This window comes from Rhodococcus sp. NPDC056960 (assembly GCF_042674125.1).
Taxonomy (GTDB): Bacteria; Actinomycetota; Actinomycetes; order Mycobacteriales; family Mycobacteriaceae; genus Rhodococcus_F.
The window spans coordinates 57672-113220 of sequence record NZ_JBHURF010000030.1 but is presented as its reverse complement, the minus strand read 5'-3'; the positions used below and the strand labels follow the sequence as shown (position 1 = coordinate 113220).

52 protein-coding genes and 4 pseudogenes (1 of these 56 running past the window's edge) are annotated in these 55549 nt (G+C 65.1%); 38 read left to right on the top strand and 18 right to left on the bottom strand.

Annotated elements, in window-relative coordinates; translation table 11 throughout:
- The first annotated feature begins 733 nt into the window (after nucleotides 1-733).
- Entirely contained in the window at nucleotides 734-3094 is a 2361-nt protein-coding gene (locus ACFTWF_RS36425) for an FtsK/SpoIIIE domain-containing protein (RefSeq protein ID WP_378465926.1), read from the top strand.
- Between the two features lie 151 nt (nucleotides 3095-3245).
- Here ACFTWF_RS36425 and ACFTWF_RS36420 read toward each other — a convergent pair whose 3' ends face one another.
- From ACFTWF_RS36420 to ACFTWF_RS36410, 3 genes are all read right to left on the bottom strand, one after another.
- Complete coding sequence (locus ACFTWF_RS36420; protein WP_378465925.1) at nucleotides 3246-4145, bottom strand: nucleotidyl transferase AbiEii/AbiGii toxin family protein; 900 nt, start codon at nucleotides 4143-4145, stop codon at nucleotides 3246-3248.
- Complete coding sequence (locus ACFTWF_RS36415) at nucleotides 4145-4987, bottom strand: type IV toxin-antitoxin system AbiEi family antitoxin domain-containing protein (protein ID WP_378465924.1); 843 nt, start codon at nucleotides 4985-4987, stop codon at nucleotides 4145-4147. The genes ACFTWF_RS36420 and ACFTWF_RS36415 overlap by 1 nt, the downstream gene beginning before the upstream one ends.
- Nucleotides 4988-5619: 632 nt before the next feature.
- Nucleotides 5620-6087 carry a helix-turn-helix domain-containing protein gene (locus ACFTWF_RS36410; RefSeq protein WP_378465923.1) on the bottom strand — a complete coding sequence of 156 codons (468 nt, stop codon included), beginning with the start codon at nucleotides 6085-6087 and terminating at the stop codon, nucleotides 5620-5622.
- 454 nt (nucleotides 6088-6541) lie between these two features.
- Between ACFTWF_RS36410 and ACFTWF_RS36405 the strand changes: the two genes are divergently transcribed.
- The 4 genes from ACFTWF_RS36405 to ACFTWF_RS36390 all read left to right on the top strand — a co-directional run bounded on the left by ACFTWF_RS36405 (nucleotide 6542) and on the right by ACFTWF_RS36390 (nucleotide 9769).
- Entirely contained in the window at nucleotides 6542-7777 is a 1236-nt protein-coding gene (locus tag ACFTWF_RS36405; RefSeq protein ID WP_378465922.1) for a hypothetical protein, read from the top strand.
- Between the two features lie 49 nt (nucleotides 7778-7826).
- A complete protein-coding gene (locus ACFTWF_RS36400; RefSeq protein ID WP_378465921.1) occupies nucleotides 7827-8159 on the top strand; it encodes a hypothetical protein in 333 nt (110 codons plus the stop codon).
- A 121-nt stretch (nucleotides 8160-8280) separates the two neighbouring features.
- Nucleotides 8281-8904: a hypothetical protein gene (locus ACFTWF_RS36395; RefSeq protein ID WP_378465920.1), complete on the top strand. Its 624-nt coding sequence runs from the start codon at nucleotides 8281-8283 to the stop codon at nucleotides 8902-8904.
- Nucleotides 8905-8980: 76 nt separating this feature from the next.
- The gene (locus ACFTWF_RS36390) at nucleotides 8981-9769 is read left to right on the top strand and encodes an alpha/beta fold hydrolase (protein ID WP_378465919.1); all 789 of its coding nucleotides are present in this window, start codon (nucleotides 8981-8983) and stop codon (nucleotides 9767-9769) included.
- On the opposite strand, the gene ACFTWF_RS36385 is transcribed toward ACFTWF_RS36390, so the two are convergent.
- The gene (locus tag ACFTWF_RS36385; protein ID WP_378465932.1) at nucleotides 9729-10229 is read right to left on the bottom strand and encodes a hypothetical protein; all 501 of its coding nucleotides are present in this window, start codon (nucleotides 10227-10229) and stop codon (nucleotides 9729-9731) included. The genes ACFTWF_RS36390 and ACFTWF_RS36385 overlap by 41 nt on opposite strands.
- A gap of 102 nt (nucleotides 10230-10331) precedes the next feature.
- Nucleotides 10332-10553, bottom strand: a pseudogene (locus ACFTWF_RS36380) (helix-turn-helix domain-containing protein); the annotation flags it as partial.
- Between the two features lie 788 nt (nucleotides 10554-11341).
- Here ACFTWF_RS36380 and ACFTWF_RS36375 point away from each other — a divergent pair.
- The 12 genes from ACFTWF_RS36375 (at nucleotide 11342) to ACFTWF_RS36320 (ending at nucleotide 22534) form a co-directional block, all read left to right on the top strand.
- Nucleotides 11342-12049: an SAF domain-containing protein gene (locus ACFTWF_RS36375; RefSeq protein ID WP_378465918.1), complete on the top strand. Its 708-nt coding sequence runs from the start codon at nucleotides 11342-11344 to the stop codon at nucleotides 12047-12049.
- A gap of 6 nt (nucleotides 12050-12055) precedes the next feature.
- Nucleotides 12056-12874 (top strand): hypothetical protein, encoded by an 819-nt coding sequence (locus ACFTWF_RS36370; protein WP_378465917.1) that lies wholly within the window; start codon nucleotides 12056-12058, stop codon nucleotides 12872-12874.
- On the top strand, nucleotides 12871-14517 hold the full coding sequence (locus tag ACFTWF_RS36365) for a CpaF family protein (protein ID WP_378465916.1): 1647 nt from the start codon (nucleotides 12871-12873) through the stop codon (nucleotides 14515-14517). Before ACFTWF_RS36370 ends, ACFTWF_RS36365 begins: the two co-directional genes overlap by 4 nt.
- Complete coding sequence (locus ACFTWF_RS36360; RefSeq protein ID WP_378465915.1) at nucleotides 14517-15392, top strand: type II secretion system F family protein; 876 nt, start codon at nucleotides 14517-14519, stop codon at nucleotides 15390-15392. The genes ACFTWF_RS36365 and ACFTWF_RS36360 overlap by 1 nt, the downstream gene beginning before the upstream one ends.
- On the top strand, nucleotides 15389-16288 hold the full coding sequence (locus ACFTWF_RS36355) for a type II secretion system F family protein (RefSeq protein ID WP_378465914.1): 900 nt from the start codon (nucleotides 15389-15391) through the stop codon (nucleotides 16286-16288). Before ACFTWF_RS36360 ends, ACFTWF_RS36355 begins: the two co-directional genes overlap by 4 nt.
- Nucleotides 16289-16415: 127 nt before the next feature.
- On the top strand, nucleotides 16416-16673 hold the full coding sequence (locus tag ACFTWF_RS36350; protein ID WP_378465913.1) for a hypothetical protein: 258 nt from the start codon (nucleotides 16416-16418) through the stop codon (nucleotides 16671-16673).
- A 253-nt stretch (nucleotides 16674-16926) separates the two neighbouring features.
- On the top strand, nucleotides 16927-17280 hold the full coding sequence (locus ACFTWF_RS36345; RefSeq protein ID WP_231869093.1) for a hypothetical protein: 354 nt from the start codon (nucleotides 16927-16929) through the stop codon (nucleotides 17278-17280).
- On the top strand, nucleotides 17277-17729 hold the full coding sequence (locus ACFTWF_RS36340; RefSeq protein WP_378465912.1) for a TadE/TadG family type IV pilus assembly protein: 453 nt from the start codon (nucleotides 17277-17279) through the stop codon (nucleotides 17727-17729). The genes ACFTWF_RS36345 and ACFTWF_RS36340 overlap by 4 nt, the downstream gene beginning before the upstream one ends.
- Nucleotides 17726-18187: a TadE/TadG family type IV pilus assembly protein gene (locus ACFTWF_RS36335; protein WP_005560298.1), complete on the top strand. Its 462-nt coding sequence runs from the start codon at nucleotides 17726-17728 to the stop codon at nucleotides 18185-18187. The genes ACFTWF_RS36340 and ACFTWF_RS36335 overlap by 4 nt, the downstream gene beginning before the upstream one ends.
- On the top strand, nucleotides 18184-21327 hold the full coding sequence (locus ACFTWF_RS36330) for a LysM peptidoglycan-binding domain-containing protein (RefSeq protein ID WP_378465911.1): 3144 nt from the start codon (nucleotides 18184-18186) through the stop codon (nucleotides 21325-21327). Before ACFTWF_RS36335 ends, ACFTWF_RS36330 begins: the two co-directional genes overlap by 4 nt.
- Nucleotides 21324-21884: a hypothetical protein gene (locus ACFTWF_RS36325; RefSeq protein ID WP_378465910.1), complete on the top strand. Its 561-nt coding sequence runs from the start codon at nucleotides 21324-21326 to the stop codon at nucleotides 21882-21884. Before ACFTWF_RS36330 ends, ACFTWF_RS36325 begins: the two co-directional genes overlap by 4 nt.
- Before the next feature lie 11 nt (nucleotides 21885-21895).
- Nucleotides 21896-22534 (top strand): hypothetical protein, encoded by a 639-nt coding sequence (locus tag ACFTWF_RS36320; protein WP_378465909.1) that lies wholly within the window; start codon nucleotides 21896-21898, stop codon nucleotides 22532-22534.
- Nucleotides 22535-23857: 1323 nt separating this feature from the next.
- Here ACFTWF_RS36320 and ACFTWF_RS36315 read toward each other — a convergent pair.
- Together ACFTWF_RS36315 and ACFTWF_RS36310 are read right to left on the bottom strand one after the other, a co-directional pair.
- Complete coding sequence (locus ACFTWF_RS36315; RefSeq protein WP_378465908.1) at nucleotides 23858-24448, bottom strand: hypothetical protein; 591 nt, start codon at nucleotides 24446-24448, stop codon at nucleotides 23858-23860.
- 97 nt (nucleotides 24449-24545) lie between these two features.
- Nucleotides 24546-24761, bottom strand: coding sequence for a hypothetical protein (locus tag ACFTWF_RS36310; protein ID WP_378465907.1), 216 nt, complete (start codon nucleotides 24759-24761; stop codon nucleotides 24546-24548).
- A gap of 561 nt (nucleotides 24762-25322) precedes the next feature.
- Between ACFTWF_RS36310 and ACFTWF_RS36305 the strand changes: the two genes are divergently transcribed.
- The 10 genes and pseudogenes from ACFTWF_RS36305 to ACFTWF_RS36260 form a co-directional block, all read left to right on the top strand.
- Nucleotides 25323-26186 (top strand): hypothetical protein, encoded by an 864-nt coding sequence (locus ACFTWF_RS36305; RefSeq protein ID WP_378465906.1) that lies wholly within the window; start codon nucleotides 25323-25325, stop codon nucleotides 26184-26186.
- A 130-nt stretch (nucleotides 26187-26316) separates the two neighbouring features.
- Entirely contained in the window at nucleotides 26317-27138 is an 822-nt protein-coding gene (locus tag ACFTWF_RS36300; RefSeq protein ID WP_378465905.1) for a hypothetical protein, read from the top strand.
- Between the two features lie 904 nt (nucleotides 27139-28042).
- Nucleotides 28043-28996, top strand: coding sequence for an alpha/beta fold hydrolase (locus ACFTWF_RS36295; protein WP_378465904.1), 954 nt, complete (start codon nucleotides 28043-28045; stop codon nucleotides 28994-28996).
- 439 nt (nucleotides 28997-29435) lie between these two features.
- Nucleotides 29436-30473: a hypothetical protein gene (locus tag ACFTWF_RS36290; RefSeq protein ID WP_378465903.1), complete on the top strand. Its 1038-nt coding sequence runs from the start codon at nucleotides 29436-29438 to the stop codon at nucleotides 30471-30473.
- Entirely contained in the window at nucleotides 30473-31360 is an 888-nt protein-coding gene (locus ACFTWF_RS36285; protein ID WP_378465902.1) for a hypothetical protein, read from the top strand. The genes ACFTWF_RS36290 and ACFTWF_RS36285 overlap by 1 nt, the downstream gene beginning before the upstream one ends.
- Nucleotides 31361-31416: 56 nt before the next feature.
- Nucleotides 31417-31611, top strand: a complete 195-nt coding sequence (locus ACFTWF_RS36280) for a hypothetical protein (protein WP_378465901.1) — start codon at nucleotides 31417-31419, stop codon at nucleotides 31609-31611.
- A 271-nt stretch (nucleotides 31612-31882) separates the two neighbouring features.
- On the top strand, nucleotides 31883-32827 hold the full coding sequence (locus tag ACFTWF_RS36275; RefSeq protein ID WP_378465900.1) for an NlpC/P60 family protein: 945 nt from the start codon (nucleotides 31883-31885) through the stop codon (nucleotides 32825-32827).
- Nucleotides 32828-32954: 127 nt separating this feature from the next.
- Entirely contained in the window at nucleotides 32955-33371 is a 417-nt protein-coding gene (locus tag ACFTWF_RS36270) for a hypothetical protein (RefSeq protein WP_378465899.1), read from the top strand.
- 167 nt (nucleotides 33372-33538) lie between these two features.
- Nucleotides 33539-34096 carry a 3'-5' exonuclease gene (locus ACFTWF_RS36265; protein ID WP_378465898.1) on the top strand — a complete coding sequence of 186 codons (558 nt, stop codon included), beginning with the start codon at nucleotides 33539-33541 and terminating at the stop codon, nucleotides 34094-34096.
- A gap of 18 nt (nucleotides 34097-34114) precedes the next feature.
- Nucleotides 34115-34852 (top strand): annotated as a pseudogene (locus ACFTWF_RS36260) (HNH endonuclease family protein); the annotation flags it as partial.
- Here ACFTWF_RS36260 and ACFTWF_RS36255 read toward each other — a convergent pair.
- The 4 genes and pseudogenes from ACFTWF_RS36255 to ACFTWF_RS36240 all read right to left on the bottom strand — a co-directional run.
- A pseudogene (locus ACFTWF_RS36255) lies at nucleotides 34851-35026 on the bottom strand (N-formylglutamate amidohydrolase); the annotation flags it as partial. The pseudogenes ACFTWF_RS36260 and ACFTWF_RS36255 sit on opposite strands and share 2 nt — an antisense overlap.
- A gap of 45 nt (nucleotides 35027-35071) precedes the next feature.
- The gene (locus tag ACFTWF_RS36250) at nucleotides 35072-36181 is read right to left on the bottom strand and encodes a hypothetical protein (protein ID WP_378465897.1); all 1110 of its coding nucleotides are present in this window, start codon (nucleotides 36179-36181) and stop codon (nucleotides 35072-35074) included.
- A gap of 112 nt (nucleotides 36182-36293) precedes the next feature.
- Nucleotides 36294-36476: a hypothetical protein gene (locus ACFTWF_RS36245; RefSeq protein WP_378465896.1), complete on the bottom strand. Its 183-nt coding sequence runs from the start codon at nucleotides 36474-36476 to the stop codon at nucleotides 36294-36296.
- A 19-nt stretch (nucleotides 36477-36495) separates the two neighbouring features.
- Nucleotides 36496-37350 carry a phosphoadenosine phosphosulfate reductase family protein gene (locus tag ACFTWF_RS36240; protein WP_378465895.1) on the bottom strand — a complete coding sequence of 285 codons (855 nt, stop codon included), beginning with the start codon at nucleotides 37348-37350 and terminating at the stop codon, nucleotides 36496-36498.
- A 127-nt stretch (nucleotides 37351-37477) separates the two neighbouring features.
- Between ACFTWF_RS36240 and ACFTWF_RS36235 the strand changes: the two genes are divergently transcribed.
- The 4 genes from ACFTWF_RS36235 to ACFTWF_RS36220 are packed head-to-tail and all read left to right on the top strand — an operon-like array spanning nucleotide 37478 to nucleotide 40156.
- Nucleotides 37478-38155 carry a hypothetical protein gene (locus ACFTWF_RS36235; RefSeq protein ID WP_378465894.1) on the top strand — a complete coding sequence of 226 codons (678 nt, stop codon included), beginning with the start codon at nucleotides 37478-37480 and terminating at the stop codon, nucleotides 38153-38155.
- On the top strand, nucleotides 38152-38568 hold the full coding sequence (locus ACFTWF_RS36230; RefSeq protein WP_378465893.1) for a hypothetical protein: 417 nt from the start codon (nucleotides 38152-38154) through the stop codon (nucleotides 38566-38568). Before ACFTWF_RS36235 ends, ACFTWF_RS36230 begins: the two co-directional genes overlap by 4 nt.
- Nucleotides 38565-39434, top strand: a complete 870-nt coding sequence (locus ACFTWF_RS36225; protein WP_378465892.1) for an RAMP superfamily CRISPR-associated protein — start codon at nucleotides 38565-38567, stop codon at nucleotides 39432-39434. Before ACFTWF_RS36230 ends, ACFTWF_RS36225 begins: the two co-directional genes overlap by 4 nt.
- The gene (locus ACFTWF_RS36220) at nucleotides 39431-40156 is read left to right on the top strand and encodes a hypothetical protein (RefSeq protein ID WP_378465891.1); all 726 of its coding nucleotides are present in this window, start codon (nucleotides 39431-39433) and stop codon (nucleotides 40154-40156) included. Before ACFTWF_RS36225 ends, ACFTWF_RS36220 begins: the two co-directional genes overlap by 4 nt.
- Nucleotides 40157-40184: 28 nt before the next feature.
- Here the strand turns inward: ACFTWF_RS36220 and ACFTWF_RS36215 are convergent, their stop codons facing one another.
- Nucleotides 40185-40811, bottom strand: a complete 627-nt coding sequence (locus ACFTWF_RS36215; RefSeq protein ID WP_378465890.1) for a hypothetical protein — start codon at nucleotides 40809-40811, stop codon at nucleotides 40185-40187.
- 467 nt (nucleotides 40812-41278) lie between these two features.
- Here ACFTWF_RS36215 and ACFTWF_RS36210 point away from each other — a divergent pair, with 467 nt between their 5' ends.
- Both ACFTWF_RS36210 and ACFTWF_RS36205 read left to right on the top strand, forming a co-directional pair.
- Complete coding sequence (locus ACFTWF_RS36210) at nucleotides 41279-41548, top strand: WhiB family transcriptional regulator (protein WP_378465889.1); 270 nt, start codon at nucleotides 41279-41281, stop codon at nucleotides 41546-41548.
- Between the two features lie 816 nt (nucleotides 41549-42364).
- A complete protein-coding gene (locus tag ACFTWF_RS36205) occupies nucleotides 42365-42625 on the top strand; it encodes a hypothetical protein (RefSeq protein ID WP_378465888.1) in 261 nt (86 codons plus the stop codon).
- 26 nt (nucleotides 42626-42651) lie between these two features.
- Here the strand turns inward: ACFTWF_RS36205 and ACFTWF_RS36200 are convergent, their stop codons facing one another.
- Entirely contained in the window at nucleotides 42652-42870 is a 219-nt protein-coding gene (locus tag ACFTWF_RS36200) for a hypothetical protein (RefSeq protein ID WP_378465887.1), read from the bottom strand.
- 312 nt (nucleotides 42871-43182) lie between these two features.
- On the opposite strand from ACFTWF_RS36200, the gene ACFTWF_RS36195 reads away from it, so the two are divergent.
- The 5 genes from ACFTWF_RS36195 to ACFTWF_RS36175 all read left to right on the top strand — a co-directional run bounded on the left by ACFTWF_RS36195 (nucleotide 43183) and on the right by ACFTWF_RS36175 (nucleotide 48288).
- Nucleotides 43183-44283 carry an AAA family ATPase gene (locus ACFTWF_RS36195; protein ID WP_378465886.1) on the top strand — a complete coding sequence of 367 codons (1101 nt, stop codon included), beginning with the start codon at nucleotides 43183-43185 and terminating at the stop codon, nucleotides 44281-44283.
- Nucleotides 44280-45539, top strand: a complete 1260-nt coding sequence (locus ACFTWF_RS36190) for a VWA-like domain-containing protein (protein WP_378465885.1) — start codon at nucleotides 44280-44282, stop codon at nucleotides 45537-45539. Before ACFTWF_RS36195 ends, ACFTWF_RS36190 begins: the two co-directional genes overlap by 4 nt.
- Entirely contained in the window at nucleotides 45536-45730 is a 195-nt protein-coding gene (locus ACFTWF_RS36185; RefSeq protein WP_378465884.1) for a hypothetical protein, read from the top strand. The genes ACFTWF_RS36190 and ACFTWF_RS36185 overlap by 4 nt, the downstream gene beginning before the upstream one ends.
- Nucleotides 45727-46917 carry a hypothetical protein gene (locus tag ACFTWF_RS36180; protein ID WP_378465883.1) on the top strand — a complete coding sequence of 397 codons (1191 nt, stop codon included), beginning with the start codon at nucleotides 45727-45729 and terminating at the stop codon, nucleotides 46915-46917. Before ACFTWF_RS36185 ends, ACFTWF_RS36180 begins: the two co-directional genes overlap by 4 nt.
- A gap of 69 nt (nucleotides 46918-46986) precedes the next feature.
- Nucleotides 46987-48288 (top strand): AAA family ATPase, encoded by a 1302-nt coding sequence (locus tag ACFTWF_RS36175; RefSeq protein ID WP_378465882.1) that lies wholly within the window; start codon nucleotides 46987-46989, stop codon nucleotides 48286-48288.
- A gap of 963 nt (nucleotides 48289-49251) precedes the next feature.
- Here ACFTWF_RS36175 and ACFTWF_RS36170 read toward each other — a convergent pair.
- The 5 genes and pseudogenes from ACFTWF_RS36170 to ACFTWF_RS36150 form a co-directional block, all read right to left on the bottom strand.
- Complete coding sequence (locus tag ACFTWF_RS36170) at nucleotides 49252-49743, bottom strand: helicase associated domain-containing protein (protein ID WP_378465881.1); 492 nt, start codon at nucleotides 49741-49743, stop codon at nucleotides 49252-49254.
- A 350-nt stretch (nucleotides 49744-50093) separates the two neighbouring features.
- Nucleotides 50094-51053, bottom strand: coding sequence for a phosphatidylserine/phosphatidylglycerophosphate/cardiolipin synthase family protein (locus tag ACFTWF_RS36165; protein WP_378465931.1), 960 nt, complete (start codon nucleotides 51051-51053; stop codon nucleotides 50094-50096).
- A gap of 849 nt (nucleotides 51054-51902) precedes the next feature.
- A pseudogene (locus ACFTWF_RS36160) lies at nucleotides 51903-53775 on the bottom strand (RNB domain-containing ribonuclease).
- A 275-nt stretch (nucleotides 53776-54050) separates the two neighbouring features.
- On the bottom strand, nucleotides 54051-55406 hold the full coding sequence (locus ACFTWF_RS36155; RefSeq protein WP_378465930.1) for an SEC-C domain-containing protein: 1356 nt from the start codon (nucleotides 55404-55406) through the stop codon (nucleotides 54051-54053).
- Nucleotides 55376-55549, bottom strand: the final stretch of a protein-coding gene (locus ACFTWF_RS36150) for a hypothetical protein (RefSeq protein WP_378465880.1). The gene runs 726 nt beyond the window's last position; only the last 174 of its 900 coding nucleotides appear in the window; the start codon falls outside the window, past its right edge; its stop codon occupies nucleotides 55376-55378. Before ACFTWF_RS36150 ends, ACFTWF_RS36155 begins: the two co-directional genes overlap by 31 nt.

The following is a 55549-nucleotide window of genomic DNA, read 5'->3' as shown; positions in this document are numbered from 1 at the left end:
CCCCGACAACCTTGACCAGCACTCGGTTTGCCAATCAAATTTCCTTACCGCAGGTCAGGGCGCACATATCAAGGACGATTCGCTGACACAGGACAGCAGATCAGATGCGGCCGACGGTCGATCTGATGCCTGACTCGGTGAATCTGATGCGGGGTCCCCTGGTCGCGGTCGACGTCCTCGTGCGTCGGGACTCAGGCCATGTGCAATCGGTCGGGCGGCACGCCAACAAATTCCACGCGCATCAGATTCAGTGAGGCGAAGTCGAACATTGCGGCTCAGACAATCTGACGCACCGCAGGTCGGCGGCATCAGATTCACTGAGCCAGGACAGGGGATTGCCGTACCGGCATGGCGGTGTCGCAAGGTCGGGTCAATGGGATGAGGATGGGACGCCCCCAGAGGACTCCACCATGAGGCGATGAGCGCACCGCCTCCAGATGTGGAGCGAGCGCGGATCAGAAAACTTGGCCAGCGCGTGTCACACAAGCTCCCTTACCGGGATCTTCCTCCGAGTAGGAGAGATTAATCAGCGGCGAGGTGGTGTGCTCGCTCGCGCAGGAGGGAGCAGCATGGAAATGCGAACTGATCAGCGAACTGCGAACGCAAGGTGGCCGCGGCACGGATCGACAGTTGGATACGCCGAGTCAGGAAGTACGAATCGGCGAGCGGAAGGCAATCGCGGTGCCGGCATGCTCGTGATCTCCTCGCCGACTGGTGAAGGCGAGGCCTGGCGATGACAACCACACCTCCGCAGCAAAGTGGTGCGCGGTTTGCACGCTCTCCCCGAATCAGTTCCTTGCCGCCGCGGCCGCACACCTGGCTTCGCGACAGTTTCTGCTTGGGTACCACCGCGGTCGGTGCCAGCGCCGCCGCTCCTCTGTTCGGATACAGCGCCCTCGCGATGCCCGCCGCGGCGGGCTTGTCGATCGCTGCCGTCTACGCCGGAGTAGCCGGCAAACGTAAGCAGCTTCGCGATGTCGACGTCGACGAGGTGATCGAAAGGCTGTGCCCGATCGTGGGGCTGCCGGAGGCCACCCGGGCGGTGCTGTCGACGTCGAAATGGAGTCGTGGATGGCCGGGACTTCCGGGGAAACTCACCGTGCACTACGACTCCACACAGGCACTGAATGACGAGACGTGGTTCGCTGATATCTGCGGGGTCTTCGAAGATCAAGGGTGGGGTTTCTTCGAACTCGACGAGCACGACCCCGCCCGCCGGCGCCTGATCTTCACGCCCGCTGCCGAGCCAGAACGAGAAGTCTCCGACAGCGACCAGGTTGTGCGCGCGAAGCGGATCATCGCCCAACTGTTGGGCCCGACCGCGACCGTAACCGCGATCGACGTCGCCGCCGAAACCGGCGAAGTGACCTCAATGGATGTACGTCACGAACTTGGTCCGAAACTGGAATCGGATGGCTACCGAACCCGCGTCGAACGAGGAATGAGCGCGACGTTGCCCGGTCGCTGGCGAGCACGGTGGAACCTTGAAACGGATTGGGTTCGATTCGAGCAACGCACAGCATTCCCGGACAGCGTCTGGTTGCCGGCACCGGACCTCGACCCCGGGGCCGATCTACTCGCCAGTTACGACTCGGTGGAAATTCCTTACGGAATCGACGAAGACGGCAACGAGGTTGTATGGCGGCCGGCGATCGACCCGAACCTGATGCTGATCGGCCCACCCGGAAGCGGTAAGACCGTGACCGCACACAATCTGTTGGTCAACTTCTCGCGACGTGGATGGCCGATCTGGGTCCTCGACGGCAAGTACGTCGAATTCCTGGGATTCCAGGACTGGCCCAACGTACAAGTCGTCGCTACAACCATCGAGCAGCAAGTGGCGTTGGTCCACCGCGCCCGCGATCTCATGGAGTTCCGATACCAGAAGATCGTTACCGGCGAGGCGACAGAAGCGGACTTCGAACCAGTACTCGTCTTTCTCGACGAATGGGCCGAGTTCCGCGGCAACGTCGAAGATTGGTACTCCAGGGTCAAACCGAAAGGCGGCGCCCGACAGCCGCCGGTGCTCAACATGCTCGCGTCGATGGCACGCAAAGCCCGAACCTCGCGAGTACATCTAGTCTTCGGAACTCAGCGCCCTGACGCGCAGTACTTCCTCGGCGATATGCGTGACAACTTTGCCATGCGCATCTCCATGGGCCGGCTCTCACCACAAGGTGCGCTCATGATGTGGCAATCGCCGACGATCGGTACCAGCGTGCCCCGCAAGTGCCGCGGCCGCGGCACCACCGTCACCGACAACTATCAGCCCATCGAGATCCAGTGCTACCGCGTACCCGACCCACGCAAGACATGCGCCGGCACCTTCGAGTCCGATCTGCTCAACACCCTCTGCCCCCCGATAACACGCCATCCGCGATTGCTGATCGTCCCGCCGGACGAACTTCCGGACATCGACGCCACCGACGACACGTCCGAACCTGCGGCGCTGACGTACTTCGACTACATCGAGGCCGAATGGGTACTGGCCAGCGACCGACCCGACCTCGATCCGGTACTTAGAAGAGCGAAGATGACCCACGAAACCGATCGTCGTCTCGCGTCACCGACGGCGCTCCTCGGGCTACTCGGGGGCCGTGCCGAGCCCACCAACGAAGCAGCGGTAGAGCTCGACGACTACCGCACCCCGACGGCCGTCAACAACGGCGCCACCGATGCCGCCTCATTCTTCGACCAGTTCTCAGCTCCACAACTTGATGAATCCTCCGCCGAGCGCCGGGAGTCCTCACGCACTCGACTAGCCCTGGTCAAAGAGCCAGCAGCAAACGAACCAGAGATACCGGCGGGTGGCGGAGCCGAGGTCTCCGACAAACAGGAAGAGTCACCTGACACCTACGAGGACCAGTACGGGTCGGTCCGCGATGTTCGCGCTGCCGATGTCGCACTCGGAGACCTGTTGCTGATGGAGGACATCGACGAATGGGTTGTCGTCGACACCGATCCCGAACCAGATATCATCGAAGACTCGCTGCTCTCGCTGACCTGGCGCAGCGACACCGATGAGTACGGCGACCTCGCCTTACCTGACTGCTCCTACGTATCGATTCGCAAACCCATCCAGGTATCAGGCTGAGGAGATGACGGCGGCTTCGGGCCTGGTTCGAACTTTATGTACGACATGCGTGAAGGCAGTCGAATTCGTCGAACGGCGCGGATCACGTAAACGATGGATGGAATAGCAGGTCTGGTAGTGCGCTCGAAGGTTCCGAGCCCAGCGAATTTCGCTATTGCCAATGCCGAGCCTTCGGGTCCCATGTCTGGTTCGCCGCCTGCCCGGACAGTAGTGGAACCAAGCATCTATCGAGCTCGGCGAGGGCGGCATCGAGTTCATGTAGGTCGGAGCTCAACGACGTTGTCACTGCCAGTGCGCGATATCCGGCGGGCCAGTTCGGACCGGGTGAGGCGATCGCCTCGGGTAGCCGCATATTGCGCCGGGTTTGCTGTGCACCGATCGCGGCGAGGGTGTGCTCCGCGTTGATCGTGCACGTCGTCATGATGAGCAAAAGATCGACGAGATCGCGGTAACGCGTTGACGGAGTGAGATTTTCGGGTCCGTGCCGTTCATAGATCGCACAGAGCTTGTCCGCGATTTGATCTGCGACCGGGACAACGGTAAAAGGGGGCAGCTGAGCGACATCACCGATCTCGACGACCGGCCGCGGCTGCAGTGATTCCACCTGTCCGACCAGGGTCCGCTCTACCGCGATGTCGATGGGAAAGTTCCCGGCTCTGACGGCGCCGATGTAGACGGCTGCCTTCAGCTGGGCTCCGTGGGTGACTCCGGTCAGGGCCGACTTCATCGTGATCTCGAAGGTGAAGGGATCGAGGTCGGGCCGAACGCCGAGCGCGCGGAGCTCGGCGACGGCCTCGGAGATGTCCGTACCGAGGTGGAGAAGGTCGATGTCTTGGCTGAAGCGCGCTCCCGGGACACGGACAAGCATTCCTCCGCCGCCGGTGAGGATCCATCCGGAGTCGGGAGAGGAGAACACTCTCGCCAGAAAGCGCTGAGTGAAGAATTCGCGCTGCAGTTCCTCCGGACGCCGTCCGCTGGCCTTCGCCTGCTGATTGATCCGTGCCAGCAGCGCGCGATGAAAGGCGGCAGTAGTGGGATACTGTTGCGGCACTATATGATTCCTTGTCGGCGTAGTTGACGCAGAGCTTCGGTGAATGCCGGATCACGCAGGACTCTCTGCACGTCCCGCGCTTGATCGGAAGCCGGGAGATCTTGTACCGCCGCCTGCGGCGATGATGAGATCTGCCAAGGGGCCGTCTGCAGACGACTGATCTCGTCAGGGGTGGGCAAAGGAGACCCTAGCTGGGCTGCGGACGCCTGCGTGATGAGCTGCTCGACAAGGGCGTCACCGTCGCCGATCGGCGCGCCGTAGAGATGGGCGAACTCGCGCAGCGCCTCCGCGAGCGGCTCCCGGGAAACCTGCTGGGTGCGCAGGGCATCCCATACGACGCCGGCCAGGTGCCCGCCGTCTGTTCGGGTGGAGGCCAGATCGACGATCGTCTTCGTGGGCGTGGTGACCGGTAACCCGTCGACAAGTGTCCAGTCCGAGCGTCCCACCGCCTCGACGTGAAACCGCACGTCGTGGCTGCGGGTGTTGCGCCGTTTGGTGACGGTGAATTCATAGGAGTCGGCATCCATGTCGCCGAGCTCGCGCAATTGCGCCGCTGATCTATGGGACACCACGCCGACCGGATCGGCGCCGGCGATGCGCTCGGCCGCCGACCGTGCCGGTTCGAGAGCGAGCCATTGCGCGCGCAGCGGATCGCGTGGATCGAGCGGCGCGCCGGCCACGCGGTAGACGCCGTGTCGCATGCGAGTGATGAGGAAGCGGTCGGCGAGCCGCTTGAGGTATTGCGCGCTCACGCCCATATCGGCCGCCTGGGCTGAGGTGAACATGCCCCACTGCCCCTGGGCGAGGTCCGCCACAGTGAGCAATCGATCATCACCAGACATGAATCAATAATATCACTAAAGGTGTAATTATTGGTGCAGTAGCGGAGACAAATGATCTAATCCTGATGCTGGGAAGCGCCTGAGGAATCGGCCCCGGGGTTCCACTCCACCAAGTTGGCCCCGTCATCTCGGATGAGTGGCACGGGACTTTGTTCTCGCTGGCCACCGAAAAACATGCCGCCGCCCGTCACACAAGCCTGCTTGACCGGATCTTCCTCCAGATAGAAGCCCCACTTTTCAGGAGGAGATTCCATGCACCCGACTCAACCTCAACGGTCCGCCCAACCCGCACAGAATGCGGGCCTGTCCGGGGAGGACCAACTGTGTCTGTGGATGGCGGCCCCATTGATTCTGGGCCTCCTTGTCGCGGCTCTTCCAGCGATGTCGACCAAGGCAACTGCGTGGCTGCTCGTTCACGATCTCATCGTTGCGGCTACGGCATCACCGTTGGTGACCATCCCTGGTACGGAAGGTGCCGGCCTCGATCTCCGGCGGCTGATCATCGTCGTGGCAGTTCTCGCGCTCGCTGCGAGTCTGGCTGTCAGCGGAGTGCGGCGCTCCATCGATGGTCGCCGGCAGCTGCGGTTGCGCCGCGGGGACAGTGCATGAGCACGGGGGTGATTGTTGCCGAGCTATCGGGAAGGAAGCGGTCGATTTCGTGCGCGGATGAAGGCGTCACGGATTGTGCGTTCTTCCAGGTGCAGAGCCTCAGAGAGTGCTGTGGCGTGCCGATCGGACAGGCTTCCTTCGCCTCGCTCGATTCGGCCGATGGTGGTGGTGCTGAGTCCGGTTCGGTCTGCGACGTGTTTCTGCGTCAATCCCGCAAGATTCCGCAGGTCGGCGATGGTCCGACGGTCCTCCGGGACGACGACGAGACGGTCGAGGGGTATTCCCAGCTTCTCGGCGGCCCGGGCGAGATGGTCGGGCTGAGGGTGCGTTCGCGAGGTTTCCCAGTTGTGGATAGTGGTCGGGTCGACACCTATTGCGCGGGAAAGGTCGCCGCGCGAGATTCCGGCAGTAGTGCGCGCGTCTTCGAGGGCCTGGGGCTGGAAGCCGTTCAGGGGCGCTCTCACTGCGATTGTCCGTTCATCGCTGGACATCCTATTGAAGATGTAGATACCATCGTTGCATACCGGTTTTAAATTCGAGTGTTAAATACTATGCGGTGAGAGCTGACGATCACTCGCTGAACTCGAACCCCGGTGCGCTCGAGTACGAACAGTTCCCACGTACATGCGGCCTGACCAGCCGCTAAACGGAAGAGAGCATCCGATGACGACTACCGTTTCAGCTGCCCCACCCTTGTCCCAGACTTCTGCCCATCGACGCGGCTCACGCTCGTCCGTATGCGCCGCTCAGCTAGCTAGACTGAATGCAGCCGGATTCCCCGCCCGGTCTGCTTTGCCCAGTCGCGACGACGGGTGGTTCCAGACATCGCGACAGTCGGGTTTAGGGGGACGTGACGGGCAGGCTTGGACACCTGCCCGTCACGTCGATACAGCTGTCGACACGGTTGATGTGCGCTACCACATCAACGCCCTGATGTGTGCTGGCATGGCGACCGCTCTGATTGCTGACCTGGCCTCTGTGCCGGTCGCGACAATCCGGTCGCTGCGGAGCACTTCGGTTCGCACGACCACCTCCGCCATCGCGGACGCGATCCTCTCGATCACTTTTCACCCGAGCCGTGGGCGTGATCTGACCCCAGCAGTGGGGGCTCGCCGCCGGCTGCGCGCTCTCAACGCCATGGGCTACGGCGATCTGAGCCTCGCTCACCGGTTGAACGTCGAGGTCGACGTCGTCACCTCGATGCCGGAAAAGGGTCTCATCCCGAGCGAGCTGTGGGAAGCCGTCGACGAGATCTACGACGAGCTTTCCATGCGCCCCGGCCCTGACGCCGACCTCTGTGAGCAATCACGCGCAGCAGGACTGGTGCCGCCCCTCGGATGGGACGACGACGAGATCGACAATCCGAAGGCGCGTAGTCACGAGCGCGAGCGGGCCACGGGAGCGGTCGCGGTCGACGAGGTCGTCATTGTTCGTCGTCTGAGCGGCGAACAAGTCCCCATGCGCAACTGCGAACGACGAGAAATCATTCGGATGGCCTACGAGCAGCGCTGGTCACCGAGCCTCCTCGCGGACAAGCTCGCCATCAAATACGACTCGGCCGTGACGGAGCTGAGTCGATACCGTCGAGCTCTCATCCAGACAGTCTCCGGTTCCGATGATCCCTCCACGGCGGAGACGCCGACCACGACTGACGCGCCGACGGGGGAGCGTGGAAAGGGCGAGACTGCCGCAGTCGCTGCCGCGGCCGATCTGACAGACGCACGCGATTCTGACTCTCCGCGAGAAGCAGCAGCTACGGCCGATGCCGCCGAGCCACAATCGCCCGCCGGCTCCAGGGTGAACGCGCCGGCGCGGGCTTCCGCCAACCGAGTGAGTGCGATCGGGCGTCGCTGGACTGGCGCCTTCACGGCAAGCGCACAGTTCCACAAGGCAACAATCGACTGTGCTCGTTCAGCGCCGGAAGGTGGGGTGCCGGGGAGCTGGCAGCTATCCCGGCGCTCGAAGCTATGGCGGCCGGCCTGCCGGTCGGGTTCAACGAGAGCCCTCAGCGCCGAGCAGAACCGGCTTCACTCGGATGAGCGATGTCGCTGTCGTCGGGGTTGCCCTCTTCGCTTCCACGATGGCATCGCCTCGCCGAACAGGCATCGGTACCCCGACCCGGTCGACCAGGCAGGCCTTGTTCCAGTTCGCCGATACCTGTTGACGCCGGCGACCGTGTGAGGCATTGCTGCATACCCGATCTCGACCCTTTTGAAGGAGACCAGACCCGATGGCCCTCATAGAAATCCCCGAGGACTTCCACACGGCGTTCATTACGGCCGCCCACGAGGCGAACGATCACAACGACCTTGTCCTCGCCGTTGACGAGGACCGCACATACATCGCCCTCAGCAACCTTTGCCCCGGATTCGTCCCGGCTCTTCGGCTCATTACCCGCGGTGAGCATGAAGTCACGGTGGAAATCTGGTCCATCGTCGACCACCAGCGAGACGACGGCAGCTGGGAGCGCACCGAGGGGGTCGATGCCACCACTGTGGTCGACCTCGCCGATCCTATCGACGCTGCCGGGCGCGCCGTCGAGTGCTGGTTGACAACACTCTGACCTCGGTCGGGCTCGGTCGTGCACGTTCCGCAGCGCGGCTTTTGCAGTTACCGCAACAGGTTTCAACCCCGCGCTTGAAACCTCACCTCCCACCTACGGGACACGGAGACGGGAAACGATCATGCATGAGTCTTTTTCTTCCGCTCTCAACGAGATGTCGGTCGCCGATGCGGTGATGCAGCTGGCGTCCGGAACCGTTGAACTCGCGCTCGAAGACGCGCCTGAGTTCGCTCGCTGGTGCTGGTTCGCCGACGTGCTCGACTCAGACTGGGGTCTGACCGGCAGGCTCCCGGCCGCCGGCAACGACGTACTCCACGAACTCGAGCGCGTTGCCGGTATGTGCCGAACATCGGAAAAGAAGACGCTCAGCCCCGACGCGTGGCGCGCGGCGTACGAGGCCACCGAGAGATTGGCCAGTTCGGCCGGAACCAGTTCAGAGGCCACCTATCTGGCACTTTCGGCGGCGAACGACATCGCACTCGAGTGCATCGACGAAACGCACCCCGAGTACACAGTCGCGATAGCGCTGGCATTCGAGTCCCTCGCAGCCGGTGCCGCGGACTCCGCGGTAGCGCGAGCCTGGATCACCCGCGCTCTGACCGAATGGACGAACCGAACGCACCCGATCGCCGACGCCCCTCGAACGGGAGAAGCCCCACCGATCACGGACACTCGGCCGAACGCGTCGATAATCTCCGCAGGTTGTGGCGAGCGGGCCCTGCTGAGAGTGAGCGGCAACCTCTGAAGAATGGCACTGTGGAAACAGTGCTCCTCGAGGCTCGCTGGACCGTGGATGGTCACCTCACCCTAGGATCGGCTACGTGCCGACAGTGACAACGCCCGACGCCGACATCTACTACACCGACAGTGGGGGAGAGGGGCCCGTACTTCTCCTCGGGCACGGGTTCCTCATGGATTCCTCCATGTTCACGCCCCAGGTGCGCGATCTGGCCCCGGAACTGCGGGTTGTGACCTGGGATGCGCGCCGCCACGGAAAAACCACCGATACGGGTGCGCCGTTCACATACTGGGACCTCGCACGCGATGCCCTCACCGTCCTCGACGACCTCGGTGTCGAGAACGCCATCATCGGGGGCATGTCCCAGGGCGGCTATACCGCGCTGCGGACCGCACTTCTCGCACCCGAGCGGACCATGGCTCTGATCTTGCTCGACACGGAAGCCTCGGCCTGTACTCCCGAGCAGAAGTCCGGATACCGCGTCCTGTTCGATCAGTGGTGCAGCACAGCTCCACTCGAACCCCTCGCCAGTGCTCTTGCTCCCCAACTGATCGGTGGAGAACCTGCGGACTGGACGTCGTGGATCAGCAAATGGAACAGCAGCGATCGCATGGCTGTCCGGCCGGCCGCGGAGTGCCTCATCGAGCGCGACAACGTCGTGGACCGACTCTCCGACATTGACGTGCCGGCGTTGATCATCCGTGGGGAAAATGACCTGTCCGCGCCCGCAGAGAGGGCGGACGAGCTCAAAGCGGGTCTTGCCGGTGCTGCGCCAGTTGTCACGATCCCGGGGGCCGGTCATGCCGCGAATTGGACACACCCCGAGCCGGTCAACGCGGCGATCTCTGCGTTCGTCCAGACGCTCCGCTAGTTCCGGAGGCGGGGAGGCGCACTCCGAGGTACATCTGTAGCGGATACTTTCCCCGCATCTCCGCGTGGACCTGCACGTGGACGCTGTATTGCTCACCCGTCTCCGCGTCGCGGAGGTGCATGAACGGCTGGTGCCGGCCGAACCGGACTTCCTCACGTGACCACAGTTCGCGGAATAGAGGGAACTCGCTCAGCTCTTCGAGGGTTTCCACCGCCCAGTCGGGGTTGTAGTAGCGTCCCATCAACGCTCGGAACCAGCTGACGGTCAACGCGGCTTCCGCCTCCCACTCCACCATGACCTTCATCGATGCCGGAGTCGAGAAGAACCAGCGCAGCACGTTTCCCTCGTCGACCAGTCCAGGGAACGCTCTGTCGTACGACGAGTTACAGTCGATAACATTCCAGCGTTCGTCGAGGTACGCCACGAGGTGCGGGTTCAGCGCCGCGATGGCGGTCTGCATGTCCGGTGTTATCAATGTCCGATAATCGGCGATCGTCCACGGTGTCGTGGTGACCTCACGCTCGGTCTGCGTCCGCCGTGCCAGATTGAAAAGGTGCCGACGTTCCGCATCATCGAGACAGAGCGCATTAGCGGTGGCATCGAGAACCTGTGGAGAAGGACTCGCGCCCTTAACGTTTCCTTCCATTCGTGCGATGTTGCTGACGCTCGAATAGTTCTCTGCGCCCAGTTGAGCCCGAGTCATACCATCCGGGTGCTTCGGTGTTGCTCGGTTACGCCGAGCTCGAATGAAGTCACCGAGGCTGGGTGGGCTGAGGGGGTCCATGCCTACCTTTCGAGATCATAAAGATGTTCAGCGCGATAACTCTACTACGGTCAGATGTCAACCCTTGTAGGTACCACTCTTGAGTGTTACAGCCCTGCTGGACAACGCAGTTCCCGACCTGATGGAATGTTCTCCCAGAAGACTCACAGCTGCGTGGCAGGCAGACGAGTGCAGACCGACAGTCGCGCCAAGGGGAGGGCGCAGGCGGCTTGCGGAGGGAAAGCGTTCATGCCACGTGCCGCGCAACGGGATTCACGTGTGAGATCAAGGGGGAGCGTGCTCGGCGTTTGGCTACCCGCGCCCGTGCCACCGTTCGGACAACTAGCCGGGATGAGGCGAGGGTCGGCCCAAGCGGAGCCTGAAACGGTCCACAGGCATGTTTACCACCACTATCTCGAACCCGAATCCTTGTATAAGGCAATAGAGGTAGCCGATCAATGGCATGCTGTGCAATTCTCCCGACTTCGGATAGCTGCCACCGACGTATCCAACACACGTAGTCGGGACATCGCTAGACACAGCGGTTTTCATGTATCCACTGACGAATACGCGGCGGCAGACATTGCTGTCGTGCCAAGTAACGCGGTCAGAACCCCACCGGGGGCCGCAACTCAACGCAGTTGGTTCACACACCAATCGGCATTCTCGAGCGCACCGGAGCAGTCGCGCTCAATGGCGCCCAGGCTGTCGGAGCCGCAGGCGCCGCGAAGTTGTCCGGGTCGCTCGCTACTGTCCACCCCGTACGAAGTGTCCGATATGTCCACACGTCCATTGTGAAGGACCACCACATGGCATCCCTGCTGACCAAGAGAATCGACAAGCTCCGTACGTCCGGAGACGACAGGCCCCCGGGGCACAACGGCGCAGATCACGACGACCCACCCGATCTGAATACCCGTGCGCGCGTGCGTCGACGCCCCATTTACCTGGCGATCGGTGTCGCACTCGTCGTGGTGGCAGTAATCGGCATGCTCACCGCGGTCAACGCCATGCGCGCAACCACCGATGTGCTCGTCCTGACGAACGAGGTGCAGCAAGGCGAGACCATCGAGTCCAAGGACTTGGCCGCCAAATCGGTCAACGTCGATGCCGATCTCGGGGCGCTGCCCGCCAGCGAACGCGGCCGCGTCGTAGGAATGAGTGCCAGCACCCGGTTGCCGGCCGGCACCGTCCTGCTCCCGTCCGCGATCACTGATCAGGTTGTGCCCGGGGAAGGCCTCACGATGGTCGGCATCACGGTGAGCTACAGCCACCTCCCCTCCGAGCCGATCGTCCCCGGCGACATGGTCCGTGTCGTGGACACACCACGCGACCAGGACGACCCGCCCGTACAGGGCCCGATCAACACGAAGGCGCAGGTGTACTCCACCAAGGAGATCCCCGAAGCCGGCGAGACAACGCTCAACCTGCTCGTGCCCGAGGCAGAGGCCAACTGGGTCGCCGCCCGCGGCGCAACCAAGCGTGTCGCGATCGTCCTCGACAACCGAGTGCGGTGATCGGCGATGTTTCTCGCACTGACATCGGCCTCACGCTCACCCGGTGTGAGCACCACGGCGCTCGCCCTGGCCCTGAACTCACCGACCGACCGGACTCTGCTCGTAGAAGCGGATGCCATCGGGTCCTCGCCGGTCCTGGCCGGATACATGCTCGGAAACCACTATCACGATCGCTCCCTGATCAATCTCGTCGACGCGAATCGTCACGGGCGCCTCAAGGCTGCTCTGACCGAGCAACTCATCCAGATCCCGAAATCGTCGGTGTCCTTGCTCCCGGGGCTGGTCCACTCCGCCCAGGCAGATGCGATGCGGCCCGTGTGGGGACCGTTGGGTGTCCACCTGGCCGGATTGAGCGTCGACGACACCAACGTCATCGTCGACGCCGGCCGGATCGGGCAACGCGGCGCCCCGGTCGACCTGATCGTCAACGCGACCACGATCGCAATCGTCACCCGCACCGAGCGAACGGCAATCGCAGCGTTACGCGCCGCGCAGAACGCCCTGCGACAGCAGCTCTCCGCGGTGCAATCACAGGCAAGTCTGGGATTGATCCTGATCGGTGAGTCACCCTACAACGCAGAGGAAGTCACGAAAGTCACCGGACTCGACGTGATCGCGGTCCTGCCCGACTCCGATGACGCCAAGGTCTTCTCGGACGGGTTGTCCATCACCAAATGGCGCCGTCGCCGCTCGCTCTATCTGCACACCCTCCACCGCAGTACCTGGCCGAAGATCACCAAATTCGCGGTGAGCCATCAGGCGGACTGGAAGTCCGGTCCCGCGTTCAATGCTGCGCTGCCGACACTGACAGGAGAACGTCGATGAACTCCGACGACGCGACTGCGCCTCCGCGGAACAAGATCACGGAACTTCCCTTCTTCTCAGCCCCGATCACGGACACCGACCTCGCAGGTGAGGGTCGCAGTTCGGTATCGGAAATCACGCTGTCCGACACCGATCCGTTTCGATCGCTTCGCCTGCACGAACTGCCACCGGCCAGCACCAACGGGCACACCGGCACTGCGCGACGGACGGTGCCGCCGGCCACGAAGGTCAAGGTCGATCGCGCCCTGGTCCGCGCTCTGCAGAAAGAAGCAGCGGAACTGTTGCGTGACTACCGGTCAGCGCGTGACCGCGAGCGCCACGACCCGAAGAACGCCGGCAAATACTTCGCACCGTTCACCGAGGAGGAAGAACGCGAGTTCGGCCGCGAGACGATCACCGGCCTGGTCAAGAACCATGTCCAGAAGACCATCAACGCCGGCGGCGAAGCCTTCACAATCGTCGAAGAAGAAGCCCTGATCAAGGCCATCTTCGACGCACAGTTCAACCTGGGCCCGCTGCAGGAACTCGTCGAAGAGCCCCACATCACCGACATCTTCCTCAACGGCGCGGCCGTCTACGTCAAGTTCCCCGACGGACACTATGAACACCGCGACCCAGTGGTCGACACCCCCGAGGAACTCCTCGAGTGGATGGGACTGCTGGCCTCACGCGCCGACAACGGCGGCCGGCCCTTCTCCCGGCTCAATCCGTCACTGCGTCTGACAATGCGCGGAGGCCACCGACTGTCGGTCATGGGCTACTCGGTCAAACGGCCCTCGGTGGCAATCCGCATCCACCGCCTCAAGAACATCGCCCTCGATCAGCTCGCCGTCGAACATCGAATGATGCCGATCGAACTCGCGACCATCCTCTCGTGCGCGGTCCGCGGCGGTGCCTCGGTGGTCACCGGCGGCGGAATGGGCTTCGGAAAAACGACCTTCACGCGTGCACTGGCCAATGCGCTTCCTCTGCAGACGCGAATCGGAATCGCGGAAACCGAACGAGAACTCTTCATCGACGAACTGCCCGGCCGCGAGGATTTCGTGGTCGACGCCGAGACAATCCTGGGCGGCGGAGAACGCGGTGCCGACGGCGAGCTCGCCGGCAGCTACACCCTCTCGGACATCCTGTACGAGTTCGTGCGACAGCAGCTCGACTACATGATCGTCGGCGAGGTCGCCGGTCACGAGATCCTCGCTCTCCTCAAGGCACTGCAGACAGCCAGGGGAGGGCTATCCACGACCCACGCGTACACCGCTCGCGGTGTCGTCGACCGTCTGGTGAACCTGGCGACCGAACCCCCGATGAACGCGACGGTCGACTACGTCGAACGCCAGCTCGCAGAGCACATCGACCTGATCGTCCAACTCGGCACGAAGGTCCGCGTCGATGGCGAAGGGTCGCGCACCTCGGTCCGCTACGTCGACGAAGTCGTCTACGTCGAGCCCGGCGACGACAAGAAGCCGTCCTTCTCCACGATCTACCGGGGATACTCGGACGGCACAGGAGAATTCGGATCCATTCCACAACCTCTGCTCCGCAAGCTGCTCGCCGGCGGATTCAAGCGAATCAACCTCCCCAGCGACAGCCTTCGCCACTTTGACGAAGAACGCGACCTCTACGACGATGAAGAGGTGGCGTGATGTATCAGCAAATCGGCATCCTCCTGGTACTGCTGCTGTGCGCCGGGGTCGCCTGCATCGTCATGGGATGGAAAGACCGCCGCGATCCCACCGCGCCCATGCGTCAGCGCCGGCGCCGCAGCTCGTCGAAGATCCCGCGTAGCACCCAGATCCTGCTCGTCGTGGGCTTCGCCGCCGGCATCGTCGTGTCGTCCCTCTCGGGTTGGCTCTTCACCCTCTTTCTGGTCCCGGCACTGCTGGTCGGCCTGCCGTACCTGCTCGGCCGCCCCGAAGCAGAACAGCAGATCAGTCGGCTGGCGGCCATGGATGAGTGGGCCCGCAACCTGTCCAGCAGCATGAAGGCTGGTTCGGGAATCGAGCACACCATCATCTCCACTCCGATCCCCGAGGCGCTACGGGAAGAGATCACGGCGTTCATCAGCCGACTGCGCAACAACGTCCCACCGGTGGATGCGATCACACGGTTCGCTTCGGACCTCAACGACAGCGTCGGCGACAAGATCTGCGGCGCCTTGCTACTGAGCATGCAACTACGGGGCGTTGGACTTGCAGCCGTGCTCGAAGGCCTCGCCGAAGACGTCGGTGACATGGTCGCGCGCCGACGCCGCACCGAGGCCGACCGAAAATCCAGCCGTACACAGGCGAAATGGGTCACCATCATCGCGATCACCACACTCGCGGCAGCGTTCCTGTTCACCAACTTCATGGAACCGTACAAGTCGGGCGGAATGCAGATCGTGCTACTGATCCTGCTGACCCTGTTCGCGGCCGACCTGTACTGGATGAAACAGGCCACCAAACCGCCGACCTACCCCCGCTTCATCGGCACAAATGATCGCGTCAACCGCACCGACCTCGTAGGAGCGCAGCGATGAGCATTCAGATGACGGTCATCCTCTACACGAGCGTCGGAACAATCGGCATCTACCTGGTCGCCCTCTACTTCATGCGCGCACAACCCGCACTCAGCGATGCCATGTCACGCCTGTCCGGACCGGCCCCGGAGCGCACGTCGACAGCCGGAACCTCCCTGATCGACGGGATGGCCAACAAACTCGGCATCCGGGTCCACCCCTACCTGCAGGACAGCAAATTCTTCACACTCTCCAACGCCGATCTCGCACTGCTGCACCGCGATCCCGCCCACGTACTCGGAGAAAAGCTCGTCGCAGCACTGCTCGGACTGCTCATCTTCCCCTTCCTCAACCTCGTCCTGACTGCATTCGGTGTCGGCCTCGGATGGTCCATCCCGGCCATCCTGTCGATCGCGACCGCCTTCCTGCTCTTCCTCATCCCCGACATCGAAATCCGACGCCGGGCAACCGCGGCACGAGCAGAATTCGCACAGGCACTGAGCTCCTACATCGATCTCGTCGCGCTGTGCCGACGCGGTGGCATCGGCACCACCCAGAGCCTCGAGCGTGCTGCGCAGGTGGGAGATTCATGGGTGTTCCTGCGTCTCGACGAAGAACTGTACGAAGCCGGGCGCTCCGGCGAAGCCCCGTGGAATGCCCTGACACGCGTCTCCCATGAGCTCGGCCTGACCGAGCTGGGCGACCTGGCCGACATCATGAACATGACCGGAGACAAAGGCGCATCCGTCTACGCATCACTGCGGGCAAAGGCCGCGGGCCTGCGATCCGCTCAGGCCAGCGCAGAACAGGGTGCGGCAGCGGAGGCCACCGAAAAGCTGGCTATGCCGCTGGCCGGACTCGCCGGCTTGTTCATCATGCTGCTGCTCATCCCAGCGCTGACCATCATCACCGGCTAGTCCGATTCACCGGTGCGACCTCGGTGCCGCGAAAGGAGCGAGACGCCCAGACCACCGAGCCTGGCCGGTCACGATCATCCAGTCCAGCTCACCTGCTACACATCGACCAAACCATAAGGAGCCCACCATGAGCATCACCACCGTCGCTACCGCCACCCGGCGCACCGCCCGCGAGGCCGTGACCTCCTACATCACCCTCACGATGATGTTCGTCGCCGCACTGGCCAGCACCCTCCTCCACCGCGCCGGCGGCAAAGACTCAGACCGCGGACCCTCTACCCTCGAATACGTCTTTCTCGCCGTCCTGGTCGTCGGCGCCGCCGCCGCAGCCGGTGCGATCGTCGTCCGCAAGATCATGTCCCGCGCAAACGCGATCCCCGACTGAACTCAGGCAACGCTGCACCGATTGGAGAGACGGTGAGTACGTGACATATCTCGTGAGGGTCGTCCAGCCCGCTGCGATGGTGGCGGTCGCCGCGGTGCTCGTGACGCTCGGAATCGATTCCTGGCGGTGGCCGTATATCCCTGTTCCGTCCTGAAAAGCCAGCCGTCCACCAACTATCGGAAAGCAGACCATGGTCACACCGGAACAGTTGATCGACCGATGGCGCCGCGATGACCGAGGCCCGGCGACGCTCGTGACGGTCATCGCGATGGTCGCATTCCTTCTGATCTTTTCGGTCCTGCTGCAAACCGCTCTGTTCTTCCACGGCCGCGACGTCGCCAACAGCTGCGCCGAAAAGGCACTGAAGAACACAAGATCCCAGTACGGCAACCAAGCGTTAGGAACAGCTGCCGCTTATGCCTGCATCGCCCAGGCAGGCACCGGTGACCTGCAGATCCCGGTTGTCCTCGTCAGCAAGAACATCCGTGAAACAACCGTCAACATCACCGGAAAGGCACCTTCCCTCGTCCCGGGTCTCGAATTCCCCATCGTCGTCAACCACACCAAACCGACTGAACGCGTCACCAACCCGGGAGGAATCGGATGAGACTCACCCGATGGATATCCCGCGCCCGTCGAGATGACCGGGGCGACGTCACGATCGAGCTGTGCCTCGCAACCGTCATCCTGATTGTGCTCCTGGGCTGGATGTATGCGTACGGCGTCAACCGACAGGCGCATCAGAAGGTCGAACACGCCGCCACCGAGGGTGCCCGCGCAGCCTCACTCGCCCGCACCATCGCCACCGCCACCCCTCTGGCGTACCAAGCAGCGGCCGCCAGCATGGACGGACAAGGTCTCAAATGCGCCACCATGAACGTCAACGCCGAGACCAGCGGCTTCCGCACCAGACCTGGTGTCCCCGCCACGGTCGAGGTCACCGTGACCTGCCAAGTCTCCTTCGACGCACTTGGATGGCCCGGAGTCAATGGTGCCCGCACCGTCACCGCTACCGCAATCTCGCCGATCGATACCTACCGGGAGCGCACCCGATGACCAACGCCCTGCGTAAGCGACTCGCCTCCCGCCTACCGGAGGAGCACCGCGACAAGGGTGCCGTCACCCTGATGACGGTGGTCTTCGCCCCTGTCCTGATCTTTTTCGTCTGGGGACTGATCGTCGACGGTGGCGGCATGCTCACCGCCGACCAGCGAGCCGACAACGTCGCCGAGGACGCTGCCCGAGCAGCCGGTCAGCAGATCATCGGATCGGTGAGCGCCCGCGGCATCGACACGGTCGTCGACCCGGTCCGCGCGACGGCAGCCGCCAAGAGATACCTGTTCGAGGCCGGCGTCGACGGCGACGTGATCCCCACCGGCCCGCGCACCCTCCTGATCACGACCCGCATCGTCTACAACTCGAAACTTCTGCCATACCCCAGAACGAAACTGCTCGTCGGTACGGCCGCCGTCAATCTCAACCGCACCAACGCCGGGGAGGTGTACATACCGTGAGCGCAAACGCCGCGCGGTCCCGCCTTACCGGACTCGGCTACCTCCTGATCCTGGTGATGCTTGTCGCCGGGATCCCGGCCGCGCTCTGGGCGCTGCGCGGCAATCCGCTCGACATACCGTGGTCGGATTTCGAAGGTTTGCTCGCGAGTCCAGATGACGGCAGTCTTCTCATCGCCCTTCTTCCCCTTGTTGGCTGGGCTGCTTGGGCCACCTTCACCGTCCCGATTCTGCTCGAACTCGCGGCGACACTGCGTGGCGTCAAAGCGCCGAAGCTGCGCCTTCTTCGCTCACAACAGCGGACGGCGACGTTCCTCGTCAGCGGCGCCCTCTTGCTCCTGACCGCCGGAACCGCCACCGCCGCACCCGTCCTGCCCCAGCCTGCGGACGTGAAAAGCACGTCTCCGTACGCGCCGCACTCACAGCAGGAAGATCCGAGCGCGTCACCGCAGACACAGGTAGATCCGCGGGCTACCCGGGTGGCGGTACAACCGGCGGGGCCGACAGTGACGACCGTGCGCGGAGACACCCTGTGGGGATTAGCCCAGCAACATCTCGGAGAAGGCCGCCGCTACACCGAGATCCTAGACCTCAACCGGACCGCTGTCCCCGAGCCAGGGTTTCTGGCCGAAGGGTTGACCCTGCAGCTGCCCGCATCCCAACCCGAGGTCATACGCGGCGCCTACACGGTCAAACAGGGCGACACCCTGTGGGATATCGCCGAGCGCGAGCTCGGCGATCCTTTGCGTTTCAAGGAGATCACGACTCCCGACGGCACCCCGGCTGGCGAACTGATCACGGTCGGCCAGCAACTGATCATGCCCACCGCCGCATCCGCGGCGGCCGACGCTACGCCGTCGCCGGCCTTGGTGCCGCTGGCCGATGCTGTTCCAGCTCCAGCTCCAGCTCCAGCTCCCGCTCCTGCCCAGGAAGCTGCCCCTGCTCCCGCTCCGGCGCCCGTCCCTGTGGATGTCGCCCCCAACTGGCAACTCGACCCCGTCGAACCTCAACTGCCTGCCGACCTCGTCACCAATGACGCACCGGCAGAAACCGATACCGAGGACGGCTCCTCCGACGTCGTGTTCATCGGTCTCGGAATCTCAGCGGTTGCCGCAGCCGGACTCACCGGGCATCTCGCACTTCGCCGTCGCAAGCAACAACATCGCCGCCGCCGCGGCGAGCGCATCGCCCTTCCCGCCGAAACCGCGATCCAGGCGGAACACGCACTCACCGCCGCCGCTGACCCGCTCACCACCACCCACGTCGACACCGCATTACGGCACCTCGCGCACCACTGCAGGTCCACAGGTACCGCCCTGCCGGGCCTGCTGACGGTATTCGTCGGTGACAACGACATCGAGCTCGGACTCGTCGAACAGGTCTCACCCCCCACGCCGTGGACACAGACCGACGACACCACCTGGTCAGTAGATCCGAGAGCGCTCCCGCGCAGCGTTCCCGAGGCCGAGATCAGTCCGTACCCGGCACTGACGGCAGTCGGAACCAGCGACGACGGTCGCGACCTCTTACTCAACCTCGAACAGATCGGCCACCTCGCCATCAGCGGCACCCCCACCGCAACAGCCGGGGTGCTGCGCGCGCTCGCCGTCGAACTCGCAGTCTCACCCATCGCCGACATCCTCCACCTCAACCTCGTCGGATACTGCGCCGACCTGCTGGAGGCAATCGACAACGGCCGCATCACCCACACCGAGGACACCGACACGGTACTGACGACACTCGCCAATCACCTCGAACGCGACGCCGAAATCCTCGCGGACAACGACTTCGAGTCAATCGCACAGGCACGCACGTCCTATACCACCAGCGAGCTGACCGCACCCGAGATCGTTCTGATCGCCGATCCGCTGACCGAGGCACAGGCCGGGCAACTCGCCGGCATCGTACGGCACGCACCCCGAATCGCGTTCGCCGCAGTGACCACCGAGAGCGCACATACCAACGCCACATGGACCCTGAAGGTCGACGACGACGGCTCGGCCGTCCTTGCTCGTCCAGGAGCCGCGTCCGCCGGCATCACAGTGACCACCCTCGATGAGGAGAGCTACGCGTCCGTCCTAGACCTACTGATCACCACCTCACGCGAACCTCGCGTCGCCCACACGGGCGATACCCCTGACATTCGATGGGAAGCAACCCGTCTCGACAACGACATCTCGACCGACGAGTTCATCACCAGCTCCGATCCCGCCACCTTCAGCGTGGTCGGGAACGATGACCTCGACCATGCCGTCGACCGCCCAGAGCCGTCCGATTCGGATGAGGTCACCGCAGAAGGCGAGCTGCCCGAGGCGGATCACATCTGGATCAGGCTGCTCGGCGAACCCGCCGTCACACCCCCGTCACCAGGGCCGGCCGAAGGCCGAGAGAAGAGCCTGACCGAAATCGCCGCGCTTCTCATCACCACCGATGGCGGAGCCCTCGCCGCGGACATCGACAGCAAAATCTGGCCCCACGACGTCGAAGCCGCCAGAACCGGCACAGCCGAGCAGGAGAAAGAAGCGAAGGCCCGGCTCCGCCGGCGCCGCAACGAAGCGCTCTCACGCCTGCGTAAATGGCTCGGTGACACCGAGACCGGTGAACCCGCCCTCATCAAGTCCGGAGATCGAACCGGCCGGACCCCGCAACGGCTCCACGAAGCCGTCACGACCGACTGGGACTACTGGCAGGAACTCGTCAACACCCATCCCGCTGACGTCGACACCGCCCGGCTATCCGCCGCACTAGCTCTGGTCACCGGTCAACCTTTCAATAGCGATGACCCCACCGCCTACGGGTGGGCCGACCACATCAAGCAAGACATGATCTCCGCCGTCACCGACGTCGCCGAGGAGCTCGCCACCCGCTACATCCGCGGCCAACAAGTTCCCCAGGACCTCGCGGCTGCACACGCCGCCGCGGAGACGGGCCTCGAGGTCGACATCGTCCACGAAGGGTGCTGGCGTGCGGCGATCATCGCCACCCACTTCTCGCGTGACACCGAGACCACCCAAAGGTTGATCGATCGCATGATCACCGAGCTCGACGCCCTCGAAGCAGAGCCCGAACACGAAACCAAGATGCTCTTGAGTCAGCTCGACTCCACCTACGGAAGCCACTACCGGATCGGAGCAGCATCATGACGCGCCGCATCGCCGCACTGGCGACACTCACTGCCGCGATGTGCCTGAGCGCCAGTTGCAGCATCCTGACCCCCGAGCCGGTCACCCTCGAAACCAACACCGGACCCACATTCACCGGACCGCCCGGCTCCGGACAGTCCCCCGAACAACAGGCCGGTGAAGCCGCACTGGCGAAGGTCAACGAGTACTACACGGTGCTCGCGCGTCTGAGCGCCGATCCCGCCGCCAACCCCGCAGATCTCGACAATGTCGCGGCCGGCAACTTCCTTCAATCGACGAAGCGGGACATCACCGCCCATCGCATCGAGGCGGACGCAGGCGAGGTCGAGGTTCTCAAGAACACCATCGCCCGCCACAACATCCCGATCGACGAAAACGGCATCCCTACGCCCGGCACCGCGACCATCGAGATGGACGTCTGCCTCGCCCGCGCTACCGACGTTCTCGAGCTCGGGAAGCCGATCCTGACGAACACCGCGTGGCCCGACCCAGCAGGATGGAGAGTCACAGCCGACTACACACTGCCCGGTACGCCCTGCAACGCCGGACTCTTCTAGGAGATACGACTATGGCACACACCACCATCCGCCGAACCGCCGTCGCCGCCTTGGCTGCGACGACCCTATTGGTCGGCGTGACCGCCTGCTCCGACACCGACGCGGCGGATCCGGCGGTAGAGCTCACTGTCACCGGTGACCCGGCGTTCGAGGGTCCCGACGGGGCGGACACCTCGAACAAGACTCCTGACGAGTTGGCACGGGAACAGGCGCTTGCGAAGGTCAATGACTTCTATGCGGTCTGGGCGCGGCTCGATGCCGATCCCGCGGTGCCGATCGAGCAACTCGACACCGTTGCCGGTGGTCCCGTGCTGGACGGATGGAGGGCCGACCTCACGCTGCACCGGTCTCAGAACGTGAGGAGCGAGGGGGCAATCACGGTGGTCGATGCGAAGATCACCGACGCCGGCATACCGGTAGGCGACGACGGCAAGGCAATCCCCGGGCCCGCCTGGGTCCACGTGCGCGCCTGCACCGACATCTCCGGTATGACCTGGACGAAGTCAGACGGTAGTCCCGCCTACGACGTCAACCGGCCGCAGTTTGTGCTCGCCCAGTTGACCGTCCGGAATGCGGACTGGCCCGATGCAAACGGCTGGCGAGTCACCAGCGATGCAGCAGCCCGATACGCGCCGTGCGATGCACCATAACCAAGGAGAACACATGCCAAATCGTCGTCGTTTTCATGCGGCCGTGATCGGCGCGCTCGTTCTGGGGAGCCTGGTTGCGTCGCCACACTCAGCGCTTGGACAACCCGGCTTCGGCTCTGGAGGAATCGACGTCAACCCCGGCATGGGAAACGGCGGCTCGAACATCACAGTGCAGGGCAGCTACGTCCAGGTACCTTCGGCTTCACCTGGCTCCGGAGGCTCCCCAGGGGCGAGTGCAGCGGGGACGGGCGGCGGTGGGTCTGGATACAGCGGTGGTGGCAGTGACGTCGTGGCCGCTCCTACAGGACCTCCGGTTCGGGAGCAGTTGAAGGCGTGCGGCCGATTCACGGACTGCGTTCCGCTGAGTCCGGATGTCGGTATGCCGGCCACCCCGGTGAGCATGGCACAAGTCATGAATGTGGTGGGAACAGCCGTGACCGGCATGCAACTCGAGGAACCGCCGATGTGCTGGACGCCGGAACCCGCCAACTTCCCGGGTGGCAGAACAGGCCTCGTCGGCCGAGAGGCCTGGGCGTGGGTTTGCCCGGATCAGATCCGGGAGAGCACCGTCGGCCCCGTGACACGTGTCGTCCCCGGTCCGGGAGGCGTCGTGGTGACCGCCACAGCTGTCAACTCGAGTGTCACGATCAACTGGGGGGACGGGTCCCTCCCGACAATCTGCCCGGGAGCGCTTCTGCCGTTCACCCCGTACAACGACCTGATCGACGCCAGTCCGCTGACCCCACCGAGTGGATTGCCATCCCCGACATGCGGTCACCACATCGAGAAGACATCGATTACGCAGCCCGGCGGCGTGAACAACGTATCGGCGACGTCGGCGTGGATTGTGAACTGGACAGCAGTATGGCCAGGTGGCGGAGCAGGTGGAGTCGTGCCTGTTCCGTTGACCTCCAACTACCAACAGCGAATCGGTGAGCTGCAGGTGCTGGTTACGCCCAATTGATTCGACGTGGACTCCGTTCGATGTTGGTGCGTCGGTCCGGTCAGAATCTCAGTGGCGCTGGACGCGCAGGACTGAGTCCGCGGATCGATGTCGCTGTGGTGTCGACGTCGCGAGCTGTGCAATGAGTCCGTGAAGTAGCTCAGATCAGGAAGTGGTGCTGCTGCTGGAGTTTGGTTGCTAGATCGAGTGAGGGTGTGATGGAGAAGCCCACTGCTACGTTCTGGCTCGCTTACGTGGAGACGAGTTGTTGTTTCCTGCGGAAACCAACAGAACGGAGTGAGTGCAGCGTGGGCGTGGATGAGCTGCCCAGCTCGACAGTTGTGCCCCGCGGCGCAGCCGGGCAGCGGGGATCGTCTCGCTTAGAAATTCAGGTGGCGTGCGAGACGGCTGATCGGATGGGTTTCGACATTCGCGGGTCGGCCGGGCCCGATAATGCGCACGCCACCGCTCACTCGGACGCGGGCCTCGCCGTCGATGCGGACCGTGGTGGTGTCGGTGGCGGCGATGAGAGTTTGACCGTTGGCTTGGACGTGGCAATGACTGTGTGCGAAGACGATGGCGCTGTCTTCTGCGCGGATCCTGGCGTTGTCGGTGCCGACGATATGGCTCTTACCGCGGGCGTCGACGGTGCTGTCGTCGAACGCTTCGATGTGAGCATGTTCGTAGGCAGTGACCCTGGCGTGGTTGGACGCTTGGACGAAGCATCGGCCGGCGGCTGCGATGGAGCCGCCGGCGATTCCCGCGCAGGTTTGTCCGATAATTTTGACCTCGACTTTGCTGGGGACGTGGCCAAGGTCTAGCCAGTTCTCCGGGTCGGCGTCGATGACGATGGTTTTCGCCCCGGCGGCGAGGCGCTTGTTGTATTCCGCATAGCTGCGGACCGGCGATGCGGAGCGGTCACGACGTGGCCGACGTGAGTTGCGCGCGGATTTCTTCACTGGTGCCCCCATGAGTCAATACTGCCTTCGTCTGGTCGTTCGTGCGAGCGCCGATGTCGGCGCGTCGCGCGTGGGTTACACGAGATTCGGTGTGCCGCGGTGTTCTGTGTCAGTCGCCGATCTTGACGGCATTCCCGGTCGGGTCGACGCATTGCAGGTAGGAGTCGGCGTGTGATCGGTCCGGGAGGTAGGGCCAGCTGCAGTTCCAACCGTCGATGACAGCAAATCGCCCTTGTCCTTGCGCGGCGACCGTACGGTCGTTGAGGTAGCGATCACTGATGCTCAGTGCTGCTGGGCAGCTCGGAGTTCCGGCGATGATGATCACAGGTGCAGTCGCACCGTTCAGGTTGTTCGTGACGATTCCGCACTGAGCGCTCGTGGGCGACGTTGCGGCGGCAGCGGTGGCCTGCGTAGCAGTCGTCGCTGGCTGTGTCTCGGATGGCCGGGTCTGAGCGTCGGTCACGCCGGGCTGACCTTGATCAACGGTGGGGTTCGTCGACCACTCGACGTGTGTGGCAGCAGCGGCTGGTTCGGCTGACGGGGGACACGGTCTCGGCTTCTGTGTTGCTGCACCCGGTGAGGATGGCGGCCGTGATGAGGGGCAGTGCAGCAATTTCGGTGGTGGTTCGTCGATTCACGAGTACTCGCTTCTATTCCAGTCCGACAGGGGGGACGCAATGTCGAGCCCAGTGATATGTGATGACCTGGACAAAACGACGCCCGGCGCGACCACCGCCGCACCAGTGGGTCAAGCTGCGGTTTCTCGAAGGGCCCTTCCAGTGGGCGGGCTCCCGCATCGGTTCGGTGGTGCTGAGACTGTCCAGGTGGACGGCTAGTGTCGATCTGTCCCTTATGTCTGTCGCACAGTTGCGGAGGAGTGCCCGAGATGACCGAACCGACGTCCGAGCTGGCGGGCAGTGGTCCCAGCGAGGAGCCACAATCGCCGGCCGTCGGTGCTGAAGATGCGGCAGGGCAACGCAGTGATCATCTGTCGGCGACGGTGTACGCGCCTGCTGGGATTGTCGTCGTCGCGAGTGTGGTGGTGTGGTTCGCGGTTCAGTGGCTTGATGCCGAATACGGCACGACAGGGCTGTGGTGGGCTGCAAGCGCTTGCGCTGCAGTTGGTGCGGCGTTGAGTGCGGCAATAGCGCCGATGATGGCCCGGTTGTGTAAGGCGGTCGATATTCCATCAGAGGCAACTGGCCGGCGGATCGTTCCTGCGGCTACGACCGCGGGAATGTGGTTTGGCGCCGTGCTGCTCGCCCGCGGCGACGCGATCTTGACGGCCTGGCTTGCACTGAGCCTGCTGTGCGTGTGGGCAGCGTGGATCGATCACTTCACGCTGCGGTTTCCGTTGACGTTGATCCGGTTGACCACTGCAGTGGGCCTGATGTTCGGGGCATTCGCTGTGGCGGTGGATCAAGATCCTGCGGCAGGTGGGCGCGCGCTTCTCGCCGGCATGCTGGTGTTCGCGTTCAATCTTGCCTTCGCGATCGTCTCCCGCGGCTACCCTGGGCTCGCCGACGTGCGTTTGAGTTTCATTCTGGGTGCTGCCCTGGGATGGGTCGGATGGATGAATGTGCTCTCAGGGATGTTGCTTCCGAACGTCCTCGCGCTCGTGGTGATGCTGTGGGTGAAATTTATCGGACGCCGGAAGGATGTGGGGGAGTTCGGTTTCGCCCCCTTCCTCGTGTTCGGAACCGGGCTGGCGATCGCGGTCCCCCCGATGTGGTGGATCGTCTGGATCTAAACGCGCAAGGAGTCCTAGGTTTTGCCTGGTGGTGGTGGCCAAGTTCAACCGCGCCGAGGTGGGATGCGGATGAACGTCCCGGGGGGACGGTCTGGGTGTTCCCAACACAAGGGAAGGAAAAATGAGGGGAGTGAGTGATATACGGGTAAGGCCGATCTTCAATCGTGACGAGGTTCTTCGTCTTGTTGCTGTGGGAAGTGTGTCGTTAGCATGTGCTGTCGGTGTGGCGTTGTGGGCGCTCATGGTTGTCGACGTTCAGGGTGGGGAAACCGGGTGGTGGGTAGGGGTCGGTTGTTGGGTCGGCTATCTTGGGTTGACGCTCCCAATCTTCCTAGCTTATTCCCCGAATAACATCGACTGCATCAGGTTCCTCGTTGGGCATTACGCGATTGTCGTGAGCTTGGGCGTCATCGCGACTTTGCGTCTATCGCATGGGGAGTCGATCGCGCCCTCATCGACGGGGATGTGGGCGGCGGTTGCTGGAGTGACCGTCTTCATTTTTTCGGTCGCCTGTGTATTAGCTGTGAGGAAGCTTGATGTGGCTCGGCGTCGTGGACATAGGGCGACGCGGTTGACCGATCCGACACTGCCTGCGCAGCTGATCGGCATTCGCGAGTTGGTGCTCGAACTTGCTGCTGCTACCGAGGGTTCGGACTCACAGCGAGATTGCGGCGAGCGGCTGCGGGAGGCAGTCAAAGGGTTGCGTCTAGTTTTCGGGGATGTCTATCCGTTGACGATTAACTTGGTGGCGTGGTTCCTTCTGAGGGGAAAACGAGCCCCCGTTCCAGCGGAGGAGGTGGACGAGTTGCTTGCGACCATCGATCAGAGGTTGGTGATTCTCGCTTCGGTTCCGTACGAGGAGGGAACAAGTTTGGGCGCGTGGATGGATGAGTACGAAACGGCGGCGAGCAGGTTTCGGAAAGTGTATCGGCGACCACCGATCCGAAATTGAGTGTCTGAGCGGGGTGGTGATGCCGTGATCGGCGCGCGATCGAACGTGTTCTTCGGCTGAGGTGTCGAGGGCCGGGTGACTGGTTTCGAGATTGGGAGGTGTTTTCGGTATGGACGATGCGGACCGATCCGCCCCGATGCCGTCGATCGTTCAGACGGAACTGGCGTGTGAGTTCTGCGCGGAGCATCCTCAGTACTTCCCCGGTGACCCCGTCGGCTTCGTGCGTGCGGCCCGCTGGGCGGTGGTCGTCAAGGATTGCTGCCACTTCGCCGTTCGCGTGGACTACCTCCTGTGTGACGAGCACTGGGCAATGATCCGACACCAACAGCTGCCCGGGCAGTGCCCTCGGTGCGGGGCGATCGCCTACTCAGTAAAGGACATCGTGTATACCGAGATCCCTCTGGGAAGGACGGTCGATGGGGCGTGGCCGGTGATCCGTCGATAGGCGCGGAGCCACAGTGTCGATGACCGGCAGACTGGCCTTCAAATAGGACGGCCGCCGCCCCAACGGTGTTCCGGGCGCGGACATCATGCTGAGCGATGTCGGCCTGTGGATGAAGACCCATCGGTTCTGTCCAAAGACATGTCACACAACTCCAGTTGTGTGGATCTTCCTCCGGATGATTGGGAGTGGTGGCACTTCCTACGACGGAGGTGCGTCTGTTGTGGCGGAGTTGCCGATCGCTCGCGGTCCAGGTGGGGCAGTCAAGGTCCGGACCTATGGTCCTCGCAATTGCTGTCGTGAGGACTAAGGAGTGGTACCGATGAATGTTGAGGTTCGCCGTATCCACCCGACGGACGCGAAGAAAATCCGCCGCCACCTTCATTCAGAGTCGCTCACCGGGCGTCACCGCGCGGACCAGTATGGATGCGGATGGTTGGCCCGAGGTCTGGATGGCCAGCGATGAGGGCCCCCGGGGATCGCACACGCCTCGTCCTCACCGCCGACGGCACCTCTCTTGCGGTGCGTGAGATCGGATCCCGGATGGCGCCGGTCACTGTGATTTTCGCGCACGGATTCTGTCTCCACATGGACGCCTGGGCACCGCAACGGGCCTGCCTGGCCGAGGCCTGGCGTGGGCGTGCCCGGTTGGTCTTCTTCGATCACCGCGGCCATGGTGGATCCGGCGCGGCTGTCACCGACAGTTACACGATCAGCCAGCTTGGACGGGACCTGGATGCGGTGATTCGCACGGTGGCGCCAAAGGGTCCGATTGTCCTCGTCGGGCACTCGATGGGCGGGATGGCCGTGATGTCCTACATCGCCCATCACCAAGAGGCCGCGGCCGCGCAAGTCGTGGGAGCCGGGTTGATCTCGACCGCCGTCGACAATGTCGCTGGCGCCGGCATCGGGCGCGCACTGAATACGCCGGCGGTGACGTTGTTGCGGTCGGCATCAGCTCACGCCCCAGGGCTCGTCGGGCGCAGCTGGAATCTCTCACGTCGCATCTTGTCGCCGGTGGTCGGCGCAACTTGCCCGCTTGCTCCGAGTGCAAGTGTCCGTGCCGCCGCCACGTCTTACGGGATGGTCCACGCGACGCCGATCGCCACCGTGGCCGCCTTCCTGCGTGATCTGCGGATCTACGACGCTTCCCCGGCGCTCGACGTGCTCGCGGAGGTGCCGGCGTCGATCATCTGTGGAACCCGGGACAGGGTGACCCCGATCGGGCACTCACAGCGACTCGCGGCGGCTCTTCCCCTCGCCGAACTGATCCCGGTGAGCGGAGCGCGGCACATGGTCGGCCTCGAGCGCCCCGACGTGGTGAACGAGAGTCTCGATCGACTGCTCGGCCGCGCGGTAGGGCGCCGCGAACAGGACACCACCCGCAGGTCCAAATCCGACCCCGTCGGGGCGTGAGATCTGCGCGTACCTGAGACCTGACGAGACAACCACTGATGGGAGAAGTGTTGAGTATTCACCAGGACGTTGACCTGTCATCCGGTCCGGCGGACCACCGGACGGACAAGCGCGTTCACAGCGGCGCGAGGTCGTACACCCGCCATGTTCTGAGCCGGCTGGCAGTGTGTGGTGTGCAGGTCGGGGCGCGGCACCGGTGCATCGATCTGCATCACGAACCGAAGACCTACAACCCATGGCAAGATGCCACCTATTGCCGCTGCGGTCACATCCGATGGGCCGGCGAGCATGCGCAGTGCGACACCGCCGTCGAAGCATTCGAGGGTTTCCCTCATCACCCCTCGGGCCGGCCGGATCCACGGACCTATCCCGGAAAGAATGACACCGAATCGCGGCATGTCAGCGAGCAGCGGTCCATCGGGCGAAGCGAGCTACGCCGATGATCCCGGCAGAAGCGGGCGACCCCGCGGCCCGCGCTGTTCTGGACCTGATCGACCGCGTCGAGATCGACCCCGAGAGCGACCAGTTTTTGACGGCGCTCGACCGTATCCACTTACAACTCCTCTCGCCGAGGGTGGCCACGATCGTCACAAAGCGAGCGGAGCTGGGTTTTACCGCCCACGACGTGAATTCCTATCCCCGACGGAATATCTGGCGCACGCAGGTCCCGTTCGGGAGGACGAACGGCGGTGTCGTTGTCGAGATTCCCCTCGTCGTGATCGCACCCGTTCTGATCGGCATGATTCCTGTCCTACTCGACATGAATCCGCTGTTTCAGTCGCCGGTCACGGATCTGACGGTATTCATCTCCGCGGCTGCAGGTGTGGAGGTCCTCGCGATGTGGTGGTGGATCCGCCGCGACCGGCTCAGGCTGGCCGCGGCGGACAAGCAGATGATCCGCGGCAGCATTGCCAAGCTCGATGCCTACGTCTGGGCCGGCGGCGACTTCTTCGAACTTCGTCTGGCCATGACGGCGTCCGCGATCGTCGACGATATTCGTGAAGTGCCGGCATGGAGTCACGAGGGCCTCGACATCCACCGCATCCGGCTCGATCTCGAGGACCAACTCCGTGTGATTCTCTGCCACTGCGGTGAGCTGGCAACTTTCCGGGCCAGCGTCGGCGAACCCACGAGGGGAGTCAGTGCCGAGGCTAACGCGGCTCGGACTGTCCACCACGAGCAGCGACGGTGGTTCGACCAGGTCAAAGAATCACTGATCGGGCGGGTCGCAGCGTTGTGGACGTATCACCAAGACCTACTGATGCTTCAGGACTCCATCGACGGTACGGCGGCTCTCGGTCGCATTGACGCTCACGCACCGGCGCTCGGAGAACTGCTGGTCAACTCGGCGAATGATGACCTCGCAGCGTCGGCAATCGGTGACCTGGCCACCGACCTGGCCGATCAACACCAGGCGCGGGAAAAGGCGCTGGCCCAGCTGCGCGGCGACGTCACCGGATTCGATCGGCGCAACTGATGGGCCGCAGCCATGACCGGATCAGCCCAGACCGCGGCGACGGTGTGTTCGATCCCGACCGGGGCGACAGCGACGTCGCCACCCGCAAGGAAGGCGCCCTGATCTCGCAGCACGCCTACGACACCCGCGCTGATCTCCGCAGCGGAGCACGAGAACTCGACACCGCCACCGAGAACCTACCGGGATTGACCCGAGCGCAACGGGACCTCAACCGTGCCTATCCACGGCCCACGCCGGCGGCAATCGGAAACTCTCGGCTACGCCCCCAGCTGCCACCGGGAATCGAACTCCGTCGCACACTCTCGGCACGACAACGGAACACCCGATCCGCGGCGAAGCGCCGCGTCCTCGATGCCATGCCGAAAGCCCAGTACACGGCGCTCGCATCGTTGACGTCGGACCCGAAGACCTGGCGGGAGACGAACAGCGCCCTCTCCGCGGTGGCCGGCGACGCTGTCGAGCTCGACGATGCTCGCCGCAAGCAGGTCCAACGAGTGGACAGGGCAATCCAACGATACGAACGCGAATCCGGACGAGGTCATCTCGTGTATACCTCGGTGAGCATTCCCCACGCGGTCGTGAACCCGTCGGATCTGCCCTCGACGCTATCGCCGGGGACGGTCCTGTCGTTCGATCGGTTCACTGCGGCAACCCATTCGCTGCACGAGCTGGACTCGACCGCCCGGCCTACCGATGTGGTCTTCGAGATCCAGACCGACCGGGGCATGTACTACGGGCAATCTTCCCGCGTGGACAACTCGCACCATCTGCTGCCACGAGGAATGCAGCTGCAGGTGGTGGGGGCTCATTTTGTGCCGTACGAGCGGCCTGGTCAGCAACCGGGGGAGCGCCTGGTCGTCCAACTTGTCGATCACGAGACGGCATGACGAGTCGAGGCGGGGCGTTCGTGACAGATTCACCTCACCGGAAGGAACACACAGTCATGACTGCGGACAAGCCGCGCAACCGGCGCCCCGACCTGACCTTTCATCCCGATATCTTCGCGGCGTCGGCGCAATTCAGAGTGGTGAAGGCCGCGCCACACGGCGATGCGGATCCGACCGCGGACACAACGGACGGGAAGGAGGCCTCCGGCGCCGACGCTCATACCGGACGACGAGATGGCAAGGGGCTGTGAGCAGAAAGAAAAGTCGGAGGCCACCTGCAAGATGGTGTGCCTCCGACTCACCCGGTGCATTCTCAGTACCCACACTCTATTTGATCTTCCGCATCCGGTCCAATTCTCCACGCGCTATTGGCAGTTGTGGATGCCCGACTGGGTTGCCCCGGTTGTGAGTTCGGTCGAGTTGTACAGGTCCATCTCTACTGTCGGTGATCGCACGACACCCTCGCGGTCATCGAGACAGTACTTCCGCCCTTGGCCGCCGCACCAACGGCTAGGAGACATCATGGATTTCGCATCGATCATCGTCGGCGTCGCAGTGGCCGGCGCATCAGCTGCCCAGGGCGGCGGAGTGGACCCCGCGATCACCGACAGCGTCGCGGCGGTCGCACAGGAACTACCGCCAGCTGTCGCCCAGTATGTCCCGGACCCGCAGCCCTACCTCGACGACGCGGCCCGGGCCGTGCAGCAGGCGCAGGAGCAGTTGCCCGCCGACTGGCAAGCTGAGATCGAGAACGCCATTCCACCGGAAGTCCAGGATGCCGCTGTAGGCGCCAGGGAACAGCTCCCGCCCGAGGCGCAGGGTCTGATTCCCGAGGTGGTCCTGCCCGCCCCCAGCCCGGAACCCGGGCCCGCCGGTGTCGCCCACGCAGCGGGACCCGCAGCTCAGGCACCGTCATCGACTCCGCCACACGAGACGAATCCGTTTGTCCTGCCTCCTGTCGTCAGCGGAGCACCCACCACTGCGGCCGGCATCCCCTCCCTGACAGGAATGCTCGCCCCGACCGCAGTCAGCGATCTGACCTTCGATCCCCGCTTTCCCCGCAACCTCGAGTTCGCGCGTGCGGTCATCGAAGCGGCGATGCGTGCGATCGGATTGCCCTACCAATGGGGCGGAGGCCTTCTCACCGGACCGTCGATGGGTGACGGCACCGGCGGAGCTACCGTCGGCTACGACTGCTCTGGGCTCACTCGCTTCGCTTACTACATCGGTACCGGCGGCACGAAGGTCTTGCCCCGTACCTCACAGGAACAGTTCCGGGCAGGCCAGCAGATCAGCATGGACCAAGCCCAGCCCGGTGACCTGCTGTTCGGGAACTGGCAGGCGGACGGGGCCAACCACGTCGCGATCTACCTCGGTGGCGGAAAAATGCTTGAAGCACCGCAGACCGGGCAGCTCATCCAGATCAGCGCCGTCCGTCCGGGCATGGTTCCCGCACGCTTCCTGTGACCGTCGGGGACAGTGCCCTGTGCTTGATCCCGAAGCGGAACAATACGATCGCCACTATAGACCAGACCGGTCACAAGTCGTGTCGCGACGTGCGGCACGACCGCAGAGACGAAGGAGACAGTGACACATGACGATTACGCCAGCAGCCCACAAGAAGGCAATCGAGACCGCACGAAAGAATGCGGAAGCACTGGCGCAGAAGGCAATCGAAACACGAGTCGCACTTGTCGGAGCCATCGGGGAAGCAGTGGAAGAGCTCGCCGCGCTCGATTCCGCACGCGAGGCAGCTGTAGACGCAATCAGGACAGCCCACGAGAACGCGATCGAAGGCGGATGGACGGCCAAAGAGCTCGCAGCCATGGGCTACACCGCCCCGAAGAAGCGGAAGAACGCCTCCAGTAAGGCCGCGCGTGGTGGCGCCAGCAAGGACGCGACTGAGACAACCGACGTCGCAGATGCTGCTACATCGCAGGGAGGAGATCAGCCGCCGAGCACCGACGGGCAGGTCTCCAGTGAGCGCGAACCTGAGCATTCCTACAGCTAGGAAGCAGTCCGGTGGTGTGGCCCCAGCCTCTCGGGCGCCGTCATCCCGATCCTTGTCGGGAGACGGCGCCCGAGCGCTACCAGGAGCTTCTCCGGGTCGGCATATGTGCCGGAGTCAGAACCACATGTCAGAGGGTGCCGTCACGATGATCACGAGAAGGAGGTGGCATGACCAGTACACAGACGTCTCCGCAGCAATGGGCACGGGGCATGCTCGTCCCCGGCCGGGCAGCAGTGCTGGACGTTGAGTCGACCGACCTCGACGGTTCGATCATCGAGATCTGCGTTTTGGACGCCACCACCGGCAATCCACTGCTCGAAACCCTTGTCGATCCCGGCGAAGTTCCGATCCACCCGGACGCCTACGCCGTGCATGGAATTGCCCCGGCCGATCTGATCGGCGCACCCGGCTGGTCTACGGTCCACCAGGCGCTCATTGCGGTGACCGCTGGCCGAGTGACCCTCTCCTACAACAGTCAGTTCGATCAGGGCCGCGTTCTCCATGATTGTGCTCGGCACAGTCTCGACCCCGCACACCTCGCCGACCCAGAGATGTGGGGATGCATCATGCGAATGCGATCGCAGGCCGAGGGCACCGAGAAGAGCATTCGGCTCGATGGCGGACACCGAGCCCGCAGCGACGCCGCGGCCGCCCGCACCATCCTGCTTAGCATCGCCGAGGGCCCCTCCGTGCCGACAACCCCCACTTCCCACTCTCGGCTTTAGCCCACCAAGGGAGCCTCCTTGCCATTCAGCCAGACGACCACCCGCCGGACGAAAGTGCTATTCGCCTCCGCCGCTACCGCAGTTCTCACCGGCTGCGGCACCGTCTCCGCTTTCGAGGCGCAGACCCGCCCAAGCACCCCACCAGTAGTCCCGACCGCCGACATGGTGGCCAGCCCAACTCCTGACGTCGCGCAGACCCTCGCCACCCTGGAAACACTGCCGGTCAAAGGCCGCGCACCCAAAACCGGCTACACGCGAGACGAATTCGGCCAGGCATGGTCCGATGACGTCACCGTCGCAGGCGGACACAACGGGTGCGACACCCGCAACGACATCCTTGACCGCGACCTCATCGACCGAACCTACAAGGACGGCACCAAGAACTGCGTGATCCTCACCGGCACCCTCAACGACCCATATACCGGCAAGACCATCGCGTTCACCCGCGGCAAGGACACCTCGAGCTCGGTGCAGATCGATCACGTCGTCGCGCTCTCCGACGCCTGGCAGAAAGGCGCCCAACAGCTCGACGACACCACCCGCCGCAACCTGGCCAACGATCCCCGGAATCTCCTCGCCGCGGACGGCCCGGCGAACCAGCAAAAAAGCGACGGCGACGCCGCGACCTGGCTGCCTGCCAACAAAAGCTTCCGGTGTGTGTACGTTGCAAAGCAGGTCGAGGTCAAGGCTGCATATCAACTCTGGGTCACCCAAGCCGAGAAGGACGCGATTGCTCGTGTCCTTTCTGCATGCGGCTAGGGGTCCGCGGGGGCAGATAGCGTGGCTGGCCCGTCGCCGCGTCGACGGGGTGCACGATGACCGTGACGGTGAACCCTGCTGCCGGGGAACCACTCCTCGGCTGCGGAACGGTGCGATGGAGGTGTGGATCCGCAGCTCGATGTCCGTTCCGGTGCGGGCAGGCGCCACCACCGGTACCGAGGTTGATCACGGTGAACCCCCGCCACCGTTCATGCGCTACTCCTCGGGTTTCGCTTCCTGGTCAGATTCCTTGTCGGGCAGGAGCTTCTCGTCGACGAACTTGTTGATGGGGTCCATGGGTCCCTGCGCACTCATCGCGCCCACGACGACGGCCGGAAGCAGGCCGACGCCGCCAGTGATCGTCACGACCGCCACGACGGTGGTGAGCGTCGCGAAGATCCCGAACTTGATGATCAGGCGTACCGTCTTCCGGGGAAGGAACAGGGCCGCCTTCGCCCGGTCCACAGCGTTGTCGATGGCCTCGCGCCACTCGGGGCTCTCCTCGATCGCCTCGGAGAACGCGGAGAACGACGGCTGGTCGAAGTCTCCCGACTCGTACGCTTCGGCGAGTTCGGTGAGCTGCGGCAGAACCAGCGTGGTGTTGTCGACGTCGAACTCGATCTGGTCCTCGTCGTCGTCCCGGAGGTGCGCGTGGGCGTTCCGTGCGATGTCCAGCAGGGGTGACGTCATCGCCGTCATGGCTGCGTCGTTCGCCTCCATCCAGTCCCGCAGGGGGCTGATGGACGGGAACAGGTTCGGCATGTTGAACACGAGGCGTTCGGTGATGCCCTTGGTCATCGCGGTGTCCGCCAAGGCCTCGGTGATGCGCTGGATTGCCGTGTTCGTTTCGCCGATGTTCATCGAGGCAGCGAGGATTCCGAGCGACGGCGTGACAGTGGACGCTGCCGGGGACGCCGCCCACTCGGCCAGGGCGGGCGTGCGGATGCTCGACGTGATCTGCTCGTTGATCGCATCGAGGAAACCCTGAGTCCTGCCGACGTCCGACAGCCCCAAAACGCTCTGCTTGAACGCCGGCGAGTCCAGCAGGTTCCCGATCGTGTTCACCCCGCTGTAGTTCGCCATGTTGAACCCGGCGAGCTTCGCGATGCTGTCGGTGTGCGGGGCCAGGCCTTCGGCGAACACCTTGTTGATCCCCGCCCGGTCGATGATGCTCGACGTCAGCTTGGGGTCAAGCAACCTGTCGAAGGCGGGCGACCGGAGGTTGGGGCCGATCGCGGTGTTGAAGTCGGCCGCCTTCCGAGGCTTCCGCTTCTTCGCGGGCTTCGGCTTGTCGGCGGCTTCTTCGGGGTCGATGATCTCAGTCAACGAGTACTCCTGAAGTGGGTGGTTCCGTGCGTTGACGAGTTTACCGGCGCGCTCCGACACCGATGTGCGATGACACCCCTGAGCGCCCTTGCCCCGGAGGCGATCCCCGAACCTAGCGCCCGCCGGCGAGGTCGATGTGCCACCGGGCATGCTGCTGGGCGTTCCGGTCGAGGTCCTCCCAGCTCGACCCGAGGATCGTCGCCCCGCAGATGACGTAAGCCCCGAAGGCGACGTACGTCCCGCTGGTGTGCTGGCTGGCCCGGACGATGCTCGCGGCGGTGATGCTGATCCTCACCGCATATAAAGCGGAGGCGTCAGACGAACTCGCGGATCCGGGGGAGGACTTGGGCGAGTTCTTCGAAGAGTGCCGGCCATCCGCGGCGTAGGCGGGTGATGCGGCCGTGTTCGAGGAAGGCGCCGTCGAGCATGTGGGAGACCCGTAGGTGTTGTTCGGGTGTGCCGAGTTTGCGGAGTTTGTCGTAGATGGGGTTCACCGGTAGCTGGTGGTGGGCGATGTATGCCCAGATTTCGTCGACGGTCCAGTCCCATATGGGCCCGAAGACATATGTTCCGTCGGCTCGGTCGATGAGGCCACCGTGGTGTCGGCGTTGCTCGGTGGTGTTGGTGCAGCAGCCGTCGCAGTCGCGTGTGACGTGGCTGTTGAGTGCGTTGTAGTAGAGCGACCAGCGTCCGGTCCCTTTCGGTGACTCGTCGGCGCGTACGCCCCAGATTTCTCCTGGCCCGTGTGCCGCGTGCGCCGCGCGGGAGGGTGCACCGATGAGGATGTCGCGCAGTTTCTGGCTCGTGGGGCGGGTGGGCTGTTGGTGGTCCCATTCGCCGGACTGGGCGAGGACGGTCAGCAGTGGTGGGTCAGCTCGGTGGGGTTCGAGGTTCAGGTTCCAGGTGTCGGCGAGTGCGGTGATGTAGGTGTAGGTCTCGGGGTACTCGAGGCCGGAGTCGAAGAACACGACGGGGATGTTCGGTTCGACCTGCAGGGTGAGGTGGAGTGCGACGAGTGAGTCCTTGCCGCCGGAGAAGGCGAGGTAGCCGTCGTGGTCGTCGAGGTGCCCGGCGATGCGCCCGGTGAGAGTTGCGAGGTCGCGGCGGGGTCGGCGCAGTGCCCGGAGAGTGTTCAGGTCCAGGCCGTCGGGTTCGGGCTTGCCCGCCATACGTCCTCCTCGCGGTGTCCGGTCGTATCGAGATTCGCAGCTTCTGTCACACAGTCTCCGTTGTGCGGATCTTCCTCCAGTCGTAGGGGCGGTTTGAAGTCACGCCTGGGCATGTGAGGAGTGTGTTGTGGGGAAACTGTGCGAGGTGGCCGGCCGGCAGGACGTCGTCGCCGCGGCATTCGCGTCGACGAAGACGCGCGAGGCAGTCAAACTGGCGAGGGTGGGCCGGTGTGCGAGATGCGCGGCGTCCCCGGTTCCGGTGGAGGCGGTGACCAAGGTGGTCTCCCGAACGTTCACGGGGTTCGATTCGTGGAAAGCGCCCGCGGAAGGTGGGCTGTGCACGTCCTGCGCTTGGGCCTACCAGCACCCGGATCTGCGCAGAAGCATGCATGTGGTCACCACACGACCAGCAATGAGGGCAGTGACCGCGGCGGATCTCGAACGGATCTTGTCGCGGCCACTTGATCAGGATACCGCCGTGGTGGTGCCCTTGCGGCCCGGCCGAAAGCACATCCTGCCGCACGCACGGTGGGGCGGGATTGCGGTCGAGGACACGTGCCTGCCCTGGACTACGCGTGACGTCGCGGCGGTGACAGCGATGCGCCGACTGCGGGCGCTGGGGTTCGGTGCCCGGATGCTCGCCGAGCCTGCGGCCCCGTATCCGGTGTTCGCCAGGATCGCCCCCAGGCGGTGGCCGGCGGTCTTCGCGGACTGGGACCGTCTCGCCCCGTACCGCCAGGTCGGGCAGTGGTGGGAGCTTGCGCTGCGAGCCACCGTGTCGGCGAGTGCGAAAGGAACGAAATGACCAGCCCGACCGATCGATGGCTCGCGTCCGCACCGGCGGGGCTGCCGCCGCTCGAGGGTCCGGCGGCAACGGCTGAACGCCTGCTGCTGTTGTTGCACTACGGGATCGACTGGGATTCGGGATGGGTCGGCCGGCGGCGGGAAACGTACTGGACCCAGCACCTGCCGAACCGTGTTCGGGTCGCCACCTACATCGGTGGCGGCGATCTCGACCGGTGGTGGTCGGTGGTCTCACGGTCCCTCGAATCGGAACCGACGAACACCGACCAACGGCTGGAGCTGGCGACGTTGCTGCGTGAGGAGTCCGAGCCGGTGCTGACGTTGCTGCGTGAGCGTCCCACGTCGTACGTGTTGCGCACACGGATCGTCGCCGAAGCCGTGGCCGCCGCTCGTACTTCGGGAAGGAAGAGATGATGAGGTCGACGGTGCGTTGGGATGTCGAGCTGACCGCGCTGTCCTCGATCTCCCAGAAGGGGGAGGACTCTGGAACGACGACGACACTGTTCCGGCGCGAGCTGGTGATCCAGCCGGACGGTAAGCCGGTGCTGGTGCCGATCGTGTCCGGGAACTCCCTGCGCGGCGGGTTGCGCAGGATCGCTGAGGAGCTGTTCCGCGATGTCATCGGCTACGAAGGGCAGATCCCGCTCTCGGCGGCGCACGCGCTACGCAACGGTGGCTCTTTGACGAAGGTCACCGGCGACGGGCTGACCGGTCGCCGGCGGCAGCGACTGCGGGAGCTGGTTCCCCCGATCGGGGTGTTCGGCGGCAACGGCGGAGGTCAGCCACCGATCGACGGCTGCTTGAAGGTGGGCAAGGTCATCCCGCGGGTGCGTGAGACCGAGACGATCATGACCCGGGCGTATGACGGCCGGTTGATGAGTCAGTTCGAGTTGGTCTCCCTGGAGAGCTACAGCCGATTCGACGACACCGACACCCGGACGTTCCCCGAATCCTCCGCGGGGGGCGGAGCCGGCAAAGATGCCAGCTCGTCGATGCTGATGCGATTCGAGGTCGAAACACTCCCTGCGGGAACCCGTTTCGAAACCTTCTTGCGGCTGGACCGGGCCACCCCTCTCGAAATCTCGTTCTTCACCGATGTGTGGGGCAGATTCGCGCGTGACGGCTTCCTCGGAGGGCGCAGCGCGATAGGTCACGGGCGGGTCCGCGCCGAATCGGATCGGGTGGTGTTGGCCGGCCCGGACCCACAGTGGGTGGACTGGCGCGTCGAGCTCGCACCACTGCGCGATGAGGTCATTGAAGCATTGTGCTGGCTGACATGACGGGCACCGAGGAGATGGCACCGTTCGTTGTACGGGCGCACCTGTCGTCGGGACTGGCGCACGCGACGCCGTGGGGAATCAGTCTCGACGGGATCCTCGCGGCCGAACTGTGGGCCGATCACAAGGCCGCGGCACTCGACCGAGGCGAGTATGTGCCGGCGCTGACACCCGAGTGCGCCCCGCCCGACCTCGAGCTGCCACTGGCGCGATGCGAGCTCGCAGGCGAGGACTGGCATTGGTGTGCGACGTGCTCGTTCCCTGAGGACCCGGCCGGTGATCCCGTGGTGCGGCACTGGGCGTCGCGGGCCGATCACCGCGGGCTCGAGCAACTCAGTCACACGCTGCCGGCGGTGATCTCGGATCGACAGGGCCGCTACCGGGCACGCTACATGCCCCTGATGATCACCAGCACTCGCACGGTCACCTGGCGCGGAGTCGGAGATCTCGATGCCGTTGCCGCGATCCTGGGTGGCCTGGATGTCATCGGCAAGAAACGGGCCCATGGTGAGGGCCGAGTCCTGAGGTGGGAGTTCGAACACTGCCCCGCCGCCGACCGGTGGGCGGCGGCGCACCTACATAGCGATGGCACTCTCGGGCGCACCACACCACCGGCCTGTGTACCCGAGCTCTTGGAACCGGAAGCGGCCGGTTTCGGGTTGGCCGGCCTGCGGCCGCCGTACATGCACCCGACCCGAATGAGGCAACTCCACCTACCTCGGTGAGCCGCCGCGTGGTGCGGCGGTTCGCCGCCTATTCGGAGCGCGGGAGGTCGGGCACAGCGACTGATTCGGGCAGCGTCCAGCGAGCGAGTGGGGTATTCGATCCGCTCGGAGGATAGAGCGCGACCTCGGTGATCGACACGTCGTCGGTCAGCTTGTCTCCGATTCCGGGGAACAGGACGAGCCCTTCGGCGTGGCCGTCGAGGGCGTTGTTCCCGATCGCGGTGGGGATGTTGCCCCAGGAATCACTGCCGGTGATGGTCTGTCCGCTGAGTGTGCGGACCTTCCAGTTGGTCGATGTCGCGTTCAGGGTTCCGGAGTCGACGTCGAGCACGATCGGGAACAACAGTATTCGCGGCTCTCCCATGGAGGTCTTTTCGATCAGCTGGGGTTCTTTCACCTCGATGCGGGCGGTGATGTCGGCGGCGGTAATAGTCTGAGCGGTTCCGCCGACGGTGTCCGAGTTATCCGACGACGAGATCGTGGTCTGGTTGGTTGCTGCGGTCGTGGTCGTAGATCCAGTGGTGGTCATTGCAGCGGAGGTAGCGGTATGACTAGTGGGAGTATCCTGTTCGTCGCCATTGCCGCACCCGGACAGGGTCAGTCCCAGTGCGGTGCAGGTAGTCACGGCAGCAATCGTGGTTCTGCGAATGATCATCGTTCATTTCCCTTTTCTCCCCTGGCTGACTGGGCGCCCTGTGAAAGGGTCGTGGTCAGCCTCCATGTGCGTGCCGGTTGTGGCGCGGACGACGCTATCGAGAGTAGCGGTGTGGGACCGGTGTCCTGGTCACGGGTGTCGCGGAATGGGTTGGTGTGGACTGTGACCGGCCGAGAACTAGGTCAGAAGCGGCGTTTCCACCTGCTCTGATGAGTAGTTGATGGTTCGTCGAACACGTTCCATTACGTGATGTCACTCACCACGTACGCCGCGGATCTTCCTCCCAGTGACAACAACTCGACTTCGTCGGAGAGGACGCCACGGATATGACAGATAACCCAATCGGACTTGCCCCGGATTGGTCGCTGGAACCTGGTGGGTGTCCCGGAGGTGCGAGTTCGTGTGGAGCTGTCCAGGTCAGGCGTTACCGTCCGCCTCACCGAGACACCATCTGCGGGAAAAGGGAGATGAGCGAGATGACCGATACCGACATACGGCCCAGGATGGCGTTGGACGCTCTGGAGTGGCGCGACTTCGCGCTCTGCCGAGTGACCGATCCGGAAGCGTTCTTCCCTGAAACGGGGGAGAACGGCCGCCCCGGGAAACGGGTGTGCGCGGGCTGCGAGGTTCGCGAGGCCTGCCTCGCCGAGGCGCTCGCCCACGATGAGCGGTTCGGGATCTGGGGTGGGCTGACCGCGGCCGAGCGCCGCAAGCGATACCCGAAGCGTCGCCGGTGACCGTCATGGCCGTGGACTTCGAACACACCAGCCAGGCCGAAGGGCGGCGAGGCACCAAAGCGATCCAATTCGCCTGGTACCTCTGGGATCGGGTCGTGCCCCGGCCGACCTGCTGTCACTACGGGCGCAACAGTTTCGCCGACTTGCGCGGCGGGTGGGCATTCATTCGCCACGTTTGGCAGGAGACCTGTTATGGCACAGCGAGTTTGCCGAAGCAGAAGACGCGGTGGGCGCGGGCGGATCCTGAGAGTTCCGCTGCTGCTCGCGCGCGCATGACGAGCGGGACTTGTGGATGTCGCCGACGCAGCCGGAGCCGGAGGCTGATGGGAACTGTTGTAATGGAGAACCGGCGAATGGGGGAAGTGTTGAGTGACGTGTTCATCCTCGGCGTGGCATTGGCCTGCGGTGTAGGTGTTCTGGGGTTGGTGGTCGCCCTGTACGGGGGAGTGGAGCCGAGCCGTACGTGCCTGTGTGTAGTCGGCGGACACACCGAAGCGTGTGACACTGGGTGGTCTTGACTAGGTCGCTCGGGTCCGTGCCCCGCACGGTCGATGGTGCTGGTGCTCAATCGATTGTGGGCAGGGTTGGTGCATCCAGCGTTGCCGTGGACTCGACCGGGGCCGGTTGTAGGAAGTCCGTCGCGATGGAGGCGGACCATCACTCCAGCCCGCATTGCCCGACGACACGACACGCCGTGACACGCCGGATACGGAAGCAGTTCGCTATGATTCAGCGGTGTCGCCAGCGACGCCGCTGCTATCGCACCACCCAATTTATCTGTGACACGGTCTCTTCCGCTTGCGCTACGGTCATCGTATGCGTGATCTCCTCGAACAGACCGTCCGCTACCTCGAAGCCCTTTCCGACGCCGCCGTGGATGCGGCGCCCTCCACAGACGCCGGGTTCGTGGCTGAGTTCGCCGAAGCCCTCCGCGAGTGTGCAGAGGCCGTCAAGACAGCCCGCGAGGACCTGATCGACACTGGTCGCCCGATCAACCCTGTCTACTCGCACCCCGGCGACGAGGACACGCGGGAAGAACTCGCGTCGCGACTGACCGCGCACCTCTTCACCGAGTAGTCCGCTTTCGATTCAGGTCAGTGAAGTTACTCAGACGTACCGGCGGCGCGGCGGAGGGCAACCAATTCGGCTTCGAGGGCGACGATCGCGTGGAACATCGCCTCGGACACAGCATTGCTGTCCTTGCCGAGCCTCTCGGCAGCCTGCCATATGCGGGCGCTGTGCTCACCGCTGGGGCGCGGGATCTTGAAACCATGACTACTGAACGGCTGCGGTTCAGGACTGGTGCGCTGAATAAGATTCATGAGCGCGCAGCGTAGACCTCACCCCCGACAACCTCTCTTCTTTAGATCAGTCCCCGATCGAACGGCTCGTCCGGGGTCATGGCGGAGAACAGGATCGTGCCGCGGCCGGCGATTGTTGACTCCTCCCGCGGGGCCCGTAGACGATCTTTCCGCGTGGTGCCGGGTGGGCGGTCGTCCCGCGTCCCCGGCACAGGGTGCGCCGGGGACGCGGGACGGGCACAGAACCCCCTATTTGTGCAGGTAAATCGTATAATCGAGGAGTCTAATTCGGTAGCGAGACTGACCAACTCGCTCGACTCTGGAGGATCTTCTGTGGCTGATTTGGCGACTGCTGTGACGGTGTTGGATGCGAATGGGCGGGCCGGTGTTCCGTCGTTGTTGATCTCGGGTCCGGGTATGGGCAAGTCGAGTCTGGTGCGGGGGTTGGCGGCGTCGGACGGGGTGCTGTGCGAGACGGTCCTCGGGTCGTTGCGTGACCCGGCCGACTTCGCTGGCCTGCCGGTGGTGCGTGAGCACGGGGTGACGTTGGAGGCTCCGGACTGGGCGAAGCGCATTCACGCCGAGGGTGGCGGCTATCTGTTTCTGGACGAGTTGACGACGAGTCCGCCTGCGGTGCAGGCGGCGATGCTCGCGGTCGCGTTGGACCTGAAGGTCGGTGATCTGCAATTGCCGAAGGGAACGCGTGTCATTGCGGGTGCGAATCCTCCCGATTGCGCTGCCGGTGGGTACGAACTGGAAGCGCCATTGGCGAATCGGTTCTGCCATGTGGAGTTCACTCCGTCTGTGGACGAGTGGTTGGACGGTATGGCGACGGGGTGGGCCACGCCGCCCGCCTCGCGTGCGGTGGCGACCGACAAACAGCGCGTGGCGCTGGTGCGTAGTTCGATCACCGGATATGTCCAGCGCAACCCGGAGGCGTTGGACGCGTTCCCGTCGTCGGCGGCGCAGACCGGGGGAGCGTGGCCGTCGCGACGCACGTGGGCGATGCTGGCTGCGGTGTTGCCGCATCTGCGCGACGACGACAACGCGGCGATCAATGCGGCGGTGTTCGGGCTGATCGGTGAGGGGACCGGTGTCGAGTTCCTGGAATGGCGCAGGAATGCCGATCTGCCCGACCCGGTAGCGGTAATCGAGAATCCGGAAACGGCGTTCGACTGGCAGTCTCGTCCGGACCTGGTGTGGGCAGTTCTGTCGGGTGTGACGGCGTGGGCTGCGGGGCGGGGCACTGTCGAGGCGTGGCGCAGCGCGTGGGGGCCGCTGATCGCGGCTGCGGAAGCGGGTGCACCTGATGTGGCGGGCGCTGCGGCGCGGACGTTGGCGAAGGCGCGGCCCGCCAAGGCTGTGGTTCCGGCTGCGGCGAAACGGTTCTCCCCGATGTTGGTGGCTGCGGGTCTGGTCGGTGAGGCGGCGTGAGCGCGGTGCGGGTACCTGACCCGGACGAGTTGCGCGCGTTTCGGTTGGCCCGGTTGGTCTCTGCCGAACAGATGCCGTACTTCATGCGGGCGTTGTTCGCGGCCCGGCCGGTGGCTGCGCCGGGGCTGGGCACGTTCGCGGTGGATGCGCAGTGGCGGTTGTATCTCGATCCGGCATTGCTGGTCGGTGCGAACGCGTGGCCGGTCCCGGTGGCGGGTGCGGTCCTGTTGCACGAAGTCGGGCACCTGCTGCGGGCACATGCCGCGCGCGCAGAGTCCTTGCCGAAGCCGGTCGCGCACCTGGCGTGGAACTACGCCGCCGATGCGGAAATCAACGATGACCTTCTCGCGGCCGGTGTCGGACTGCCCGAAGGGGTGATCACCCCGGAGTCGTTCGGCTGCGCATCGGGAGGTATCGCGGAGGACTACTACACGAACCTGGTCGATCCGTCTCCCGCTTCATCTCCGAACGCACCCGCAGACGGCGATGGTGATCCGGGGTGCGGGTCCGGCGCTGGGTGCCCTGCCGTGCCCGGCGAGTTGGGTGCGGCCGGGAATGAGGTCACCGCAGGTCTCGACGGCGCGGAGGCCGACCTGGTGCGGCGGTATGTCGCGCAGGCCGTTCGTGAGTCGTCGGGAAAGGGCAGGGGGAGCGCCCCGGCAGGGTTGGTGCGGTGGGCCGGTGAGGTACTGGCACCGCCGACCGTGGCGTGGGATCGGTTGTTGCGTGCGGTGATCCGGCGTGCGTTGGCGGATCAGGCGGGGCGGACGAACTACGCGTATTCGCGACCGTCGCGGCGCGGCATCCCAGGCATAGTCGCTCCGGCGATGCGCGGCCCGTCGATTACGGTCTCGATTGTGGTCGACACCTCCGGGTCGATGTCGGCAGACGATCTGGATGCGGCGATGAGTGAGGTTGCCGGGGTGCTGCGGGCTGGCGGTGTGGCACGTGATCGGGTGCGGATTCTGGCCTGTGATGCGTCGAGCACAACGGCGCAGCCGGTTCGGTCCATCGCGGACGTGAAACTGATCGGCGGCGGCGGCACCGACATGCGGGTGGGTATCGAGGCGGCCAATGCTGCGCGTCCGCAGCCGCATGTGGTGATCGTCCTGACGGACGGGGATACGCCGTGGCCGGATCGCCCGTCGCGATCGCATCTGGTGTGCGCGGTGATCGGCAGCGACACGGCTGCGGGGCGTACACCGTCGTGGGCATCGACGGTGTACGTGCCTATCGGCGCGGGAGCACGTGCATGAGCGCGGCAGGAAGCGGCGACCTCGTCCGCTACGCCGACCGAGTGTTGGCCGGTACCGGGATCAGCGCCCACCAGGTCGCGGCGGTAGTGGCAGGTACGGCGACCGATGTGGCGGCGACGGCACTGCGCGCCGGTTGGCGCTGTGCCGCGAATCCGGTGCAGGGGAGCGACGAGGAGCGGGGAGCGGCATGAGCGTGGAATGGTTCGACCTCGCTCAGCGACTCTATGCCGCCGAAACCGGGTCGCCGGTCGCTCGGCTCACGCACACCACGTTCGCGGCGTCCACGGCGGCGCTGGCGGTGCGTGCGGTGGCACGTGGCGGAAGCGTCACCGTGGCAATGGCCGGGTTCGAGGGCCGCGAGGAACGCGCCCGCGACCTGGATGCCCTGGGACTGCTGGCCGCACACGGCGGCACCATCGTGGGGCGCTGCGACCCGGCACCGTTGCTCACCGACGACACCGGCACCCTGCCCGCGCTGGTGACGCTGGCGCGGGCGCACGCACACCACCCGGACCCGCAGGTGGCCGGAGCGGCGGCCATGGTGGCGTGGTGGGCGGATCGGGCAGACCATCCCGGCACGTCGGCGGTGGTGAATCTGGTAGTCGCGTCGTCGGCGCGGTATGTACTCGGCACCACCCCGGAGGCCGAACGGTCGGCGACCACGTGGCGGCAGTGGCTGCGCATCTGCGATGACAGCGTCAGCGGCTTGCATGAGTGGGCCGCGAAGATCGGCGGCGGACCGCTGCTGCCCCTACTGGAGCCGATTCACGAGGATGACCGTTATTCGTGGGACCGCGCGCTCTCGGCAGCGACGGCGGGGCATGACTGGTCGCGTCCGGACAACACCGCCAGCGCCGCCATGGGACTGCGCACCCGATGCGATGCCGCCGACTTGAAAGCTGCCGCTCTGCTCGATGATCCGCTCTGGCGGCAACGCGCAGTCCATACCGGGCATGTGGCGGTCGGGGTGGCATCGGTGACCCCGCCGCCGATCCGGTCGCGTCGGCGCAACGCATCGCTGTCGGTGACCTGTGAGCGGCTCGATTCACGGTTGCGCGTCGGCGCCGAGGTCACCGGCTGGACGGGCACCCCAGCGGATAAACCCTTCGAGCGGTTCTGTGTCGAGGTCACCTCGGCGCAGGTCGTAGAGGGAAAGTTGGTCCTCGGTCTCGGCTCGGTCGGTGCACACGCCCCCGCACCGGGAGCACGGGTGTGTTTGATGCCCGGGCCGCCGTCCCCGCAGACGATGCGCGCGGGTCGGGGCCGATACTGGCGGCTCTACCGTGCCCGCCGTTCCTGGCTCTCCACCGGCCACACCCCGGTCGCGGTGCGGCGTGAGGTTCCCCTCGACGTGCTGATCGCGGGCGCGGAGGACTAGCCCCGGCAGCCTGCACCATCGCCCAAAAACGCCTGCTTCACATTACCTTTCGTGAAAGGTTGCATCGTCATGCGCATCCTCGCCCCCCGCCCCGACAACCCCAATCCGGCACCCTCGAGCGCATCGGCACCCAGGCCGAGCGCGCCGTCGCTCACGCAGTGGCCGGGGTCGCAGATCATGTCGGATCCGATCACCGCACGGGTGCTGTTCTCGGTGTGGTCGGGTGATCCCGCCGTGATCGTCCCGTCGCCACCCGGTGCGGGCAAGACCCGATTGGTTGCCCTTCTCGCGGCGGCATTGGCACACCGTGCGGATCTGCGTGTCGGCATCGCGGCCCAGACTCGCGAACAGGCAGTGGAGATTGCGCGGCGGCTGGGCACCCTCACCGATCGCGCTGCTCTGATGTGGAAAGCGAAACCGCCGAAACCCGACAGCGGGCAGACGCCCGTGGTGTCGGGGCAGAAGGTGCGGTGGCCCGGGAACGGGGGCGGAATCCTGATCGGCACGACCGCCCGATGGCTGTTCTCGGACCCCGACCGGGTTGGCGCCGACGTGTTGATCGTCGACGAATCGTGGCAATGCACCTACGCCGATCTGGGCGCCCTCGGCGCTATGGCCAGGCAGGTGGTCTGTGTGGGCGATCCCGGTCAGATCGATCCGGTGGTGACCGGCGACGTGTCTCGATGGGACGGCAACGATACCGCCCCGAACCTGCCGGGACCGATCGCGCTACTGGCCGCTCACGGCAACGCGGTGGGCGTGGTCCGGCTGCGCCACACTTGGCGGCTCGGACCCGGCACCACCGCCCTGATCGGGCCGTTGTTCTACCCCGACCTGCCGTTCACCTCCCGCCGACCCCCGGAGCACCTGACCGACGCCAGCGGTGTGGTGTGGCCCGAGCTGGCGCACCGCCTGGTCACGGTCTCCGGTGGCCCGTCCGATCCGGCGCTGGTGACCGCGTGCGCACAGCGGGCACGGGAGCTGGCGGGCGCGGAGCTGGTCACCGCCGAGGACCAGCGACCTATGAGCGCCGCCGATATCGCGGTAGTGGTTCCCCACGTGACGCAGGCGGCAGCGATCCGAGCCCTCCTGTCCGATCACCCGGACGTGCTGGTCGGCACCGCGAACTCTCTGCAGGGGCTCGAGCGTGCCGCTGTGGTCGTGCTGCATCCGCTGGCCGGATACCGCACCGCCGAACCATTCAGCCTCGACCTCGGCCGCGCCTGCGTGATGCTCTCCCGCCACCGCGCCCACATGAGCGTCGTCATCGATGACGCGAGCGCCGATGTACTCGCCTACACCGAACCCTCGACCGCGCACGCCACCCATACCGCCCTGTTGGCCGCGCTGCACCACACTCTCGCTGTGTAGCAACCCATCACAACGAAAGGAGATTCGGGCAATGCCCGATGAAACCATGACCGCATATCACGCAGAACGGCTGCCGGACGTCGACTCACCAGCCCAGCCGGCAGCCGTAATCGCGGGGACGACCCGACCGAACTTCACCGGTGCTCGGCGCCAAGTCGATCGTCGGTACCTACGACTACGACGAGGATTCTCAGGACCCCGACAACGGCGTCCGCGCGCTACGGGCAGGCGATGGGCTGATCACCTAATGCCCGCGCATGCAATACCGATCCGGAAGAGGCGATGACCTTCTTCGGGGACTTCCTCGGTGATCTACACCATCTGGCCGACGTGATGGGCGTCGACCGGGACGAAGCACAGCGACGGGGAGCGGCCCACTTTCGCCGCCGAGTTGTACGGCGCGGACTAACGGAACTGACGGCTGAACGGGCCCGGGGCGGACCCGTTCGGCCGGCGGTCCCCGGCACCGGGTGCGTCGGGGACCGGGTACTTCCCGATTCCCATGCGGTCATCACGCGTATCCCTGACCGCGAAATCTGTGCGGGTCGATGTACGTGAAATACTCCGTGTCGATGTGCGTGAAGTGCTGCGGATCGATGTGCGTGAAGCTGTGCGTGGCGGCAGGCGTGTCGCAATGCGTGCTGACACACGAGTGCAGATGCGTGTGGTTCAGCGAGTGCGTCTCTGCGTGCCGAAGGCATACGCGGCCAGCGTTGGGTTGGTCGGTGGCCGTCTCGGAATGCGGTCGAGAAGTTCTGATTCATTTCGTCCACATCGACTCCGTCCACATCGACTGGATCTGACAGTCCTTCACCTCGCCGAGCGCCGGAGCATGTGCACGGCTATCAGTGAGGACGCTGTGTCCTGCGCCTCGTCGTGGCTGTAACCGACCGGGATGGGCGCTACCCCTGTTCGCCTCATCGAGCGCGAGTGTCGATCTGTCTGAGGGACAGGTGGTGGTGGCTATCGGATCGGGTGCGCTGAGAGTCGTGGTCCCCGTGGGCGCGGCCCGGGGGACACCCCGAGGACTGCTAGGGGGCGCCGCTCGTTGTCCGGCAGTGCGTTGGCGCGCCACTTTTTCACTGCACGGTAGAGCCACTGGCCCACCTGTTCACCGTCGGCGGTGACATAGTTTGCGGGGACGAGTGCGTCGCCGTGTTCTTCGCGGTAGGCGGCGATTTCGGTGAGCATCCGTCGCCGCTTACCCTCGGCCGGTGGCACGGCAGGGAGCGGCGCGCTGTCCTCGGTCCACACGAAGCCGATCGCATCGAGCTGCGTAATGCGTTGCGGCGGCAGGGTGCCGAGCATGCGGGCCACTCGCTGGCGGTCCTGCCAACGTCCCAGTCGGAAGCCGCATTCGGTGACGAAAGTCGACGGCATCACGAGTGCGGGGTGACGGCGACGGAACTCGGCGTAGAGCTGCAGAGGTGAGGCCGCCGGCGGCCGTGCTCGCATCGAGATCACCTCCTCACAAAAGGCCGTCACGTGTTGCCGGGTAGTCGATAGTCAAAGTATGTCCACCTCTTTGACGATCTGTCACGGAAGCCGACGCGTGTCGGAGGGCAACCTGTGCGCAGGTCGTGACAACTGGTGGAACCCAGCAGCTGATCGACAGCGCGCGGAATCATTCCGCGCTTCACTGCACCGCCCGCGGGATCCGTGGCCGCCCCCCGGTGCAGTGAAGCGCCCTCCCCGTCCTGGCGTCGGCCCGATCACTCCGGCCCGTGCCCGCGGCGATCTCGGTGCACGTCGCCGCCGGGCGGACATCGTCGTCACGGGTCACGCCTGAAAACGTGCGGATCGGGTCACAGGTTCCAGAGTCGGAGCAGCGCGGCCCGCAGGCTGGCGGAGACGATGCGGTGGTCGGTGCGCAGCCGGGAACCCGGGTGCCCGGCGTCGGCGAGCAGTACTTGCGCGTCGGTCACCGCGATCGGTTCCAGGTCGACTCGGGTACGCAGGTGGTACGCCACCGCTGTGCGGGTGTGGGGAATCGCGATCGGGTCGGAGTCCACGACCGCCGGCGAGTAGAGCCATTCGTTGTCGGCGGTGACCTGGAGCAGGACGTCGCCCCGCTGGAGCCGGCCACGGTCGCGGCTGCCGGGGGTGTCGATGCGGAACCATTCGAGCTGGTACTTCGTCGCCGGACCCGCGGACGTACGGCGGCGGCTGATGTGGGCTGCCCGCTCGTGTTGTTCCGCCGGGTCGGGCTGGTAATGGGTGATGTGCCACAGGAACATCCGGGTTACCGGGGTGGGGAGGAAGTCGGGTTCGCCGCGGTTGCGGCCGCCGATCCCGGGTAGGGGGACGGCCCGGCCGATCTGCCAGATGGCGGTGGCGTTGTCGAGGAACACCTGGTCGACCTCGGTGATCTCGTCGATACCTTCGATGAAGGCCAGGACGGCGGCCACGACCTCAGGATCATCGGTGACGACGACGGCCTCATCCGAGATCGTGGAGCTGTGGGAGGCGCCTGCGGAGCCGATGACCGCCCACCTGGCGGTGGCGATCACGCCTGCGTGCAGGTTCGGTGACGACAGCACCCGCACCCCGGCGGCCACGTAGTGCGCGAGCGCGGCCGGGGAGGTGGCATGCGCGCGCACCGCGGCCCTCGAGGCGTTCACGACGAGGACGTCTCCGGCGCGCAGCGGCAGCAGGGTGGGTGCGTCCTGGCCGAGGTACGCGATCGCGGCGTGCCGAGGTCCGCGCGTGCGGATGGCGCGGGTGATGTGCGGCCAGGGGCTCGGCCCGTGGAAGGTGGTCCCCATACGCGGAAAGAGTAGCGCGATGATCACTGTTAGCTTCTGTGCAGCAGTGTCGGCGACCGCCCTCCCCCGCAAGATCCCGAGGCTCCCGTAGTTCTTCGGCGGAGACGGGGCGCGGCGCGGGTCGGGAACACGGAATTCGCTCGAGGACTGACATCGAGCGTGTGGGACCGAGCTGAAGATGATGCCGACGTTCGAGCTCCGACACGTTCGACGTGACCCACTCGGTCCTGCACGGAGCCACCGGCAAACACTTGAGTTCTCCCGGTGCCGAGCTGGGCCATACTCTCCAGCCACCGGTTCCCGTCCCGTGTTCGTCGCCGCACCGCGACACACATTTTTCACCCCGCGTCGATTCAGGTGGGGAGTGGGGGAGTGGCAATATAATTGCAGTTCAAAAGGGTTAAATGAGTTGTCGATGGGTGGGGAGCGAGGGGTAAAAGTCGGCACCGAAGCAGGTTCAAAGACACTCGATCGGGCGGGTAGCACCGATGTCGGCGATGCCGGTCCGGCGCCGTCCACACCGCAACGCCGCGGTGCGGACACTCCCCTGACGCATCGGCCGGAAATCTCGCAGCCGTGCTGGTCTCGACCGGCTGCCCGACGACCCGCTCTCGCCCAACCCCGGCACGGGGTCCGGTGCGTCATTCTGTACTCGGACCGAAAGGGCGTCGGGATGTCTATGCTCGGATCGATCGACGGCGTTCTTGTCCGGGCCGCCACGAGAGTGCCGTCCCCGTTTCGGTCGGCGCGCCTCAGGCGGCTACCCGCCTCAGGCTGACCCGGCAGCGGTTCAGTCGCCCCGGCGCCCGACTGGTGTTACCGCGGTCTACACAAGACCGCGCGGCGCCATCATGGCCGGGCGAAGAGTGCCTCGATGAGCGCGGCCGCGGATGCGGTCTTCGCCGCGGTTTTCGTGGTCGCGATGGCGGTGGCGGTGTGGCCGGCGAGGTGCACGGTGGCGGTGAACCGGGGTGCGTGCGCGGGACCGCCGGTGCGGATCTCCCACTCGGGCGGGGACTGGTTGGTGTTCTGGGCGAGGCTCATCAGCCAGGCGGTGGGGTTGGACAGGGCCTTGGACTTCTTCGCCCCGTCCAGGTTCAGTACGGTCAGCGTGGTCGTATCGTGCGGTGGCGAGGGGATGGCCGGACCGGGATCTGCGGACGCGGGCGTGGCAGGGGGCTGCGGGTTCTGCGGTGCTGCAGGCCATTCGGGTTCCGGGTCGGGGTGGTCGGTGCCGGTCAGTTGCGCACGTATGGCGGCCAAGAGGACGGCCTGTTCGGCCGGCTTTTTCGCGGCGGCGATGGTCCACGGTCCGCGGACGCCCAAATGCGTGGCGCGGGCGGCGAACAGTGGGTGGTGGTCGGCGCCGTTGCGGCGGGTCTCGAGGTCGGTGGGGGGTTGATCGGGGTGGGTCTGCCGCCACACCGACACCACGCTGGGCCATCTCCGGGTGGGTGCCGGCGAGGATGTCCAGGGCCCGGAGTTGGATCGGAAGCCAGGTGGGGTCGGCGGCGTCGATCAGGACCGCGACGTCCGGGGCGGTCAGCAGGTCGGAGTCGACACGGCGGGCGAGCTCGGCCGCCAATTCGTCCCGAAGCGGCGCGGCGGCTGCGGTTTTGAGGACCTTGTGGAAGGTGCGGGCATCGACGGCGGTGAGATCGTGGATGGCCCGTTCGGCGACGACCCGCTGGTCGGCGTGTTTGAAGTGATTTTTCTTCGCTTCCCGGGCGGCGCGGGTGCGCCGGTTCAGATCGGCGCCGAGGGCGGCGAGCTGGTCGCCGGTGTAGGGAGCGGGGGAGGAGTCGAGATGGGCGAAGATGATCCGCTGATTGATCAGGTCCGCCACCCGCCGCAGCGGCGACGTGACATGGGTATAAGCGCTCAGACGAAGCCCGTAATGACCGTGGACCGTCGGCTCGTAAGTCGCGGCCCGCAGCGTCGACAGCAACCGGCCACGGAGTTTCGCGAACAGGTCCGGATCCCCGGCCGCGGCGGCGATCTCGGTCATCAACTCGTCGGTGCTGCCGGCGACCGGGTTAGTGCGGTGGTTCCGGAACAAGATCGGCAACCCCTCCTCGATGCACCACAACGCGACGGCCTCATTGGTGGCGATCATCAACTCCTGCACGATGACGTAGGCAACCGTCCGCAGCGCATCCGGGATCGCCACGATCGCACCATCCTCGCTGCTCGCCCAACCGCGGGTGAGATCGTAAAACGCCAGCGCCCCACCGTCACGCCGGGCGTTCAGCAACACCTGCGCGGCCGCATCCGCCGCGACCAACTGGGAGTGCAGCGGATGTCGAGGGTCGGTCAGGATGCCGGGCACCTGAGCGTGATCGACCGCCACGCACCGGCCCACCGGGATCTGTCCGCGGCCGACGGTGACGTCGACCAGCCGACCATCGTTGGTGAGGGTGCCGTTGACCCGGAGGCTGCTGCGGCGGGCTTCGGAGGTCAGGGTGGCGGCCTGCTCGGCCGTGTCGCCGAGCATCGCAATGGTGCGGCTGCGCAGGTAGCGGGTCTCCGCCCGCAGGAACGCCTGCTCGTCGGCGACCGACCCCAATGCGACGACGTCGGCGACACCGGCGACATGAACCTCGACCGCCCACCCTCGGCCGCCAGGCAGCGGGACGACGGAGAAGGCGTCGTCCCGGTCCCGCGCATACTGCGAGTCGATCATCAGCAGCGTCGACAGGTCGGTTGTGGTCGAAGGAGTCATGGTCGCCGTACCCCTTTGGTTCTGCATGCCTTCCGACGATAACCAATCTCCACCGGGCGCGTCCGCGACGCGCCCTGCTGGTACATCACCGCCCGTCCCCACAAACCGGTTCCAGGTGCCGGTCCCCCTGGGGTGCCGTGATCCGCTCATCACCCGGTTGCAGAAAGGACGTCGACCACCGTCGGCGGCCGACGCTCTCGAGTAGCCGGCCACGGTCGCCACCTCGAGACAAGGACTTCGCCGGATCGGGTGCGCGCTGGCAGCAGCCGGAAACTTCAAAGTTCCAACGCTTCCCGTAGCCGGTGGGCGCTCATCGCCCCCGGCTCCTCCTGCTGGGGGAAGGAGTCGAGTAGTCGGATCAGTTCGCCGCGGGTGGGGTCGGCGGCGCACTGGCGCGGGGTGTGACCGTCGAGGGCGGGGATCGCCTCGTCGAGCCACTGCTGCTCGTATCGGCGGATGTGTTCGTCGAGCGCCGCCGCGATGTCGGGGTCGACGGGTTGGCTGGGGTGAGCGCCGTTGTCTTGAGCGTGGGCGATCAGTTCCGCTGCCGGCGTGCGGGTCTGCTCGCGCAGTCGCGCCCCGGGGTCGGCGCCGCGCACGGTGTCGATCAGTGACTCGAAGCGTGGCTCGTTCATCGCCTCGGCCTCGAGCTCCCAGGGGTCGGTGCTCCGGGTGAGGGTGAGCACGCCGAGCACACTGTTTTGTTCGGTCCAGGTCCACCGGTCGTTGTCGGCGGCGCCGAAGCGGCGACTGAGCTTGCGCCGGATGCCGGTGGTGTCGGCGATCTCGAACACGGCCCGGCATGCCACCATCGGGTGCCCGTCGGGGGTGACCAGCCGGGGCGGCGCGAATCGGGCGCTGAGGAACTCGACGAGCTCGGCGGGGTCGGCGGCGTCGGAGTCGAGCAACTCGATTAGCTCTCCACGCTGTCCGGGTGCGATCGGTTCGATGCCGCCGTAGATCTGCGTCGTGGATCCGGCGGGAACGACGCGGGCGCAGAAGAAGTCACCGACCCGCAGGACCCTGCTGGCGGTGCGTTCGGTGACCTCGTGGCGGTCGCCGGTGCGGACGTCGCGCAGGGGCAGCCCCTCGCCGGGACGGACCGCCAGGGCCTCGTGTACCGACCGCTCGGTGAGCAGCCACTGCTGTGCGAGCAGCAGCTCGTCGGCGGGCAGCAGAACACCGCGGTCGGCGACGAATTGCTCGAATGCTCCGCACTCGAACAACACCACGTCCGCGATCAGCGGGTCGTCGAGGGCGTGATACAGCGCGAACGGGTCGTCGTCGTGTACGGATCGGATCTGGGCGAGTGAGAGCAGCAGCGGTCGCCACTGAATGCCCTGCGCGTACGAGGCGGCCTTCTGGTACAGCCACCCAGCTCGCTGCTCGAGGGGGTGCTCGGCCCTGCCGAGGTGGCAGGCCTTGTACTTTCGCCCGGACCCGCACCAGCAGCGGTCGTTGCGCCCGAGGTCCGGTCGGTCGACGGGAAGAAACGACCGGAGCAGCTCGTACAGCGGTTCGCGATCCCCGCCTTCGACGCGGTCGAGGAGCCCGATCGCCCGCGCGGCGTCGCCGCGATCGGACGCGAACCGGGCCAACGCTACGAGCGCCTCGTCCCAGGTCGGGTCCACCGACAGGGCCCGCTCGTAGTGCCGTTCGGCGTCGGTGGTGCGTCCGTCGAGCTCGGCCGTCTTGCCCGCCAGCCAGTGCGCGGTCGGGGCGATCCGGCGGGGACCGCGGTCACCGAGCACCGCCGCGGCCACTCGCAGGGTGT

Bases quoted from the DNA above. Each gene is read 5' to 3' on its own strand.
- ACFTWF_RS36425 (WP_378465926.1), top strand. From the start codon at position 734: ATGACAACCACACCTCCGCAGCAAAGTGGTGCGCGGTTTGCACGCTCT.
- ACFTWF_RS36415 (WP_378465924.1), bottom strand. From the start codon at position 4,987: ATGTCTGGTGATGATCGATTGCTCACTGTGGCGGACCTCGCCCAGGGG.
- ACFTWF_RS36410 (WP_378465923.1), bottom strand. From the start codon at position 6,087: ATGTCCAGCGATGAACGGACAATCGCAGTGAGAGCGCCCCTGAACGGC.
- ACFTWF_RS36405 (WP_378465922.1), top strand. From the start codon at position 6,542: ATGGCGACCGCTCTGATTGCTGACCTGGCCTCTGTGCCGGTCGCGACA.
- ACFTWF_RS36400 (WP_378465921.1), top strand. From the start codon at position 7,827: ATGGCCCTCATAGAAATCCCCGAGGACTTCCACACGGCGTTCATTACG.
- ACFTWF_RS36395 (WP_378465920.1), top strand. From the start codon at position 8,281: ATGCATGAGTCTTTTTCTTCCGCTCTCAACGAGATGTCGGTCGCCGAT.
- ACFTWF_RS36385 (WP_378465932.1), bottom strand. From the start codon at position 10,229: ATGCAGACCGCCATCGCGGCGCTGAACCCGCACCTCGTGGCGTACCTC.
- ACFTWF_RS36375 (WP_378465918.1), top strand. From the start codon at position 11,342: ATGGCATCCCTGCTGACCAAGAGAATCGACAAGCTCCGTACGTCCGGA.
- ACFTWF_RS36370 (WP_378465917.1), top strand. From the start codon at position 12,056: ATGTTTCTCGCACTGACATCGGCCTCACGCTCACCCGGTGTGAGCACC.
- ACFTWF_RS36365 (WP_378465916.1), top strand. From the start codon at position 12,871: ATGAACTCCGACGACGCGACTGCGCCTCCGCGGAACAAGATCACGGAA.
- ACFTWF_RS36360 (WP_378465915.1), top strand. From the start codon at position 14,517: ATGTATCAGCAAATCGGCATCCTCCTGGTACTGCTGCTGTGCGCCGGG.
- ACFTWF_RS36355 (WP_378465914.1), top strand. From the start codon at position 15,389: ATGAGCATTCAGATGACGGTCATCCTCTACACGAGCGTCGGAACAATC.
- ACFTWF_RS36350 (WP_378465913.1), top strand. From the start codon at position 16,416: ATGAGCATCACCACCGTCGCTACCGCCACCCGGCGCACCGCCCGCGAG.
- ACFTWF_RS36340 (WP_378465912.1), top strand. From the start codon at position 17,277: ATGAGACTCACCCGATGGATATCCCGCGCCCGTCGAGATGACCGGGGC.
- ACFTWF_RS36335 (WP_005560298.1), top strand. From the start codon at position 17,726: ATGACCAACGCCCTGCGTAAGCGACTCGCCTCCCGCCTACCGGAGGAG.
- ACFTWF_RS36325 (WP_378465910.1), top strand. From the start codon at position 21,324: ATGACGCGCCGCATCGCCGCACTGGCGACACTCACTGCCGCGATGTGC.
- ACFTWF_RS36320 (WP_378465909.1), top strand. From the start codon at position 21,896: ATGGCACACACCACCATCCGCCGAACCGCCGTCGCCGCCTTGGCTGCG.
- ACFTWF_RS36315 (WP_378465908.1), bottom strand. From the start codon at position 24,448: ATGGGGGCACCAGTGAAGAAATCCGCGCGCAACTCACGTCGGCCACGT.
- ACFTWF_RS36305 (WP_378465906.1), top strand. From the start codon at position 25,323: ATGACCGAACCGACGTCCGAGCTGGCGGGCAGTGGTCCCAGCGAGGAG.
- ACFTWF_RS36295 (WP_378465904.1), top strand. From the start codon at position 28,043: ATGAGGGCCCCCGGGGATCGCACACGCCTCGTCCTCACCGCCGACGGC.
- ACFTWF_RS36290 (WP_378465903.1), top strand. From the start codon at position 29,436: ATGATCCCGGCAGAAGCGGGCGACCCCGCGGCCCGCGCTGTTCTGGAC.
- ACFTWF_RS36285 (WP_378465902.1), top strand. From the start codon at position 30,473: ATGGGCCGCAGCCATGACCGGATCAGCCCAGACCGCGGCGACGGTGTG.
- ACFTWF_RS36280 (WP_378465901.1), top strand. From the start codon at position 31,417: ATGACTGCGGACAAGCCGCGCAACCGGCGCCCCGACCTGACCTTTCAT.
- ACFTWF_RS36275 (WP_378465900.1), top strand. From the start codon at position 31,883: ATGGATTTCGCATCGATCATCGTCGGCGTCGCAGTGGCCGGCGCATCA.
- ACFTWF_RS36270 (WP_378465899.1), top strand. From the start codon at position 32,955: ATGACGATTACGCCAGCAGCCCACAAGAAGGCAATCGAGACCGCACGA.
- ACFTWF_RS36265 (WP_378465898.1), top strand. From the start codon at position 33,539: ATGACCAGTACACAGACGTCTCCGCAGCAATGGGCACGGGGCATGCTC.
- ACFTWF_RS36240 (WP_378465895.1), bottom strand. From the start codon at position 37,350: ATGGCGGGCAAGCCCGAACCCGACGGCCTGGACCTGAACACTCTCCGG.
- ACFTWF_RS36230 (WP_378465893.1), top strand. From the start codon at position 38,152: ATGACCAGCCCGACCGATCGATGGCTCGCGTCCGCACCGGCGGGGCTG.
- ACFTWF_RS36225 (WP_378465892.1), top strand. From the start codon at position 38,565: ATGATGAGGTCGACGGTGCGTTGGGATGTCGAGCTGACCGCGCTGTCC.
- ACFTWF_RS36220 (WP_378465891.1), top strand. From the start codon at position 39,431: ATGACGGGCACCGAGGAGATGGCACCGTTCGTTGTACGGGCGCACCTG.
- ACFTWF_RS36215 (WP_378465890.1), bottom strand. From the start codon at position 40,811: ATGATCATTCGCAGAACCACGATTGCTGCCGTGACTACCTGCACCGCA.
- ACFTWF_RS36210 (WP_378465889.1), top strand. From the start codon at position 41,279: ATGAGCGAGATGACCGATACCGACATACGGCCCAGGATGGCGTTGGAC.
- ACFTWF_RS36205 (WP_378465888.1), top strand. From the start codon at position 42,365: ATGCGTGATCTCCTCGAACAGACCGTCCGCTACCTCGAAGCCCTTTCC.
- ACFTWF_RS36200 (WP_378465887.1), bottom strand. From the start codon at position 42,870: ATGAATCTTATTCAGCGCACCAGTCCTGAACCGCAGCCGTTCAGTAGT.
- ACFTWF_RS36185 (WP_378465884.1), top strand. From the start codon at position 45,536: ATGAGCGCGGCAGGAAGCGGCGACCTCGTCCGCTACGCCGACCGAGTG.
- ACFTWF_RS36180 (WP_378465883.1), top strand. From the start codon at position 45,727: ATGAGCGTGGAATGGTTCGACCTCGCTCAGCGACTCTATGCCGCCGAA.
- ACFTWF_RS36175 (WP_378465882.1), top strand. From the start codon at position 46,987: ATGCGCATCCTCGCCCCCCGCCCCGACAACCCCAATCCGGCACCCTCG.
- ACFTWF_RS36170 (WP_378465881.1), bottom strand. From the start codon at position 49,743: ATGCGAGCACGGCCGCCGGCGGCCTCACCTCTGCAGCTCTACGCCGAG.
- ACFTWF_RS36165 (WP_378465931.1), bottom strand. From the start codon at position 51,053: ATGGGGACCACCTTCCACGGGCCGAGCCCCTGGCCGCACATCACCCGC.